Origin of the sequence: Streptomyces sp. IBSNAI002, from assembly GCF_052244475.1 — a bacterium.
Classification (GTDB): Bacteria; Actinomycetota; Actinomycetes; order Streptomycetales; family Streptomycetaceae; genus Streptomyces.
Genome location: NZ_JBQPXG010000002.1, coordinates 4942202 through 4998503, shown reverse-complemented (window position 1 = coordinate 4998503; position 56302 = coordinate 4942202). Strand labels below are relative to the sequence as shown.

General features: G+C 73.0%; 49 protein-coding genes (2 of these 49 cut by a window edge). 22 read left to right on the top strand and 27 right to left on the bottom strand.

Annotated features, from left to right (window positions below; all coding sequences use genetic code 11):
* Positions 1-1419, top strand: the 3' portion of a protein-coding gene (locus ACTVZO_RS24225) for a class I adenylate-forming enzyme family protein (RefSeq protein WP_443300385.1). Its footprint begins 171 nt before the window's first position; 1419 of the gene's 1590 nt are visible here — the last part of the coding sequence; its start codon lies beyond the left edge, outside the window; its stop codon occupies positions 1417-1419.
* Positions 1420-1551: 132 nt separating this feature from the next.
* Here ACTVZO_RS24225 and ACTVZO_RS24220 read toward each other — a convergent pair whose 3' ends face one another.
* Both ACTVZO_RS24220 and ACTVZO_RS24215 read right to left on the bottom strand, forming a co-directional pair.
* The gene (locus tag ACTVZO_RS24220; RefSeq protein WP_443300384.1) at positions 1552-2799 is read right to left on the bottom strand and encodes a maleylpyruvate isomerase N-terminal domain-containing protein; all 1248 of its coding nucleotides are present in this window, start codon (positions 2797-2799) and stop codon (positions 1552-1554) included.
* Positions 2796-3359, bottom strand: coding sequence for a sigma-70 family RNA polymerase sigma factor (locus ACTVZO_RS24215; protein ID WP_362583373.1), 564 nt, complete (start codon positions 3357-3359; stop codon positions 2796-2798). Before ACTVZO_RS24215 ends, ACTVZO_RS24220 begins: the two co-directional genes overlap by 4 nt.
* 300 nt (positions 3360-3659) lie before the next feature.
* Between ACTVZO_RS24215 and ACTVZO_RS24210 the strand changes: the two genes are divergently transcribed.
* Positions 3660-4178 (top strand): EF-hand domain-containing protein, encoded by a 519-nt coding sequence (locus ACTVZO_RS24210; protein WP_443300383.1) that lies wholly within the window; start codon positions 3660-3662, stop codon positions 4176-4178.
* A 164-nt stretch (positions 4179-4342) separates the two neighbouring features.
* Here the strand turns inward: ACTVZO_RS24210 and purU are convergent, their stop codons facing one another.
* Together purU and ACTVZO_RS24200 are read right to left on the bottom strand one after the other, a co-directional pair.
* Positions 4343-5224 (bottom strand): formyltetrahydrofolate deformylase, encoded by an 882-nt coding sequence (gene purU, locus ACTVZO_RS24205; protein ID WP_443300382.1) that lies wholly within the window; start codon positions 5222-5224, stop codon positions 4343-4345.
* A gap of 14 nt (positions 5225-5238) precedes the next feature.
* On the bottom strand, positions 5239-5685 hold the full coding sequence (locus ACTVZO_RS24200; protein WP_443303254.1) for an SCO4402 family protein: 447 nt from the start codon (positions 5683-5685) through the stop codon (positions 5239-5241).
* Positions 5686-5893: 208 nt separating this feature from the next.
* Here ACTVZO_RS24200 and ACTVZO_RS24195 point away from each other — a divergent pair, with 208 nt between their 5' ends.
* The gene (locus ACTVZO_RS24195; protein ID WP_443300381.1) at positions 5894-7195 is read left to right on the top strand and encodes an ABC transporter substrate-binding protein; all 1302 of its coding nucleotides are present in this window, start codon (positions 5894-5896) and stop codon (positions 7193-7195) included.
* Between the two features lie 54 nt (positions 7196-7249).
* Here the strand turns inward: ACTVZO_RS24195 and ACTVZO_RS24190 are convergent, their stop codons facing one another.
* The 3 genes from ACTVZO_RS24190 to ACTVZO_RS24180 all read right to left on the bottom strand — a co-directional run bounded on the left by ACTVZO_RS24190 (position 7250) and on the right by ACTVZO_RS24180 (position 10524).
* Entirely contained in the window at positions 7250-7708 is a 459-nt protein-coding gene (locus ACTVZO_RS24190) for a hypothetical protein (RefSeq protein WP_443300380.1), read from the bottom strand.
* Positions 7705-9036, bottom strand: a complete 1332-nt coding sequence (locus ACTVZO_RS24185) for a hypothetical protein (RefSeq protein WP_443300379.1) — start codon at positions 9034-9036, stop codon at positions 7705-7707. The genes ACTVZO_RS24190 and ACTVZO_RS24185 overlap by 4 nt, the downstream gene beginning before the upstream one ends.
* Before the next feature lie 105 nt (positions 9037-9141).
* Complete coding sequence (locus ACTVZO_RS24180) at positions 9142-10524, bottom strand: transcriptional regulator (RefSeq protein ID WP_443300378.1); 1383 nt, start codon at positions 10522-10524, stop codon at positions 9142-9144.
* 232 nt (positions 10525-10756) lie between these two features.
* Here ACTVZO_RS24180 and ACTVZO_RS24175 point away from each other — a divergent pair, with 232 nt between their 5' ends.
* From ACTVZO_RS24175 to ACTVZO_RS24165, 3 genes are all read left to right on the top strand, one after another.
* The gene (locus ACTVZO_RS24175; protein ID WP_443300377.1) at positions 10757-11425 is read left to right on the top strand and encodes a bifunctional DNA primase/polymerase; all 669 of its coding nucleotides are present in this window, start codon (positions 10757-10759) and stop codon (positions 11423-11425) included.
* Between the two features lie 265 nt (positions 11426-11690).
* The gene (locus tag ACTVZO_RS24170) at positions 11691-12536 is read left to right on the top strand and encodes an ABC transporter ATP-binding protein (RefSeq protein ID WP_443300376.1); all 846 of its coding nucleotides are present in this window, start codon (positions 11691-11693) and stop codon (positions 12534-12536) included.
* Positions 12533-14170 carry a transporter gene (locus tag ACTVZO_RS24165; protein WP_443300375.1) on the top strand — a complete coding sequence of 546 codons (1638 nt, stop codon included), beginning with the start codon at positions 12533-12535 and terminating at the stop codon, positions 14168-14170. The genes ACTVZO_RS24170 and ACTVZO_RS24165 overlap by 4 nt, the downstream gene beginning before the upstream one ends.
* A gap of 84 nt (positions 14171-14254) precedes the next feature.
* Here the strand turns inward: ACTVZO_RS24165 and ACTVZO_RS24160 are convergent, their stop codons facing one another.
* Positions 14255-15136: an alpha/beta fold hydrolase gene (locus ACTVZO_RS24160; protein WP_443300374.1), complete on the bottom strand. Its 882-nt coding sequence runs from the start codon at positions 15134-15136 to the stop codon at positions 14255-14257.
* Between the two features lie 347 nt (positions 15137-15483).
* Positions 15484-16176, bottom strand: a complete 693-nt coding sequence (locus ACTVZO_RS24155) for a metal-dependent transcriptional regulator (RefSeq protein WP_362303314.1) — start codon at positions 16174-16176, stop codon at positions 15484-15486.
* Positions 16177-16411: 235 nt separating this feature from the next.
* On the opposite strand from ACTVZO_RS24155, the gene ACTVZO_RS24150 reads away from it, so the two are divergent.
* On the top strand, positions 16412-17167 hold the full coding sequence (locus tag ACTVZO_RS24150) for an SIS domain-containing protein (protein ID WP_443300373.1): 756 nt from the start codon (positions 16412-16414) through the stop codon (positions 17165-17167).
* Positions 17168-17197: 30 nt separating this feature from the next.
* Here the strand turns inward: ACTVZO_RS24150 and ACTVZO_RS24145 are convergent, their stop codons facing one another.
* Together ACTVZO_RS24145 and pdxH are read right to left on the bottom strand one after the other, a co-directional pair.
* Positions 17198-18520, bottom strand: a complete 1323-nt coding sequence (locus ACTVZO_RS24145) for a PAS domain-containing protein (RefSeq protein WP_443300372.1) — start codon at positions 18518-18520, stop codon at positions 17198-17200.
* A gap of 448 nt (positions 18521-18968) precedes the next feature.
* A complete protein-coding gene (gene pdxH / locus ACTVZO_RS24140; protein ID WP_443300371.1) occupies positions 18969-19640 on the bottom strand; it encodes a pyridoxamine 5'-phosphate oxidase in 672 nt (223 codons plus the stop codon).
* Between the two features lie 200 nt (positions 19641-19840).
* Between pdxH and ACTVZO_RS24135 the strand changes: the two genes are divergently transcribed.
* On the top strand, positions 19841-20947 hold the full coding sequence (locus tag ACTVZO_RS24135) for a citrate synthase 2 (protein ID WP_443300370.1): 1107 nt from the start codon (positions 19841-19843) through the stop codon (positions 20945-20947).
* Positions 20948-21021: 74 nt separating this feature from the next.
* On the opposite strand, the gene ACTVZO_RS24130 is transcribed toward ACTVZO_RS24135, so the two are convergent.
* The 7 genes from ACTVZO_RS24130 to ACTVZO_RS24100 all read right to left on the bottom strand — a co-directional run bounded on the left by ACTVZO_RS24130 (position 21022) and on the right by ACTVZO_RS24100 (position 30139).
* Positions 21022-21657: a TetR/AcrR family transcriptional regulator gene (locus ACTVZO_RS24130; protein ID WP_443300369.1), complete on the bottom strand. Its 636-nt coding sequence runs from the start codon at positions 21655-21657 to the stop codon at positions 21022-21024.
* Positions 21645-22382, bottom strand: coding sequence for an enoyl-CoA hydratase family protein (locus ACTVZO_RS24125; RefSeq protein ID WP_443300368.1), 738 nt, complete (start codon positions 22380-22382; stop codon positions 21645-21647). Before ACTVZO_RS24125 ends, ACTVZO_RS24130 begins: the two co-directional genes overlap by 13 nt.
* A gap of 432 nt (positions 22383-22814) precedes the next feature.
* Positions 22815-23978 carry an acyl-CoA dehydrogenase family protein gene (locus tag ACTVZO_RS24120; protein WP_443300367.1) on the bottom strand — a complete coding sequence of 388 codons (1164 nt, stop codon included), beginning with the start codon at positions 23976-23978 and terminating at the stop codon, positions 22815-22817.
* Positions 23975-25888 carry an ATP-binding protein gene (locus tag ACTVZO_RS24115; RefSeq protein ID WP_443300366.1) on the bottom strand — a complete coding sequence of 638 codons (1914 nt, stop codon included), beginning with the start codon at positions 25886-25888 and terminating at the stop codon, positions 23975-23977. Before ACTVZO_RS24115 ends, ACTVZO_RS24120 begins: the two co-directional genes overlap by 4 nt.
* 8 nt (positions 25889-25896) lie before the next feature.
* Positions 25897-27495, bottom strand: coding sequence for an acyl-CoA carboxylase subunit beta (locus ACTVZO_RS24110; RefSeq protein WP_443300365.1), 1599 nt, complete (start codon positions 27493-27495; stop codon positions 25897-25899).
* Positions 27492-29318 carry an acyclic terpene utilization AtuA family protein gene (locus ACTVZO_RS24105; RefSeq protein WP_443300364.1) on the bottom strand — a complete coding sequence of 609 codons (1827 nt, stop codon included), beginning with the start codon at positions 29316-29318 and terminating at the stop codon, positions 27492-27494. The genes ACTVZO_RS24110 and ACTVZO_RS24105 overlap by 4 nt, the downstream gene beginning before the upstream one ends.
* Positions 29315-30139, bottom strand: coding sequence for a TIGR03084 family metal-binding protein (locus ACTVZO_RS24100; protein WP_443300363.1), 825 nt, complete (start codon positions 30137-30139; stop codon positions 29315-29317). Before ACTVZO_RS24100 ends, ACTVZO_RS24105 begins: the two co-directional genes overlap by 4 nt.
* A 339-nt stretch (positions 30140-30478) precedes the next feature.
* Between ACTVZO_RS24100 and ACTVZO_RS24095 the strand changes: the two genes are divergently transcribed.
* A complete protein-coding gene (locus ACTVZO_RS24095) occupies positions 30479-32119 on the top strand; it encodes a CocE/NonD family hydrolase (RefSeq protein ID WP_443300362.1) in 1641 nt (546 codons plus the stop codon).
* A gap of 92 nt (positions 32120-32211) precedes the next feature.
* Here ACTVZO_RS24095 and ACTVZO_RS24090 read toward each other — a convergent pair whose 3' ends face one another.
* Complete coding sequence (locus tag ACTVZO_RS24090) at positions 32212-32667, bottom strand: hypothetical protein (protein ID WP_443300361.1); 456 nt, start codon at positions 32665-32667, stop codon at positions 32212-32214.
* A gap of 39 nt (positions 32668-32706) precedes the next feature.
* On the opposite strand from ACTVZO_RS24090, the gene ACTVZO_RS24085 reads away from it, so the two are divergent.
* On the top strand, positions 32707-33759 hold the full coding sequence (locus tag ACTVZO_RS24085; RefSeq protein ID WP_443300360.1) for a helix-turn-helix transcriptional regulator: 1053 nt from the start codon (positions 32707-32709) through the stop codon (positions 33757-33759).
* Here ACTVZO_RS24085 and ACTVZO_RS24080 read toward each other — a convergent pair.
* A complete protein-coding gene (locus ACTVZO_RS24080) occupies positions 33676-35022 on the bottom strand; it encodes a hypothetical protein (RefSeq protein ID WP_443300359.1) in 1347 nt (448 codons plus the stop codon). The two genes, ACTVZO_RS24085 and ACTVZO_RS24080, sit on opposite strands and share 84 nt — an antisense overlap.
* 134 nt (positions 35023-35156) lie before the next feature.
* Between ACTVZO_RS24080 and ACTVZO_RS24075 the strand changes: the two genes are divergently transcribed.
* Entirely contained in the window at positions 35157-35312 is a 156-nt protein-coding gene (locus ACTVZO_RS24075; protein WP_443300358.1) for a hypothetical protein, read from the top strand.
* Positions 35305-35514: a hypothetical protein gene (locus ACTVZO_RS24070; protein WP_443300357.1), complete on the top strand. Its 210-nt coding sequence runs from the start codon at positions 35305-35307 to the stop codon at positions 35512-35514. The genes ACTVZO_RS24075 and ACTVZO_RS24070 overlap by 8 nt, the downstream gene beginning before the upstream one ends.
* Positions 35515-35546: 32 nt before the next feature.
* Here the strand turns inward: ACTVZO_RS24070 and ACTVZO_RS24065 are convergent, their stop codons facing one another.
* The 3 genes from ACTVZO_RS24065 to ACTVZO_RS24055 are packed head-to-tail and all read right to left on the bottom strand — an operon-like array spanning position 35547 to position 39746.
* Positions 35547-35903, bottom strand: a complete 357-nt coding sequence (locus ACTVZO_RS24065) for a DUF1801 domain-containing protein (protein ID WP_443300356.1) — start codon at positions 35901-35903, stop codon at positions 35547-35549.
* Positions 35903-36859: an EamA family transporter gene (locus tag ACTVZO_RS24060; RefSeq protein ID WP_443300355.1), complete on the bottom strand. Its 957-nt coding sequence runs from the start codon at positions 36857-36859 to the stop codon at positions 35903-35905. The genes ACTVZO_RS24065 and ACTVZO_RS24060 overlap by 1 nt, the downstream gene beginning before the upstream one ends.
* A 46-nt stretch (positions 36860-36905) precedes the next feature.
* Entirely contained in the window at positions 36906-39746 is a 2841-nt protein-coding gene (locus tag ACTVZO_RS24055; RefSeq protein ID WP_443300354.1) for an FAD-binding and (Fe-S)-binding domain-containing protein, read from the bottom strand.
* A 50-nt stretch (positions 39747-39796) separates the two neighbouring features.
* Between ACTVZO_RS24055 and serC the strand changes: the two genes are divergently transcribed.
* From serC to ACTVZO_RS24035, 4 genes are all read left to right on the top strand, one after another.
* Positions 39797-40915 carry a phosphoserine transaminase gene (gene serC, locus ACTVZO_RS24050; RefSeq protein ID WP_443300353.1) on the top strand — a complete coding sequence of 373 codons (1119 nt, stop codon included), beginning with the start codon at positions 39797-39799 and terminating at the stop codon, positions 40913-40915.
* Positions 40916-41198: 283 nt separating this feature from the next.
* Positions 41199-41987, top strand: coding sequence for a hypothetical protein (locus ACTVZO_RS24045; RefSeq protein WP_443300352.1), 789 nt, complete (start codon positions 41199-41201; stop codon positions 41985-41987).
* A complete protein-coding gene (locus ACTVZO_RS24040; RefSeq protein ID WP_443300351.1) occupies positions 41980-42618 on the top strand; it encodes a class F sortase in 639 nt (212 codons plus the stop codon). The genes ACTVZO_RS24045 and ACTVZO_RS24040 overlap by 8 nt, the downstream gene beginning before the upstream one ends.
* A 57-nt stretch (positions 42619-42675) precedes the next feature.
* Positions 42676-45840 carry a sacsin N-terminal ATP-binding-like domain-containing protein gene (locus ACTVZO_RS24035; protein ID WP_443300350.1) on the top strand — a complete coding sequence of 1055 codons (3165 nt, stop codon included), beginning with the start codon at positions 42676-42678 and terminating at the stop codon, positions 45838-45840.
* A 29-nt stretch (positions 45841-45869) separates the two neighbouring features.
* On the opposite strand, the gene ACTVZO_RS24030 is transcribed toward ACTVZO_RS24035, so the two are convergent.
* On the bottom strand, positions 45870-48323 hold the full coding sequence (locus tag ACTVZO_RS24030) for an HAD-IC family P-type ATPase (protein ID WP_443300349.1): 2454 nt from the start codon (positions 48321-48323) through the stop codon (positions 45870-45872).
* 120 nt (positions 48324-48443) lie between these two features.
* Entirely contained in the window at positions 48444-48755 is a 312-nt protein-coding gene (locus ACTVZO_RS24025) for a DUF2530 domain-containing protein (protein ID WP_443300348.1), read from the bottom strand.
* Between the two features lie 155 nt (positions 48756-48910).
* Between ACTVZO_RS24025 and ACTVZO_RS24020 the strand changes: the two genes are divergently transcribed.
* Positions 48911-50371, top strand: coding sequence for an NCS2 family permease (locus tag ACTVZO_RS24020; RefSeq protein ID WP_443300347.1), 1461 nt, complete (start codon positions 48911-48913; stop codon positions 50369-50371).
* Between the two features lie 37 nt (positions 50372-50408).
* Here the strand turns inward: ACTVZO_RS24020 and ACTVZO_RS24015 are convergent, their stop codons facing one another.
* Entirely contained in the window at positions 50409-50591 is a 183-nt protein-coding gene (locus tag ACTVZO_RS24015; RefSeq protein WP_030156886.1) for a hypothetical protein, read from the bottom strand.
* A gap of 119 nt (positions 50592-50710) precedes the next feature.
* On the opposite strand from ACTVZO_RS24015, the gene ACTVZO_RS24010 reads away from it, so the two are divergent.
* The 5 genes from ACTVZO_RS24010 (at position 50711) to ACTVZO_RS23990 (ending at position 55428) form a co-directional block, all read left to right on the top strand.
* Positions 50711-51148, top strand: coding sequence for a MarR family winged helix-turn-helix transcriptional regulator (locus ACTVZO_RS24010; protein WP_362303244.1), 438 nt, complete (start codon positions 50711-50713; stop codon positions 51146-51148).
* Between the two features lie 25 nt (positions 51149-51173).
* Positions 51174-52514, top strand: a complete 1341-nt coding sequence (locus ACTVZO_RS24005) for an MFS transporter (protein ID WP_443300346.1) — start codon at positions 51174-51176, stop codon at positions 52512-52514.
* 137 nt (positions 52515-52651) lie between these two features.
* Positions 52652-53203 (top strand): RNA 2',3'-cyclic phosphodiesterase, encoded by a 552-nt coding sequence (gene thpR, locus ACTVZO_RS24000; RefSeq protein WP_443300345.1) that lies wholly within the window; start codon positions 52652-52654, stop codon positions 53201-53203.
* 138 nt (positions 53204-53341) lie between these two features.
* Entirely contained in the window at positions 53342-54229 is an 888-nt protein-coding gene (gene ddaH / locus ACTVZO_RS23995) for a dimethylargininase (protein WP_443300344.1), read from the top strand.
* 209 nt (positions 54230-54438) lie between these two features.
* Complete coding sequence (locus tag ACTVZO_RS23990; RefSeq protein WP_443300343.1) at positions 54439-55428, top strand: aldo/keto reductase; 990 nt, start codon at positions 54439-54441, stop codon at positions 55426-55428.
* 48 nt (positions 55429-55476) lie between these two features.
* On the opposite strand, the gene ACTVZO_RS23985 is transcribed toward ACTVZO_RS23990, so the two are convergent.
* On the bottom strand, positions 55477-56302 hold the 3' portion of the coding sequence (locus tag ACTVZO_RS23985; RefSeq protein WP_443300342.1) for an NACHT domain-containing protein. Its footprint extends 1775 nt past the window's final position; 826 of the gene's 2601 nt are visible here — the last part of the coding sequence; its start codon lies off the right edge, out of view; it ends in the stop codon at positions 55477-55479.

Genomic DNA, 56302 nt, shown 5'->3' with positions numbered 1-56302 from the left:
CTGCGCGACCGCTCCGAACGGGCCGCCGCCGGCCTGTACGCGATGGGCGTGCGCCCCGGCACGGTCGTCGCCTGGCAGCTCCCCACCCGCATCGAGACCGTCGTGCTCTCGGCCGCCCTCGCCCGCATCGGAGCCGTCCAGTCCCCCGTGATCCCCTTCTACCGGGACCGGGAGGTCGGCTTCGCGCTCCGCGAGTCCAAGGCCGAGTTCTTCGCCGTCCCGGGCGTCTGGCGGGGCTTCGACTACCCGGCGATGGCCGCGCGGCTCGGCGCGCGCGGCGTCTTCGAGGCGTACTCCGGCCTCCCGGACGGCGACCCCTCCCTGCTGCCACCGCCGCCCGTCTCCGGCACCGACGTCCGGTGGATCTACTGGACCTCCGGCACCACCTCCGACCCCAAGGGCGTCCTGCACACCGATCGCTCGCTGATCGCGGGCGGCTCCTGCCTCGCGCACGCCCTGCACCTGACCCCGGCCGACGTCGGCTCGATGGCCTTCCCCTTCGCGCACATAGCCGGGCCCGACTACACCGTGATGCTGCTGCTGTACGGCTTTCCCGCGGTCCTCTTCGAGAAGTTCGCGATGCCCGGCGCCCTGGACGGCTACCGCCGCCACGGGGTCACCGTGGCCGGCGGCTCCACGGCCTTCTACTCCATGTTCCTCGCCGAGCAGCGCAAGGCCCCGGAGGTCCCGCTGATCCCCACCCTGCGGCTCCTGGCGGGCGGCGGTGCGCCGAAGCCGCCGGAGATCTACCACGCCGTCGTACGGGAGATGGGCTGCCAGCTGACCCACGGTTACGGCATGACCGAGGTCCCCATGATCACCATGGGCTCCCCGGACGACACCGCGCAGCACCTGGCCACCACGGAGGGCCGGCCCCCGGCCGGAATGTCCATCCGCATCACGGACCCGGACGGCGGCGCCCTGCCGGCGGGGACCGACGGGGAGGTCCGGCTCCGCGGGGAGGCCGTCTGCCAGGGCTACCTGCACGGGGACCCGGCGGCGGGCGCCCCGGAGGTCTTCGACGCGGACGGCTACCTGATCACCGGGGACTTGGGGCACCTCACGGAGGACGGGTACCTGGTGCTGACCGGGCGCAGCAAGGACGTCATCATCCGCAAGGGCGAGAACATCTCGGCGAAGGAGATCGAGGACCTGCTGCACGAACTGCCGGGGGTCGCGGACGTGGCGGTGATCGGACTGCCGGACCCCGAACGCGGCGAACGGGTCTGCGCGGTGATCGAACAGCCGGCGGGCTCGGCCGCGCCAACGCTGACCCTGCCGGAGGTGACGGCGTACCTGCGGGAGGCGGGCCTGGCCACGCACAAACTGCCGGAGCAGCTGGAGGTACTGGAAGCACTGCCCCGCAACGAGGCCCTGCGCAAAGTCCTGAAGTACCGCCTCCGCGAACGCTTCGCGTAGCCCCGCCGCGGGACGTCTCCAGAGCGTCCCTCAGCGCACGACGGGCCCGCGCCCCGCCCGCCAGCGAGGCGCGTGCGAATGCTCGAGACCATGGGGAGGGCTCCCGGTCGTGGCCGTGGGGGCGTGGCGGGGCTACATGCGGCTCAGGGAGGCGGCCGCGAAGAGGACGTCGCGGATGGCCTCGCGATCGCCGTGCTGGCCTGCCGCCGCCTCCTCGGGCGAGATGTGCCCGGCAGCCAGCTGGCAGAACTCGAGGCGGTCCAGCGCGATCTCCGCCACCGTCCGCTCGACCGACGGCACGGCCCCCGGCGAGTCCAGCGCGATGTCCCATCCGCCGCCGCCCGCGCCCTCGATCTCCAGGTGCAGCGTCCGTCCCGGCGCACCCGCCGCGACCAGCCCCCGCGCGGGCGCCGCCAGACCCGCACGGCGGCGCTGCGCCAGCGCGCCCGGGAGCAGCCGGGCCGCCAGGTCGATCATGCGGTGCAGGTGCGGCCCGGCCGGCGGCTCGTACGGGTAGTCCACCGCCTCCGCGATGTCCCACGCGTGCACCCAGCACTCGAAGGCCCGCTCCAGGAACGCGTCCCCGAGGGGCAGGGCGAAATCCCCGTAGTCCACGGCCAGTTCCGCCACGCCCCGGCCCGCGAAGGACACCGTACGCACCAGCGTGTGCCCCTGCTCCCGCCACGGCTCGCGGACCTTCCGCGTCGTCGGGTACGCCGACGCCCGCCAGAAGTGCTCCGAGCGCTCGGCCGGGCCCGACCCCGCCGGCACCTCCTTGCCCAGCGGATCGTCCAGCCCCAGCGCCGTGGCCACCAGGCCGTCCACCGCCAGCAGATGCCCGATCACCCCCGCCACCGTCGTCCGCTGCGTCTTGCGCCGCTCGTCCTCGAACCACTTCAGCCGGACCGGGGTGTGCCACTCCGAGTCCCCGAAGTCCTGGAGCAGCGCGTCGAGCCGCGCGGTCTCGGTGTCGTACGGGTTCGCCCACACCGGCACCGGGATCCGGGCCGGCCGCTTGCCCAGGCAGTCCTCCAGCACCCGCGAGCGGAGCAGCGGCTTCAGGTCGAGGTTCTCCTCCGGGTGCAGCAGCCCCACCGCGTCGCGCAGCCGCAGCGCCTCCTCCGCGCAGGGCGCGCACTCGGTGAGGTGGTCCTCCACCGCCTGCGTCTCCTCCGAGGAGCACGCGGCAAGCGCCCACGCGCCGAGCAGCGACTTCAGCACGGCGTGGGAGGGCGGCTCGGCGACCGGCGGCGGCAACGGCTGCAACTGCGGCGCGTGCCGCTGGTCGAAGTCGTCGGCGGCGCCGCGCGGACCCGGTATCCGGGCCGGGCCGCCGGGGCGCTCGTATCCGTCCTCGGGCCACTCGGCGGGGCCGTTCATCGCGACGTTCCATATCCGGGCTGGGCGGTGTCCTCCTGCGGGAGGGCGTTGGCGGTCGACAGCAGCTGGAGCCCGAGCCGCAGCCGGCGCCGCGCCTCGTCCTCGCTGATCTGGAGGTCGGCGGCGGCCTGCCGGTAGTCGCGCCGTTTGAAGTACGCGAGCTCCAGCGCGGCCCGCAGCGGCGCGGGCATGGAGGTGACGATGTAGTCCGCGCGGGCGGCGGCGTTGGCACTGCGCACCTTCTGCTCGAGCTCCTCGCGCGAGCCGCGGCCCAGTTCGGCCTGGCGCAGCCGGGCCACCGCCTGGCCCTGGGTGATCCGGGCGACCCAGGAGCGCATGGAGCCCTGCTTGGGATCGTAGGCGTCCGGGTTCTCCCAGATGTAGCCGAAGACCTCGCGGGTGATCCGGTCCGCGGCCTTCTCGTCGCCCAGTACCCGGTGCGCCAGGCTGTGCACGAGCGACGCGAAGCGGTCGTACAGCTCCCCGAGCGCGGCGGCCTCGCCGCGGGCCAGGCGTTGCTGCATGCGGCGGTCCCAGCGCGGTGGTACGTCCTTAGGCATAGTGCCCCCAGCCGTGTGTCGACGCATCGAATGTAGTGGGCACATGGCCGATCGCGCCCGTTTTGCGGGAAGGTCACCCTGGAAGTGAGCCCTCCGTGATAGAGGCGTGGCGGTGTGTGAACCGTGGTAAGAGGGGCGGCACATGGGGACAGGTGTACGCGCCCCGGCGCGCTCCCCGTGCGCGGGTTCGATGCGTTCGCCCCCTTGACCGGTTCGCTTAACGCACAGGCCACCGAGGCCTTACGCTCCTGCCTTGTCTTGATCTGAACCCACCGCACACGTGAAGGCGGAACCCCGAACATGGACAGCGCAGAATACGAGCGCAAGATCGCCGCCCGATTCGCCACCTTCGACCAGGACGGGTCCGGGTATATCGACCGGGAGGACTTCAGCGCTGCCGCGAAGGCCGTCCTGGCCGAATTCGGCACCACCGCCCGGTCGGACAAGGGCCAGGCCGTATTCGCCGGCGCGGAGGCGTTCTGGCAGGGCATGGCCGGGATCGCGGACGTCGACGGGGACCAGCGGGTGTCCCGCGAGGAGTTCATCACCGGCGCGGCGAAGCGGCTGCGGGACAACCCGGGGCGGTTCGCGGAGATCGCGCGGCCGTTCCTGCGGGCCGTGATCGCCGTGGCGGACGAGGACGGCTCGGGCGCGACCCCGGCGGCCACCGTGCGCGTCCTGCGCGTGCTGGGCACCGCGCCCGAGCTGGCCACGGGAGTGGCGGCGGCGCTGGACTCGGACGGCGACGGGCGGATCTCGGAGGACGAGATCCTGGTGGCGTTCGCGTCGTACTGCGGGGTGGAGGCGCCCGACGCGTGACCCCTGCGGGGGGCTTCGGCCGTCTGATCCCCCTGCCGGGGCTTCGCCTGCCTGCCTCGGCTTCGTGGCCGGCGCCCCGCCCCTGACCCGGGCCTGGGTGGTGGGGACGGGGCCGGGGTGGGGTCCCGCGCCGGACGGGGTCCGGGGCGGAGCCCCCCGTCGGGCTATGCGAAGACGACCGTACGGGAGCCGTTGAGGAGGACTCGGTGTTCGCTGTGCCACTTCACCGCGCGCGCGAGCGCCTGGCACTCCACGTCGCGGCCGACCGCCACCAGCTGGTCGGGAGTCACCTCGTGGCCCACCCGCTCGACCTCCTGCTCGATGATCGGCCCCTCGTCGAGGTCGGCCGTCACGTAGTGCGCGGTCGCGCCGATCAACTTCACGCCCCGGGCGTGCGCCTGGTGGTACGGCTTGGCTCCCTTGAAGCTCGGCAGGAACGAGTGGTGGATGTTGATGATCCGGCCGCTCATCTCCTTGCACAGGGTGTCGGACAGCACCTGCATGTAGCGGGCGAGGATCACGAGCTCGACGTTCTCCGCGCGGACGAGCTCCAGCAGCTGTGCCTCGGCCTGGGCCTTGGTGTCCTTCGTCACGGGGATGTGGACGAACGGGACGTCGTACGAGCCCACCAGCTCCGCGAAGTCCGTGTGGTTGGAGACCACGGCCGCGATCTCGACCGGCAGGGCGCCGATGCTCGAGCGGAAGAGCAGGTCGTTCAGGCAGTGCCCGAACTTCGACACCATCAGGATGACGCGCATGCGCTCCTCGGAGCGGTGGATCTGCCAGTCCATCCTGAACGAGTCGCCGATCGCGGCGAAGCTGGCGCGCAGCTTCTCGAGCGTCACGGCCGGCTCGGCCTCGAAGTGCACCCGCATGAAGAAGAGCCCGGTCTCCCGGTCTCCGAACTGCTGGCTGTCCACGATGTTGCAGCCGGTCATGAAGAGGTAACTCGACACGGCGTGCACGATGCCCTGCTTGTCGGGGCAGGACACGGTCAGGACGTACTGCGGGGGCTGGGGCTGTGCCTCGGGCTGCGGGTCGCTCATGACCGCATAGCCTTTCACACCGCGCGGGTGAGGATCTTCAACACTTCCAGCGACCGCGGCCGCACGTCCGGCTCGTCCCCGTCCGCCGTCGCCAGCCGTACGTGCGCCTCGCGCGCCGCGCGCACCGCCTCGGGCCATGCGTGGTGTTCCAGGTAGGCGGAGACGGCCGCGTCGGGGCCGACCTGGTGCATGATGCGCAGCACCCGCAGCACGGCCAGGTCGACCAGGGCCGCCTCCTGGGAGTCGCGGAAGATGGTGCCGACGTACTTCTCCGCCGACCAGCTGTCGAGCCAGGTGTCCTCGACGAGCCGGTACACGGCGTCGGTGACGTCCCCGTAGCCTTCGGCGCCGGCGAGCCAGGTGTCCTCGTGGAAGGCCGGATCGGAGAGCATGTGCAGCGCCGAGCGCACATTGCTGCGCCAGCGCCACCACGGCATGTCGTTCAGGGGCATGCCGCCCATGGTGGAGGAGCGGCCACCGCGACGGGAAGGGTTCTTCGAACCTTGGGCGAATGTCACGCCGACGATCGTACGTTCCCGCTCCGCGCGATCTTCAGGCACGTGTAAATAACCGGAGGAGACCATTCCCCCCGGCAATTCACCTTCACGTCACCGGATGTTGTGAACCCCTCACTCTTCAGTTACCCGTGGGGCGGAATGGTGCATGGACATGACCGATCGGCGACACACAGCAACCCTCTCCCACACCTTCCTGGCCACGGCGATCGCTGCGTGTCTCGCCGCCGGATGCGGGGTGCTCCCGGGCGACTCGGGGGGCTCCGGGCAGACCCTCACGGTCATGACGTTCGCCCCCGAAGGCACCAAAGCGACCAACATGCCCGGAATGACCGGCATGGCCAAGGCGTACGAGCGCTGGGTCAACTCCAAGGGCGGCATCAACGGACGCAAGCTGCGCGTCCTGACCTGCAACGAGAACAACACGCCCAGCGGCGCCGCCGACTGCGCCCGCAAAGCCGTCAACGAGAGGGCCGTGGCCGTCGTCGGCTCCTACAGCCAGCACGGACGCGCCTTCATGGCCCCGCTGGAGGCCGAGGGCATCCCGTTCATCGGGGGCTACGGCGTCTCCTCCGAGGAGTTCCAGTCGATCCTGTCCTACCCCGTCAACGGCGGCCAGCCCGTCCTCCTCGCCGGCGCCGGCCACCAGCTGGGCCGCGCCTGCACCCAGGTCTCGCTGGTCCGCCCCGACACCCTCGCGGGCGACTCGATGCCGATCCTGCTGAACGCCGGGCTCAAGGCCAACAAGATCGCCGACGCCTCCGACATCCGGGCCGCCGAGGACTCCGCGGACTTCTCGGCGCAGGCCCGCGAGGCCCTCGCCGACACCGCCACGACCGCGGGAGCCAAGGAGAAGGAGAAGGAGAAGGCCAAGGGGTGTGTGACCGCCGTGCTCGGCGAGCGCACCGAGACCTTCTTCGACGCCTTCCGCCGCGCCGACGCCCAGAACAAGAAGCCGCAGATCTCCTCGGTCCTCGGCAGCGTGAGCCAGTCCCTCGTGGACCGCACCGGCGGCAAGGAGAGCCCCTTCGAGGGTGCGCTCCTGACCAGCTGGTACCCGGTGGCCGCCGACCCGCTCTGGGACCCGATGCGCAAGGTGATCGCCGACCACGCCTTCGGCGACGACGGGGTCGACGCCGACGACAGCGGGACGCAGACCACCTGGATCGCGTACACGGTGCTGAACGAGGTCGTGAAGCGCTTCAAGGCAGGCGAGGACATCACCGCCCGCAAGATCACGCGGTCGCTCAACCAGTCGGAGGCCGTCGGCACCGGAGGCCTCACCCCGGATCTGAGCTGGCGCTACCAGGACATGCGCGCCGTCGCCGGCTTCCCCCGCATCGTCAACGGCCGGGTCACCTTCCAGGTCGTACAGGCGGGCCGGCTCGTCGCCCAGGAGGGCGAGCAGACGATGGACATGACGGCGACGCTGGAGCAGGCCCCGCGCGCGGCGTGACCGGGAGCCGTATGCCCCTTACCTGGCCCATGTGCCGTACGTGCCGTACATGCCCTACGTGCCGTACATGCCGTCCGGCCGCTGATGTCCGCCGGGGACCTCGGTGCCGTCGGGGTACGTGACCGTGGCGAAGCACGAGCAGGCCCAGATCTGGATCTGACCGGGGCGGTGGGCCAGCTCGAAGGGGCGGTCGTGCCAGGTGCCGTACGAGGTCACGGTGAACTGCTCGCCGGGCCGCAGCCAGTAGTCCTGGCCGAACGGCTCCAGCCACAGCTCCAGGAGCTCGTCCCCGCTGTTCTCGACCAGCATCGGAACGGGGTTCCCCAGCTTCTGAATGCCCTCCATGCTGAAGTCCCCGTCGATCGCGGACATGTTCTCGGCCAGGGGCGCCGTGACCCGGGCGAAGGTCATCGGCTCGGCGCCGGAGGCCTCGGCGGCCCCGGCGGCGGTCCCGGTCCCGGTACCGGGCTGCTCACCGCCGAAGAGCTGCCGCCACAGGGACGTCCGGCTCACAGCTGCGACTTGTCGCGCTTGGTGAGGGCGTACTTGGCCGCGATGGTGTTCCACAGGGTCGCGGCCGAGTCCTTGGCCTTCGTCGCCTCGCCGCTCGCCTTGTTGCCGGCGACGGCGTTGTCGGTGCTCTTCGCCTTGCCGTCCTTGCACTTGTCGTCGTCCACGTCGTCCGCCCAGGCGGCGTAGCTGTTGTCGGCGTTCGCCGAGGACTGCCAGGCCTTGGTGAGCGCCGCGGTCAGCTTCGCGTGGTCGGGGAGCTGGTCCACCTTCAGCTCCCGGAGGCGGGTGACGAGCTCCTCGCGCTGGCGGGCCGCGTCGCGCAGGTCGGCGGCCGCCTGGTCGAGGTTGCTGCAGGACTTGATGTCCTCCACGGCCTTGATCACCGAGGCCCGGCTGTCGTTGCTGTCCGCGAGGAGCTTGTCCAGCTGGACGGCCTGCGGGCGGCCCGGGTCGACGGGGGCCTCGCCGGCGGGCGCCGCCGAGCCGCCGCTCGCGGCGGGCGCGGGGGGCACCGCGGCCGGGTCGTTGTTCTGCGGCTTGCCGTCGCCGAGCAGCGAGCCGACGCCCAGACCGGCCACGACCAGGCCGATGACCACGGCGCCGATGACCGCGGGCGACACCCTGCGGGATGACTCCGGCGGGGGCGGGGGCTGGGACGGCGCGAACTGCGGGTTCTGGTGCGGCTGGTGGTGCTGCTGCGGCGGCGGTACGGGGCGCTGCCCGCGCGGCGGGTAGGAGCGCGGCGGGACCGGCGGCAGGTGCTGGGCGGTCCCGCCGGCGGGACCGGCGGCAGCCGGGGGAGCGTCGCCGCGGAACAGCCCGTCGAAGGGTCCGGGCCCGCCTGCCGCGGGACCGGCCGGCACGGGCGGCAGGTACTGCGTGGCGGCCTCCCCGTGCGCGGGGGCCGCGGGCACGGGCGGCAGGTACTGGGTCGCCGCCTCCCCGTGCGCCGGAGCCGCGGGCACCGGCGGGATGTACTGGGTCGCCGCCTCCTCGTGCGCGGAGGCCGCGGGGGCCGCCGGCACCGGCGGGATGTACTGCGTGGCGGCCTCCCCGTGCGCGGGGGCCGCCGGTACGGGCGGGATGTACTGGGTGACCGCCTCGGGCAGCGGCGGGTAGCCGTAGCCGTGCGGATCGCCGGGCCCCTCGTAGCCGGGGCCCACCACGTGCCCCGGGCCCGCCTCGGGCTGCGGCGGCGCCTGCGGGGGCTGCTGCTGCGGGTAGTCGGGGTGCTGCGGGTCATCGGGGTGCTGCGGGTAGCCGTACGCGGGCTCCGGACCCCACGGGGCACCCGGCTGGGGGGCGCTCCCCTGTCCGTTCTCCGTCACCGGGTCTCCTTCTCCGACTCGCCCGAACCTACGGAACCGTCGGTCACGCTACCCGGTCACGCACCGCGACCGGGAGGCCACCCGGCAACCTTCCCGGCCACGGCACTACGCGACGCGCGCCTCCAGCCGGGCCGTGAACTCCCTGACGGACGCTTCCTGCGCGTACGGCTCCAGCCGCACCCGGAAGTCGTCCAGGTACTCCGCGCCCCGGGTCGAGCGCAGGCCAGACAGCAGATCCGACGCCTGGGTGGCCGTCTGGCAGGCCTGTTCGACCTCCCGCTGCTGGACCTGCGCCGCCGCCAGCAGCAGCAGGCCGATGGCCCGGCGCCGCGCCTTGCCCTCCGGGAGGCCCCGCAGCGCCTCCGCCGCCTGCCGGGCCGCCGCGTCCGCCTGCCCCAGGTCCCGGTGACAGTGCGCCAGCTCGTCCGCGAGGTACGCCTGGTCGAAGTGGCGGATCCACACCGGGTCGTCACCCGACTCCGGCTCCGCCCGCTCCAGCGCCGTGACGGCCCGCGACGACAGCACCGCCGTCGCCCGGTTGTCGCCGAGCAGCGCGTGCCCGCGCGCCTCGGCGGCGTAGAACATCGCCTCCACGCGCGGAGTGACCTGGCCCCGCGTGCCCTCCTGCGCGGCCCGTGCCAGCTGAGCGATCTCCCGCGGGTTGCCCAGCTCGGCGGCGAGGTGGCTCATCGACGCCGCGAGCACGTAACCCCCGTACGAACGGTCACCGGCCGCCTGTGCGAGGCGCAGCGCCTGGATGTAGTAACGCTGGGCCAGGCCCGGCTGGCCCGTGTCCACCGCCATGTAGCCCGCGAGCTCCGTCAGCCGCGCCACCGCTCCGAACAGCGCCCGCCCGACGTGCTCCCGGTACGAGCCGCCGATCAGCCCGGACACCACGGAGTTCAGGTAGTGCACCACCACCGGCCGCACGTGCCCGCTGCCGAAGCGGTGGTCGAGCTCCTTGAGGGCCTCCGTGGTGGCCCGTACCGCCTCGACGTCGGACATCCCGACGCGCGAGCCGCCGCTGCGCGCCACCTGCGGGTCGGCGCCCGTGATCAGCCAGTCGCGGCTCGGCTCGACGAGCGCGGACGCGGCGACGCTCGAGCCCGCCAGGAAGTCGCGGCGCCCCACGTCGCTGCGCCACAGCTCACAGACCTGCTCGATCGCGCCGACGACGGTCGGGGAGAACTGCAGGCCGACGCCGGAGGCGAGGTTCTTGCCGTTGGCCATGCCGATCTCGTCGATGGTGACGGTCCGGCCGAGTTTGCGTCCGAGCGCCTCGGCGATGATCCCGGGCGCCCGGCCGCGCGGCTGCTGGCCCCGCAGCCAACGGGCCACGGAGGTCTTGTCGTAGCGGAGGTCGAGGCCGTGTTCCGCCCCGCACATGTTGACCCGCCGGGCGAGCCCGGCGTTGGAGCACCCGGCTTCCTGGATGAGTGCCTGCAGCCGTTCGTTCGGCTGGCGGGCAACGAGAGGCCTGGCTGCCATGAAAACCCCCTGAGGCCGCGGGTGATCGTTGGAATGATCACTTCCCGCCTGATGTGCGGAGAATCTTCCGCTCTGCGTCGTGTCGCTACCCAGCAGCGGCGCCCCGGGCTCCTACGCGCCCCCGCCCGTGCATCGGTGCGCCCCGTATGCAGGATCGATGCTCCGCCCACCGGCCGGTTTACGCCCGTAACCCCAGGTGACCCGCGGAGTTGTGATGGGCGTGGAAGAGACCATGGGAGTCACGGAGACCGCACCCATCCCCAAGCAGCGCGGCGAGCAGCTGCTGGACCATGCCGTGCGGTACGCGGAAGAACGGCACTGGGATGTCTTCGCCGGCACCTGGCTGGAGGCGGGAGACGGGCGCGAGCTGTGCTCCTGCGGGGCGGCGGACTGCCCGGCTCCGGGCGCGCACCCGGTGGTGAAGGACTGGGCGGCGCAGGCCACCGGCAGCGCGGTGCGGGTCCGGCAGATCTGGGGCCGGCACCCGGGAGCCTCGATCCTCATGCCGACGGGCCGGACCTTCGACGCGCTGGACGTCCCGGACTCGGCCGGATTCCTGGCCCTCGCACGGCTGGAGCGGATGGAGCGCACGCTCGGGCCCGTCACCCTCACCCCCGACCACCGGATGCTGTTCTTCGTCCTGCCGGGCGCCGGAGCCAAGGTGCCCGACCTCGTGCGCAAGCTGGGCTGGACGCCGTCGGCGATCGACCTCGTCGCCCGGGGCGAGGGTGAGTACGTGGCCGCCCCGCCCACCCGCTACGGCGGCCGCGGCTCGGTCCAGTGGGCCCGGCGCCCCACTCCGGCCAACCGGTGGCTGCCCGACACCGAGGAGCTGATCGACGCCCTGGCGTACGCGTGCGGCAGCGAGGCCGCCGCCGAACGCAAGCGCCGCCAGGGCTGATCCGGCGGCCCGGGCCCGGGCCGCCACAAAGCCCTCACCGGAAAGCCCTCAGAGGGTCGTCACAGGGTCACCGGGAAGCCGTCGCAGAGCTGTCGGAGAGCCGTCGGAGAGCTGGCGGGAGGCCGCTGGAACGGCGCCGACCTGGGACGTTGTCAGTACATTGCTGACCGGAAACTCATGACATAAGTAACTGCTCAAGCCTCTCCCCCTCCTCCTATGGTGAAGACGGAACGACCAACGGGGACGTGTGACGAGAGGCAGGCGCATGCCGGACCAGGGTGATGCGACGGGTGGGACGTACGAGACGGGTGGCGCGCGACCCGCGCCGTCCGCCGTACGGGTGGAAGGCCTGTGGAAGCGCTTCGGCGAGCAGGTGGCCGTCGCCGGGATCGACCTGGAGCTGCCCGCGGGCAAGTTCATCGGTCTCGTGGGCCCCAACGGCGCGGGCAAGACGACGACCCTGTCGATGGTGACCGGGCTGCTGCGCCCGGACATGGGGCGGGTCCTCGTCGCCGGACGCGACGTCTGGGCGGACCCGGTCGACGTGAAGTCGCGGATCGGCGTACTCCCCGAAGGACTGCGGCTCTTCGAGCGGCTCTCCGGACGCGAACTGCTCGGCTACATGGGCCGGCTGCGGGGACTGCCGGGCGAGGAGACCGACAAGCGCGCGACGCAGCTGCTGGACGTCCTGGACCTGGCCGGCTCGCAGCACAAACTGGTCGTGGACTACTCGACGGGCATGCGCAAGAAGATCGGCCTCGCGGCCGCCCTGCTGCACAACCCCGAAGTCCTCTTCCTGGACGAGCCGTTCGAGGGCGTGGACCCCGTGTCCGCGCAGACCATCCGCGGAGTGCTGGAGCGCTACACCGCGTCCGGCGCCACGGTCGTCTTCTCCTCCCACGTGATGGAGCTCGTCGAGTCCCTCTGCGACTGGGTGGCCGTCATGGCCGCCGGACGGATCCGCGCCGCGGGCCCGCTGGCCGACGTACGGGGCTCCGCGCCCACCCTCCAGGCCGCCTTCCTCGAACTGGTCGGCGCCCACGGGCGCGACGCCGCCGGGGACTCCCTGGACTGGCTGGGCGGCGGCTCCGGAACGGCGGACACCCGATGACCGCGGTCACCTCCTCCGCCTCCCCCGCCTCTCCCGCCCCCGCCGACGGCGCCTCGCTGACCCCGGTGTTCGTCCGGCTGAAGCTGTCGCTGCTGCGCAACGGGCTGAAGGGCTCCTCCAAGCGCAAGGCCGCCTGGATCAGCTCACTGGTCTTCGCGGTGGTCGTCGGCTTCTTCGTCACGCTCGGCCTGGCCATGCTGCACGGCAACGCCCACGCCGGCACGGTCGTCGTCCTACTGGCCGCGATCCTGGCGCTCGGCTGGACCTTCATGCCCCTGTTCTTCCCCACCGGGGACGAGACCCTCGACCCGAGCCGGCTGGTCATGCTGCCGCTGCGCCCGCGTCCTCTCGTACGGGCCCTGCTGGCCTCCTCACTGGTCGGCATCGGTCCGCTGTTCACCCTGTGCCTGGCGATCGGCTCGGTCATAGCGGTCGCCCGCGGCGCCGGCGGGGTGGCGGCCGCGGTGGTGGCCGCACCGCTGCTCCTCGTGGGCTGCGTGGCCCTCGCCCGCGCCGTGGCCACGGCCAACGTACGCCTGCTGACCAGCCGCAAGGGGCGGGACCTGGCGCTGCTCAGCGGCCTGCTGATCGCGGTGGGCGCGCAGCTCGCCAACTTCGCCAGCCAGCGCCTGTTCCAGAGCGGCGGACTGTCCCAGCTGGAACCGGCCGAGGCGGTGGTGCGGTGGCTGCCGCCGGCGACCGCCGTCGGCATGGTCGACTCCGCGAGCAAGGGCTCGTACGGGCAGGCCGCGGCCCAACTGGCCCTCACGCTAGGCGCCCTGGCCCTGCTGCTCTGGTTCTGGGAGCGCAGCCTGACCAAGCTGATGGTCACCCCGGACGGTTCGACCCTCACGGCCGCCAAGCCGGAGAAGAACCGCGCCGAGCGCGGCTTCTGGGCCCTGCTGCCGGCCGGCCGGACGGGCGCCGTCATGCAGCGGACCCTGCGCTACGCCGTCCGCGACCCGAAGACGAAGTCGGCGTTCGTGACGGCCCTGGCGATCGGCCTGATCATCCCGGTCTTCAACGCCCTCCAGGGCACCGGCTCGCTCTACCTGGCCTGCTTCGGCGCCGGCATGCTCGGCGTCCAGATGTACAACCAGTTCGGACAGGACACCTCGGCGTTCTGGATGGTCGCCCAGACCCTCTCCACCCCGCACGAGGCCTACCTGGAACTGCGGGCGCGGGCCGCCGCGCTGGCCCTGGTCATCGTCCCGTACACGGTCTTCGTGACCGTGGTGACGGCCGCCCTGGTCGACAACTGGGCCGGCTTCCCGGCGGCGCTGGGCGTGGCACTGGCACTGGTCGGGGCGATGCTCAGCACGGGCGCGCTGGCCTCGGCGCGGTACCCGTACTCGATCCCGACGGAAGGCGCGTTCAAGAACGTCGCCCCCGGCCAGGCGGGACTCGCCTGGATGAGCATCTTCCTCGGCCTGCTGGCGTCGGCCCTGCTCTGCGCCCCGGTGATCGCCCTGACGATCTGGCTCAACGTGGCGGACCTCCAGGACGTGTCCTGGCTGGTACTCCCCGTCGGCGCGGCCTGGGGCGCCCTGGCCACCTGGTCGGGCCTGCGCCTGGCAGCCCCGGTGGTGGCACGCCGACTGCCGGAGATCCTGACGGCGGTTAGCAAGGGGTAAGGCTTCGGGTACTGCGGGGCCTGATTCCGGCGGAGGCTGATCAGGCCCCCGAAGCCCGACCCCAACCCCGGAGGCCAACCCCCCTCACAGCCTCAGCGTCTTGATGTCCTCCAGGAACGGTTCCAAGGCCGCGCGGAGGGCCGTCGGCTGGTCGTAGTGGAGGTAGTGGCCCGCGTCGGGGATTTCGGCGTACTGGCCTGCCGGGAGGACGCGGACCATTTCCTGGGCTTCGGCCCGGCCGAGTTCGCCGTCCAGGCCGCGGACGACCAGGGTGGGGCAGCGGACCTGGGCCAGTTCCTCCCAGTGGGCGTCGTGCACCCATGTCTCGCGGGCCGTCAGCATCTGGCGGCGGGAGAACAGCGGGCGCCAGCCGTCCTGGGCCTCGTGCATGACCTCGGCGAAGAAGGCACCGCGGCCGGGGTCGGGGCGTTCCACCCGGGGGTCGTCCTCGCCGAACCAGCGGCGCGCCGCGTCCTGGGTGGGGAAGGGCAGCGGCCAGCGGTGGAACCAGTCCGCCCACTCCTGCTGCGAGGCTTCGCCGAGGGCCGAGGCACGCATGTCGCAGATGACCACGGCTTCGACGAGGTCGGGGCGGCGGGCCGCGAGCTGCCAGGCGGTGAGGGCGCCCATGGAATGGCCGATCAGGGTCACGGGGGCGAGGCCGAGCTGCTCGACGACGGCCTCCGCGTCGGCCACGAACGCCTCGCGCGTGTAGGGGCCGTGCGCAGGGCGGTCGCTCTGGCCGTGTCCGCGCTGGTCCAGGGCGATGACGCGGCGGTGCCCGCCGAGCCAGCGGGCGGTGCCGGCCCAGTGGAAGGCACGGCCCATCAGCCCGTGGAGTAAGAGCACGGCGGGGCGGGAGTCCGGCCCTGCGGGCCGGGCCGCGGGCGCGGGGTCCGCTTCGCGGAACTCCCAGGCGGCCAGGCGTACACCATCGGCCCCTGTCACATCGATGCGCTGTACCACCGCAGATGCACCCCCTTCGCTCCCGGCCAGACTATCGAACCCGCATTCGAAAACGGGCGTCTCGCCGACAACACCGCTCTTTCGAGTGACCTTGCTCAAGGATTGGCCGCCGCTGCCGATGGAGATCCTTTCAACAGGGAGGCGAGCCGCTCGGGGAAGACGGTTCGAAGGGGACGACCTTGAGAGCTCGGGGCTCCAGGTCACAAGGGGAGGACCGGTCCCGGCGCCGCAAGGCGCCGGGACCGACCACATCCACACATCGAACGTCCACATCAGACGTCTACACCAGACGTCCACACCAGGCGCCTACATCAGACGCCCGCACCAGACGCCCGCACCGGAACGGATCAGCGCTTCGCCACGAACACGTGCGAGGCGACCTCCGCGTCCAGCTCGGCGGCCTCGCCGCCGCTGCCGACCAGGACCCCGCCCGGGGACTCGGTCACGCTCACCACCGAGCCGGGCTGCACGCCCGCCCGACGCAGCGTGTACATCAGCTGGGCGTCCGTCTGGATCGGCTCGCCGATCCGGCGCACGACCACGGTCTTGCCGTCGACGCCCGGGTCCAGCTCGTTGAGGCTGACCATGCCGTCCTCCAGGAACGGGTCGGCCTCGGCCTTCTCCCCCAGCTCCTCCAGGCCCGGGATCGGGTTGCCGTACGGCGACTCGGTCGGGTGACGCAGCAGCTCCAGCACCCGCCGCTCCACCGCCTCGCTCATCACGTGCTCCCACCGGCAGGCCTCGGCGTGCACCTGCTCCCACTCCAGGCCGATGACGTCGACGAGCAGACACTCGGCCAGCCGGTGCTTGCGCATCACGCGCGTCGCCAGCCGGCGCCCCTCCTCCGTCAGCTCCAGGTGCCGGTCGCTTGCCACGGCCACCAGGCCGTCCCGCTCCATACGCGCCACCGTCTGGCTCACCGTCGGACCGCTCTGGTCGAGCCGCTCGGCGATACGGGCGCGCATGGGGACCACACCTTCCTCTTCCAGCTCAAGGATGGTGCGGAGATACATCTCCGTGGTGTCGATCAGTCCGGACATTCGTGCCCCTCGGATTGCGTGCGCTGGCCCTGCCCCCAATTCTGACGCATCGGGCGGGGAACCGTCCCGTACCGAGCGTCAAGCCCTCTCCCGGACATCTCCGCGACACCGGCGGCGGAGATCTTCCCCGGGATTGACGTTCGTATTGACACGCCCTTGGTCCAGACCGCACGGTGAGCGGCGGACACGGACCCACCCCGTCAACCCGCCCCGACCCCCGGAAGGCCATCGGCGTATGAGCGAGAGCAAGCTGGCCGGTCAGTTCTTCGACGCAGCCATCGGCCTGCTGGAGCGGGTGCGCGACGAGGAGGCCTCGCAGATCGCCGAGGCCGGCACCCTCGTCGCCGACGCCGTGGCCGGCGGGAACCGGTTGTTCGCCTTCGGTGCCGGGCACTCCTCGCTGCCCGCCCAGGACGTGGTCTACCGGGCCGGCGGGCTGGCCCTGATGAACTTCCTCGCGGTCCCGGGCACGGCCGGCATCGATGTCATGCCCGCGACGCTCGGCAGTGCGCTGGAACGGGTCGACGGCCTCGCCGGCGCCGTCCTGGACAGCAGCCCCGCCTCCGACGGCGACGTCCTCGTGATCATCTCCCTCTCCGGGCGCAACGCGCTGCCGGTGGAGATGGCCATGAACGCCCGCGCCATCGGCCTCAAGGTGATCGGCGTGACCTCGGTGGCGTACGCGACCGGGACCAAATCGCGGCACGTCTCCGGGAGCTTCCTGAAGGACCACTGCGACGTGGTCCTCGACAGCAAGATCGCGGTCGGCGACGCCGAGCTGAGCCTCGACGGCATCGCCGCGCCCTTCGCCCCCGCCTCCACCGTCGTGACCAGCGCGATCATGCAGGCGGTCATGGCCGCGGCGGCCGGCGAGCTCGCGGCCCGCGGGATCGAGCCGCCGCTGCTGCGCTCGGGCAACGTCGACGGCGGCCACGAGTGGAACGGCCGCGTGATGCAGGAGTACGGCGACCGCATCTTCTTCCGCCACTAGGCCGCCTCCTGCGGACCCCGCCGGCGGCGGCTACCGGGCACGCGCCCCCGTCCCCGCCGCCAGGTCGAGGTCGGCGGCGATACGGCCCGCGACCTCCTCCGCGTAGGCCGCGTCCGGCCCCTCGAAGGCGGCCCGCGAGGGCCCTCGTACGAAGGTCACGGCTCCCAGGGTCCGCCCCCGGCTGCGCAGCACCGTGCACAGCACGTGCGCCGCGCCCTCGGGCCAGTGACGGGCCCGCGCCCATTCCGGGTCCGCCGCCCCGCGCGGGGCGCTTGTGCGCACCGAGCCGATCCGGTCCAGCGCCTGGAGCGCGGGGTGCCCGGCCTCGTACCGCACGGGGATCGCCCCGGGCCCAGGCAGCGCGGGCGGCGAGACGGCGGAGCGTACGAGCCGGCGCCGCTCGGGACCGGCCGAGGGGTCCAGTACGTCCAGCAGCGCGTGCTCGGCGAAGCCCGCGAGGGCGAAGTCCAGGCGGACGGCCGCCGCCTCCGCCGGGTCCTCGCACTCGGCGGCGGCCCGGCCCGCGCGGTGCAGCTGGTGGGAGCGGAACCGCAGCTGCGCGGTGTCCAGCTGGGCCTGCCGGGCCTCGGTGACGTCCTGGAACAGCCAGCCGACCCCGAGCGGCACCGGCTCCTCCGCGAGCGGCGAGGCCAGCCGCAGGAACCCGCACCGCAGGCACCGGCGCCGCGCGCCCTCCGGCGTCCGCACGGACACCCACAGCTCCACGGGGGCGGGCGGCGCCCCCTCGGCGAGCACGTGCTGGAGGGCGCCTTCCAGTTCCTCCACGCCCTGGAGGAGCAGTTCCCCGAGCGGGCGGCCGAGCAGCGCGGTGCGCCCGGCGCCCAGGGCGCGCGCGGCGTGCGCGTTGACCACGGCGGGCCGCAGGTCGACGTCGACGAGGACGACGCCCCACGCCGCGTCCTCCAGCAGGGCCTCGCTCAGCGCGATGGACCGCTCCAGGTCGATCTGTGCGTGCACCTCGCTGAAGGCGCAGTACACCCCGGCCGGCTTTCCGTCCGCGCCGGGCACCCCGGCGGACTGGGTGCGTACGAGAACGCGTCCGCCGTCCTTGGTCACCAGCGCGAACTCGTGCACCTGTCGGCCCGGCACCTCCTGGGCGGACATGAGCCGCTCGTGCACGTCCTGCGCGTCGGCGGCCCGTACCGCCCAGCCCTCGAAGCCCTTGCGCCCCACGGCCTCGGCGGCCGACCAGCCGAGGATCCGCTCGGCCTCGCGGTTCCAGTGGGTGATCACGCCGTCGGAGTCGAACGCGCACAGGGCGGCGTCCATCCCGTCCAGCAGCGCTGCGAGCAGATCGTCGTCGGTGGTCTCGTCACGTCCGGAAGCAGTCACCTGGCACCCCCAGCAGGTGTTCGCGTGTGCGGCACGTCAGATCATTGAACTGGAACGTGACGCAGCCCACACCCCGTTCCCCCGAATACCCCGTAATGATCCGTTTCGGCCGGAGCGGCGGAACGGACGGGGTTCTCGGGCGGGTCCGGAAAATAATCGGGTTGTGCGCCGCCGGACAGGCTCCTAGGCTCTGCCGTACACGAGAAGGGAGGTGGTTCCCGAAATGTACGGAAACCGGACGCGTGAGGTGGCTGCGGGCTAAAGCGCCCGTCGTCGCACGCACCCAGTGCGGTGCCCGGCGGGAACGCCAGGCGCCAATCCCAAGCAGTCACCCGACCCGCGGGCTTGCCGGTACGTCCGGCCGGCCCCTCCCCACTGCAGGGGGAGGGACCCGAGCCCGCGGGTCGCCTGCTTTTCCGGGCACCGCGGGCCCGTGGGCTCCGCGGACCTACGGGCAGAGCCGCTCGACGCGCCACTTGGCGGCGTCCGCACCGTCGCGCACGTACCGCAGGCGGTCGTGGAGGCGGTTCTCGTGGCCCTGCCAGAACTCCACCTCGTCCGGGACCACCCGGAAACCGCCCCACTCCGGCGGGACGGGGACCTGCTCGCCCTCCGGGTAGCGCTCCTCCAGCTCCGCGTAGCGGCGGTCCAGCTCGGCGCGCGAGGCGATCACCTGCGACTGGTCGCTCGCCCAGGCGCCCAGCTGCGAGCCGTGCGGGCGGGAGCGGAAGTACGCGGCCGTCTCGTCTCGGCCGACCCGGGCGGCGGTGCCGGTCACGATGACCTGGCGGGCGATGGGGTGCCAGGGGAACAGCAGGCCGATCTGCGGGTTCTCGGCGAGGTCACGGCCCTTGCGGGAGCCGTAATTGGTGTAGAAGACGAAGCCGCGCGCGTCGAACTGCTTCAGCAGCACCGTGCGGGAACTCGGGCGGCCCCCGGCAGTGGCGGTCGAGACGATCATCGCGTTGGGCTCGAAGACGTGCGCGACGGCGGCCTGCTGGAACCATCGCGCGAACTGGTCCATGGGATCGTCGGCGAGGCTCTCCTCGGGCACGATCTCGGAGCGGTACTGCTTGCGCATGAGGGCGGGATCAAGGTCCTGATGGGTCACGCCGGCCATCCTGCCGCAGTGCGCCTGCCGGGGGTGTGCCGTATGTCACGCTTCCGCAGTCCGGCCGGAACGGACAAAATCTTGGGGCCGGTCCGAGGGTCCCCGCACGGATGACCATCGGCCGTGCCGGGCATCAACGGGGATGACCGCGCCGGACCGCGAATCACGCCGGGAGCCGCGCGTGTTCGCACTATCTGAGGAGCCGCCTGATGTCCGACTTCGTACCCGGGCTCGAAGGGGTCGTCGCGTTCGAGACGGAGATCGCCGAACCCGACAAGGAAGGCGGTGCGCTCCGCTACCGCGGCGTCGACATCGAAGACCTCGTCGGGCACGTGTCCTTCGGGAACGTGTGGGGCCTGCTGGTCGACGGTGCGTTCAACCCGGGCCTGCCCGCCGCCGAGCCCTTCCCGATCCCCGTCCACTCCGGTGACATCCGGGTCGACGTGCAGTCCGCGCTGGCCATGCTCGCCCCGGTGTGGGGGCTGAAACCGCTCCTGGACATCGACGAGCAGACCGCCCGCGACGACCTCGCCCGCGCGGCCGTCATGGCGCTGTCGTACGTCGCCCAGTCGGCCCGCGGCCAGGGCCTGCCCATGGTCCCGCAGCGGGAGATCGACAAGGCGGAGTCCGTCGTCGAGCGGTTCATGATCCGCTGGCGGGGCGAGCCGGATCCCAAGCACGTCAAGGCCGTCGACGCGTACTGGACCTCGGCCGCCGAGCACGGCATGAACGCCTCCACCTTCACCGCGCGGGTCATCGCCTCCACCGGTGCGGACGTGGCGGCGGCCCTGTCGGGCGCCGTCGGCGCGATGTCCGGGCCGCTGCACGGCGGGGCTCCCTCGCGGGTGCTCGGCATGATCGAGGAGATCGAGCGCACCGGCGACGCCGTGGCGTACGTGAAGAAGGCCCTGGACAAGGGCGAGCGGCTGATGGGCTTCGGGCACCGCGTCTACCGCGCCGAGGACCCGCGTGCGCGCGTGCTGCGGCGCACCGCCAAGGAGCTCGACGCGCCGCGCTACGAGGTGGCCGCCGCGCTGGAGAAGGCCGCGCTGGAGGAGCTGCACGCGCGCCGCCCCGACCGGGTGCTGGCCACCAACGTGGAGTTCTGGGCCGCGATCATGCTGGACTTCGCGGAGGTCCCGGCGCACATGTTCACCTCGATGTTCAGCTGCGCCCGCACCGCCGGCTGGTCGGCGCACATCCTGGAGCAGAAGCGCACGGGCCGCCTGGTACGGCCGTCGGCCCGCTACATCGGCCCCGGCCGGCGCGACCCGCAGGAGATCGAGGGCTTCGCGGACATCGCCGGCACGGCCTGATCCGCGAGGCGCACACCCGGAGGGCGCCGTACCCCGTCGCGGGGTGCGGCGCCCTCCGTGCGCCCGGGCCCGGCTCAGCCCAGGACCGCGTCGAGGATGCGGGCCCACTGGGCGATCACGCGGTCGCGGCGGGCCGTGTCGTCGGTGAGCACGTTGGCCAGGCCGAGCCCGCGGGCCATGTCGAGGAGGCCCTGCACGGTCTCCCGTACTCCCGGCACGGACTCGTCCGCCCCCAGCAGCTCCACGGCGATGCGGTGGGTCTCCCGGCCGACCCGGGCCTCCAGTTCGGTGACCCGCGGGCGCAGCTGCTCCTCGTTGGAGGCGGCGACCCACAGCTGGAGGGCGGCCCGGAACAGGGTGCCCGTGTAGAGGTCGACGAGCGCCCCGACCACGGCGGGGCGGGCCCGGGCCGCCGGGCCGGTGTGGAAGAGCTCGCGCAGGGCCGTGGAACGCTCCTCGGCGACGTACTCGACGGCGGCGGTGAACAGGTCCTCGCGGGTGCGGAAGTGGTGCTGGGCCGCACCGCGGGAGACGCCGGCCCGTTCGGCGACGACGCCGACGGTGGAGCCCGCCCAGCCGTGTTCCGCCAGGCAGGAGACGGCGGCCTCGAGGAGGTGGCGGCGGGTGACGCGGCTGCGGGCCTGCTTGGGGGCGGGGGCCGGGGCCTTGCCCGCCGCCTGGGTCGTGGCCGCGCCCGTCACAGCGACCACGACGGGGCGCGGCGCTCGAAACGGGCGGTGATGCCCTCGCGTGCCTCGGCCGAGCCGAAGAGCTCCGCGGACAGCTCGGTCAGGCGGGGCCCGTCGCGGTCCAGGGTCTCGCGTACGGCGGCGGCGGTCAGCGCCTTGGTGGCGGCCAGGCCCTGCGGGGAGGCCTTGCGCAGGCCGGCGAGGACCGGCTCCAGGGCGGCGTCCACGTCTTCGGCGTACAGGGTGAGCAGGCCGATGCGGGTGGCTTCGGCGGCGTCGAAGGCCTCGGCGGTGAGGAAGTAGCGGGCGGCGGCGCGCGGGTCCAGGCGCGGGAGCAGCGGCATGGAGATCACGGCGGGGGCCAGGCCGAGGTGGGTCTCGGTGAAGGCGTACGAGGACTGCGGCCCGGCGGCGGCGATGTCGCAGACGCCGAGCAGGCCGAGACCGCCGGCCCGGACGTGGCCGGTGACGCGGGCGAGTACGGGCTTGGGCAGTGCGGCGATCTCGCGGAGCAGGGCGAGGAAGTCGGCCGGGGGGCAGGGGAACTTGAGGTCGGCCCCGGCGCAGAAGGTGGTGCCGGTGTGGGTGAGCAGGACGGCACGGACCGCCGGGTCCGCCCCGGCGTCGGCGAGCGCGGCGCGGAGGTCTGCGACGAGGTCGGCGGAGAGGGCGTTGCGGTTGGCCGGGGAGTCCAGGGTGAGGGTGGCGATGCCGGTCGCTCGCGCGGCGTGGACGGGTCGATCCATGTCTCCTCCGGAGGGGTCTGCGGTGGCCCTGCGGGCGGCTCAACGGTATGCGGTGGCCCTGCGGGCGGCTCGGCGGTGGTGGTTCGGCTGCCGCATCCCCTGCGGGTGGCTCGGCGGTGGGTGGCTTGGCTGGCGCATCCCCTGCGCGTGGCTCGGCGGGGGGGTGGCTTGGCTGGCGTACGCCCTGCGCGTGGCTCGGCGGGGGGTGGCTTGGCTGGCGCATCCCCTGCGGGTGGCTCGGCGGGGGTGGGGCCTGGTGGGTGGGGGCGGTGCGTGGTGCCCCTCCGGGGTGTCTCCTCGGCTCGCGCACCGAGGCCGGTCCGACGCCATCGGCCCCGGTTGCGCGCTCGTCCTGCGGGGACACCCCTGCGCGGCACCACTCCCCTCCACCACGTCGCGGTTCCGCTTCCGGAGCCCGGGCGTGGGGCGGGGTCAGTACGACTTGGGGAGGCCCAGGGTTTGGTGGGAGACGAAGTTGAGGATCATCTCGCGGCTGACCGGGGCGATGCGGGCCACGCGGGAGGCGGTGATCAGGGAAGCCAGGCCGTATTCGCGGGTGAGGCCGTTGCCGCCGAGGGTGTGGACGGACTGGTCCACCGCACGGACGCAGGCCTCCCCGGCCGCGTACTTGGCCATGTTCGCGGCCTCGCCGGCGGCCATGTCGTCGCCCGAGTCGTACAGCGCCGCGGCCTTCTGCATCATCAGGCGGGCCAGTTCCAGCTCGATGTGGGCCGCGGCCAGGGGGTGGGCCAGGGCCTGGTGGGCGCCGATGGGGTCCTTCCACACCTGGCGGGTCTTGGCGTAGGCGACGGCCTTGGCGAGCGCGTAGCGGCCCATGCCGATGGCGAAGGCGGCGGTCATGATGCGTTCGGGGTTGAGGCCGGCGAACAGCTGGAGCAGGCCCGCGTCCTCGTCGCCAACCAGGGCAGAGGAGGGCAGGCGCACGTCGTCCAGAACCAGTTCGAACTGCTTCTCCGCGGCCTGGAGTTCCATGTCGATGACCGAACGGGAGAAGCCGGGGGTCTCGCGCGGGACGATGAACAGGCAGGGCTTGAGGCGGCCGGAGCGGGCGTCTTCGGTGCGGCCGACGATGAGGGTGGCGTCGGCGATGTCCACGCCGGAGATGAAGACCTTGCGGCCGGTGAGGATCCAGTCTTCGCCCTCGCGGCGGGCGGTGGTGGTGATGCGGTGGGAGTTGGATCCGGCGTCGGGTTCGGTGATGCCGAAGGCCATGGTGAGGCTGCCGTCGGCGAGGCCGGGGAGCCAGATGCGCTTCTGGTCGTCGGTGCCGAAGCGGGAGATGACCGTGCCGCAGATGGCGGGTGATACGACCATCATGAGGAGGGGGCAGCCCGCGGCCCCGAGTTCTTCGAGGACGATGGACAGTTCGGCGATGCCGCCGCCCCCGCCGCCGTACTCCTCGGGCAGGTTGACGCCGAGGTAGCCGAGCTTCGCGGCGTCGGCCCACAGTTCGTCGGGGTGGCCGCCCTCGCGGGCGACGCGGGCGAGGTACTCGCGGCCGTACTTCTGCCCCAGGGCGGCGACCGCCGTGCGCAGGGCCTTGTGCTCGGGCGTTTCGATGGTGGCGGTGCTCATGACGTCGTTTCCTCCTGGACTACGGCGAGCAGGGCGCCGAACTCGACCTGCCGGCCCGTGGTGGCGTGGAGTGCGGTGAGCGTGCCGGAGGCGGGAGCGAGGATGCGGTGCTCCATCTTCATGGCCTCCAGCCAGAGCAGGGGCTGCCCGGCGGTGACGGCGGCGCCGGGGGCGAGGCCCTCGGCGATGCGGACGACGGTGCCGGGCATGGGGGCGAGGAGGGAGCCCGGTTCGGTGCGGTCCTGGGGGTCCGCGAACCGGGGGACGGGGGTGAGGGTGTGGGAGCCGAGGACGGAATCCACGTACAGGTCGGAGCTGTTCGAATTTTGTTTCACGTGGAACAGGCGCCGGATGCCGTCTACTTCGAGGGTGACGAGGGTGGGGCCGGCGGACAGTACGCGGACTCCCGGGTGGCTCACCGGGTGGTAGGCGGCCTGGTACTCGGTGCCCGCCACCGTGTAGCGGCGGGTCCGGGGCTGGGAGCGGACGTTGCGCCAGCCGCCGAGGCGTGCCGCCAGGGGGGCGTCCTCGGCCGGGGCCGCTTCGGCGAGGGCAGCGGCCAGGGCGGACAGGGTGGCGTCCGGGGTCCCTTCGGTGAGGGCGGGCAGATGGCGTTCGTAGAAGCCGGTGTCGGGCTGTCCGGCCGCGAACTCCGGATGGCGCAGGGACCGTACGAGGAGTTCGCGGTTGGTGGTCAGCCCGTGGATGCGGGCTCCGGCCAGGGCGTGGGCGAGGACGCGTACGGCCTCGGCGCGGGTCGGGGCGTGGGCGACGACCTTGGCGAGCATGGGGTCGTAGTGGATGCCGACCTCGTCCCCGTCGGTGAAGCCGGTGTCGACGCGGACCTCGCCGGGCACGGCGAGGGTGTGCAGGACGCCGGTCTGGGGGCGCCAGTCCCGGGCGGGGTCCTCCGCGTACAGGCGGGCTTCGACGGCGTGGCCGGCGGGGGCCGGGGGTGTGAGCGGCAGGGCCGCGCCCTCGGCGACGCGCAGCTGGAGGGCGACGAGGTCGAGGCCGAAGACGGCTTCGGTGACGGGGTGTTCGACCTGGAGGCGGGTGTTCATCTCCAGGAAGTAGGGGCGTCCGTCGGCGGTGACGAGGAACTCGACGGTGCCGGCGCCCTGGTAGGAGACGGCGCGGGCGGCGGTGACGGCGGCCTCGTGGAGGCTGTCGCGCAGGCTTTCCGGCAGGCCGGGGGCCGGGGCCTCCTCGATGACCTTCTGGTGGCGCCGCTGGAGGGAGCAGTCGCGGGTGCCCAGCGCCCAGACGGTGCCGTGGGCGTCGGCGAGGATCTGCACCTCGACGTGGCGGCCGCGCTCCACGTAGGGCTCGGCGAAGACCTCGCCGTCGCCGAAGGCCGACCGGGCCTCGGCGGCGGCGGCGTCGAGGGCCTCCGCCAGCTGGCCGAGGTCGCGGACCACGCGCATGCCGCGGCCCCCGCCGCCGGCCGCGGCCTTGAGGAGCAGGGGCAGGTCGGCTGCGGTGGCGGTGGCCGGGTCGACGGGTTCGAGGAGCGGGACGCCGGCGGTGCGCATCAGCTCCTTGGCCCGGGTCTTGGAGGCCATGGCCTCGATGGCCTCGGGCGGCGGGCCGATCCAGGTCAGTCCGGCGGCCCGGACCTCGTGGGCGAAGGCGGCGTTCTCGGAGAGGAAGCCGTAGCCGGGGTGGACCGCGTCGGCCCCGGCGGCGAGCGCGGCCTTGATGATCAGGTCGCCGCGCAGGTAGGTGTCGGCGGGGGCGGCGCCGGGCAGGCGTACGGCCGCGTCGGCGTCGCGTACGTGCAGGGCGTGCTCGTCGGGGTCGGAGTGGACGGCAACGGTGGCCAGGCCCAGGGCTCGGGCGGTGCGGAAGATCCGTACGGCGATCTCGCCGCGGTTGGCGACGAGCAGCGAGGTGATCGGCTGGGTCATGTGCGGGCTCACATCCGGAAGACGCCGAAGCCGCCACGGGCGCCCTCGACGGGGGCGTTGTGGACGGCCGACAGGCACAGGCCGAGGACGGTACGGGTGTCGCGCGGGTCGATGACCCCGTCGTCGTACAGCCGCCCGGACAGGAACATCGGCAGGGACTCGGACTCGATCTGCGCCTCGACGAAGGCGCGCATGCCTGCGTCCGCCTCGTCGTCGTACGGCTGTCCCTTGGCGGCGGCGGACTGCCGGGCCACGATCGACAGCACCCCGGCGAGCTGCTGGGGGCCCATGACGGCGGACTTGGCGCTGGGCCAGGCGAAGAGGAAGCGCGGTTCGTAGGCGCGGCCGCACATGCCGTAGTGGCCGGCGCCGTAGGAGGCCCCGATGAGCACGGACAGGTGCGGGACGCGGGAGTTGGAGACCGCGTTGATCATCATCGCGCCGTGTTTGACGATGCCGCCCTGCTCGTACTCCTTGCCGACCATGTAGCCGGTGGTGTTGTGGAGGAAGAGCAGGGGGATGTCGCGCTGGTTGGCGAGCTGGATGAACTGGGCGGCCTTCTGCGACTCGGCGCTGAACAGCACGCCCTGGGCGTTGGCGAGGATGCCGACCGGGTAGCCGTGGAGGGTGGCCCAGCCGGTCACCAGGCTGGTGCCGTACAGCGGCTTGAACTCGTCGAAGTCGGAGGCGTCGACGATGCGGGCGATGACCTCGCGCGGGTCGAAGGGCGTCTTCAGGTCGGACGGGACGATCCCGAGGAGCTCTTCGGGGTCGTACCTCGGCTCCTCGGCCTTGGGCGGCTCCGCGTGCGCCGGGCGGTGGTTCAGGCGGGCGACGACGCGGCGGGCCTGGCGGATCGCGTCCATCTCGTCGAGGGCGTAGTAGTCGGCGAGGCCGGAGGTGCGGGCGTGCATGTCCGCTCCACCGAGGGACTCGTCGTCGCTCTCCTCGCCGGTGGCCATCTTGACCAGGGGCGGACCGCCGAGGAACACCTTGGACCGGTCCTTGATCATGATGGTGTGGTCGGACATGCCGGGGATGTACGCGCCTCCGGCGGTGGAGTTGCCGAAGACGACGGCGATCGTCGGGATCCCCTCGGCGGACAGCCGGGTGAGGTCGCGGAAGACCGCGCCGCCCGGGATGAAGATCTCCTTCTGGGAGGGAAGGTCGGCGCCGCCGGACTCCACGAGGCTGATGCAGGGCAGACGGTTCTGCCGGGCGATCTCGTTGGCCCGGAGCGCCTTCTTCAGGGTCCAGGGGTTGCTGGCGCCGCCGCGGACGGTGGGGTCGTTGGCGGTGATCAGGCACTGGACGCCCTCGACGGTGCCGATTCCGGTGACCATGGAGGCGCCGACGGGGTAGTCGCTGCCCCAGGCGGCGAGCGGGGACAGCTCCAGGAACGGGGTGTCCGGGTCGAGGAGCAGCTCGACGCGCTCGCGGGCCGGCAGCTTGCCGCGCTGCCTGTGGCGTGCCGTGTACTTCTCGCCGCCGCCTTGGAGCGCCTTCGCGTGCTCGGTGTCGAGGGCGGCGAGGCGTTCCAGGGCGGTGGTTCGGGCCTGCGCGTGCTCGGGGGCGTGCGGGTCGACGGTGGTGCCGAGGCGGGTCATGGGCCGGTCCCCTCCGGGGCGGGTTCTTGGGGCGTGGCTTCGGGCAGCAGGTGGGTCGGGATGTCGAGGTGGCGGGCGCGGAGCCATTCGCCGAGGGCCTTGGCCTGGGGGTCGAAGCGGTGACCGGAGGCGACGCCGTCGCCGAGGATGCCGGGGATGGTGAAGTTGAGGGCGCGGAGGTTGGGGAGGGCGTGGCGGGTGACGGGCAGGCCCCGGGCTTCGGGGAGCAGGTCCTGGAGGACCTCCGCCGTGAGGGTGTGGTGGAGCCACTCCCAGGCGGCGGGCGATTCGACCCACACGCCGACGTTGGCGTCGCCGCCCTTGTCGCCGCTGCGCGCCCCGGCCACGGCGCCGAGGGGCGCCCGGGTCGTGGGCCCTGCGGGGCCCTCCCCTGTCCGCCCCTTCCCGAGACCGGGGCTCCGCCCAGGACCCCGCTCCTCAAACGCCGGAGGGGCCGGATCGTTTGAGGCGCGGGGTTCGGGGCGGAGCCCTGACGGGATCGGGAGGCGGGTGCCGTCGGGGAGGACCGCCACGTGGGGGACCGGCCCCGCCGGAACGGCGGCCGAGGCGAAGGCCCCGTACGGCTGGGCCGGTCCCGGCGGGGACGTGACGTGGAAGCCCGGGTAGCTGGCCAGGGCCAGCTCGATCGCCGCCGAGGTCAGCTCACGGCCGATCCGGTCGGCGGAAGGGTCCCGCACCACCAGCCGCAGCAGCGCGCTCGCCGTCTCCTCCGTCGGGGCGTCCTCGTGGTCGGTGCGGGACAGCGTCCAGGCCGCGTCGGCGACGCCCTCCAGCGCCTCGGACAGCTGCGCGCGCACCAGGGCCGCCTTCGCCTCGACGTCCAGGCCGGTCAGGACGAAGACGACCTCGTTGCGCCAGCCCCCGATGCGGGTGACGCCCACCTTGAGGGTGTCCGGGGGCGGTTCGCCGAGTACGCCCGAGACGCGGACACGGTCGGGGCCGTCCTCGGAGAGCCGGACCGTGTCCAGGCGGGCGGTGACGTCCGGGCCGAGGTAGCGGACGCCCTGGGTTTCGTAGAGGAGTTGGGCGGTGACGGTGCCGGTCGAGACGACTCCGCCGGTGCCCGGATGCTTGGTGATCACCGAGGAGCCGTCCTCGGAGACCTCCGCGAGGGGGAAGCCCGGGTGGCGGACGTCGTGTGCGGTGAAGAAGGAGTAGTTCCCTCCGGTGGCCTGCGTGCCGCACTCCAGGACGTGGCCCGCGACCACCGCTCCCGCCAGCCGGTCGTAGTCGTCCGGCGCCCAGTCGAACCACCAGGCCGCCGGGCCGCTGACCAGCGCCGCGTCCGTGACCCTGCCGGTCACGACCACGTCCGCGCCCGCCCGCAGGCAGGCCGTGATCCCGGCGCCGCCGAGGTAGGCGTTGGCGGTCAGCGCCCCTTCCCCGTACGGCATCAGGTCGTCGCCCTCGACGTGCGCGACGGTGACGGGTACTCCCGCCTTGGCGGCCAGCGCCCGTACCGCGTCGGCCAGTCCGGCCGGGTTCAGGCCGCCCGCGTTCGTGACGATCCGTACGCCCCGCTCGTGCGCGAGCCCGAGCCCCTCCTCGAGCTGGCGCAGGAAGGTCTTCGCGTAGCCGAGGTCCGGGTTCTTCAGGCGGTCGCGGCCGAGGATGAGCATCGTCAGCTCGGCCAGGTAGTCCCCGGTGAGCACGTCCAGCGGGCCGCCGGTCAGCATCTCGCGCAGGGCGTCGAAGCGGTCCCCGTAGAAGCCGGAGGCGTTGCCGATGCGCAGCGGGCGACGGGGGGTGAGGGGGTCGTACGGGGTGCCGGGGCGGAGGGGGCCGAGGGGGCCGGTCGTCATCGGGAGGCCTCCGGGGCGCGGCCGGGGCCCGCCGGGCCGGCGAAGGCCTGCGCGATGCCGAGCCACTGGTCGGCGTCGGGGCCGGTCGCGGTCAGGGCCAGGTCGGAGCGGTGGGCCCGCTGGGTCACCAGGAGGCAGAAGTCGAGCGCCGGGCCGGTGATCCGCTGCGGGGCGTCCGGGGGCCCGTACGTCCACGGGCCGGAGCCGTCCGGGGCCTCGAGCTCGACCCGGAACTCCTCGGCGGGCGCTGGCAGTCCGCGTACCGCGTAGGCGTAGTCGCGGGCCCGTACGCCGATCCGGGCGACGTGCCGCAGCCGGGCGGTCGGCGTGCGGCGTACGCCGAGCGCGTCGGCGACGTCCTGGCCGTGCGCCCAGGTCTCCATCAGCCGGGCGCTCGCCATGGAGGCGGCCTTCATCGGCGGCCCGTACCAGGGGAAGCGGGTGTCGGGCGAGGCGACGGCCAGCGCCGCGTCGAGGTCGGCGCGGCCGGAGCGCCAGCGGGCGAGCAGCTCGTCGGGCGGCAGCTTCGCGCCCCCCTCCGCGCCCTCGTCGACGAAGGAGTCGGGCGCCGCGAGCGCCTCCTCGACCATGCGGCCGAAGCCGGCGGCGTCGGTGAGGGAGAGCAGTGCGGCCCGGTCGGTCCAGTGCAGGTGGGCGATCTGGTGGGCGATGCTCCAGCGGGGCGCGGGTGTGGGCAGGGCCCAGTCGGGGGCGGACAACTCCCCGACCAGGGCGTCGAGTTCGCGCCCCTCTTCACGCAGGTCCGCGCATACGGCGGCGGTGGCGGCAGCGGTGGCGGCGACGGCGGACGGATCGGGCACGGCGTGCTCCCCTCTCGGCGTGAGGGGAACACTGACAGCCGCCGCCAAAACAATCAAGCACGCTTGCATGGTTTTCCCGGAGGGTGGCGCGTTCCCGCCAGCCACGCCAACCAGGTCCGGTTGATGGGGAGTTGCGGACCTTTCCTGGCAGGTGCCGGTCTCCGGGCGGCGCGCCCGCCCGGCGGGCCCGACCGGGCGGGGGCGATTTTGGCCGTACGCCGGAAACTCGCGATACGTCACCGGATGTCCCGTCGATACTGGACGCTCCGCTCCGGGCCCGGGCGAGCGCAGCACGTTCATGTCACTCGACGCAGACCACGACGAAGAGGATGAACTGACGTGACTCCAGCCGCCCACAGCCCGCAACCTCCCCGGACCCCCTTCTCCCTCTACCCCGAGCTCGACGCCAACGCCCTGCACGCCTTTGTCACGGCCCTGGAGAGCGGTGACGTCACCGGCCTCTCCCCCGCCCGCGCCGCCGAGATCGCCGAGGTCCGGTCCGTGGCCGTGTTCACCCGCGGCAAGGTGACCGGCGCCGACGGGGACCTGCTCGACGCCGCGCTCTGGCGGCACACCGGGAGCCGGCCCCGCCCGCTGATCGTGATGCCCTCGCCGTGGACCAGCCTGGGCTGGCTCGTGTACGCCGTGCAGGCCACCCTCTTCGCCGCCCGCGGCTACAACGTCCTCGCCTACACCACCCGGGGCTTCCCCGGCTCCGAAGGCCAGGTGGAGGTGGCGGGCCCGCTCGACGTCGCCGACGGCAGCCGGGCCCTGGACCACCTCATCGAGCGCACCGCCGGCCCGGTGACGAAGGTCGGCTTCCTCGGGGACTCGTACGGCTCGGGCATCGGCCAGCTGGTCGCCGCGCACGACACCCGCGTCGACGCCGTCGTCGCGCTCAGCTCCTGGGGGGACCTCGGGGAGGCGTTCTACGAGAACTCCACCCGGCACGTCGCCGCCGTACGGGCCCTGCTCGAGGCGGCCGCGAAGGCGCGGCTGAGCCCGCAGACGCAGAGCGTCTTCGACAACGTCCTGGCCGGCCGCGACATCACGGGCACCCTGGCCTGGGCCGAGCAGCGCTCGCCCCTCACGCACGTCAAGGAGCTCAACCGCCGTCAGGTGCCCGTCCTGTACGCGCACGCCTGGCACGAGACGCTCTTCCCGCCCAACCAGACGCTGAGGATGTTCAACGAACTGACCGGCCCCAAGCGGATGGTCCTGTCCATAGGCGACCACTCGGGCCCCGAGTCGTCGGGCATGTTCGGCCTGCCGAACCGCATCTGGACGGACGCCCACCGCTGGTTCGACCACCACCTCAAGGACATCGACAACGGCATCGGCGACGAAGGCGAGGTGCTCAGCGAGGTCATGTGGAACAAGACCCTCGAACCCCGCCCGACCTGGCCCTCCCTCACCGAGCACACGCACCGGCTGCACCTGGCGGGCAGCGGGGACCTGGCGGAGTCACCGGAGGCGGGCTGGACGGCGACCGTGCTGTGCGGGGTGGACACCCTGGCGACCGTCGCCGACGCGGTGGTCCTCGCCGGCTACGCGGAGATGGCCGGCCGGCCCAAGGCCTACCCGACGGGCGAGATCGACCGCTCGGTGGCCGCCGTATGGGCCTCGGCGCCGGTGGAGGAGACCACCCGGCTGCGCGGCACACCGAAACTGCGCGTCACCTACCGGGCGCCCAACCCCGGCTCCGCCTTCGTGGCGTACCTCCTCGACACCGCGCCCGACGGCACGGCGCACATCGTCACGCACGCCCCGTACACCGACCTCGACTCGCCGCCCGACAGCCTGATCAGCGCGGACATCGAGCTCCAGGCCACCGCGTACGACGTCCAGCGCGGCAACCGGCTGCTGCTGGTGATCGACGCCCGCGACCCCTTCTACGGTGACGCCAACCTGCCGCGCGCGACACTGGCCTTCACCTCGCCGGAGGCGACGCCTTCGTACCTGGACCTGCCGCTGGGCTAGTCGGAGCCGGTCTCAGGTGGTCGCGGCCGGTTGAAGGGGGTACGCCCCGCCCGGGCCACTCCCCCGTGGCGGGCCGGGCGGGGCGTACGGCCTCAGGGGCGACGGGTGAAGTCCATCGTCCAGTTCTGGATCCAGCCGGTGCCGCCGTCGAGCGAGAAGAACTGCTCCCAGCGCGGCGACCGCCCCGGCTCCGTCCCCGACCACACGAACCGCACGCGGACCGGCTTGCCGTCGTACGTGTCCTCCCCCTCGAAGACCCCGAGCCCGTCCTCGAACCGGCCGACGACGGGCGGGAACAGGACGCCGGTGCGGCGGCTCGACCAGTACAGCGACCACTGCTCGCGCTCCCGGTCGAAGAGGCGCAGCGTCAGACCGCCGAAGCCCTTCGTCGGGAAGTCGATCTCGTCGAAGCTGGCGCCGCCGTCGAAGTGGCGGGAGATGTGGGAAACGGCCGGGAACTCCTCCCACGCGCTGTCCGCGTCGAGGAAGTCGGTACGCCAGCGGTTGGCCACGTCCCAGGTACCGGCGAGGAAGTCGAAATCGTTCATGCGAGGACCGTAGGAGCACTTCACTGACACCATGTGTCAGTGAAGTCGAGCCGCTTGCTGTCGATCCTCCTCCTGCTCCAGACCCGCGGCCGGATGACCGCCGCCGAGCTCGCGGGCGAGCTGGAGGTGTCCGTCCGTACGGTCTACCGCGACGCGGAGGCGCTGGCCGCGGCGGGCGTCCCGCTGTACGGGGACGCCGGGCACAGCGGCGGCTACCAGCTGCTCGCCGGCTACCGGACCCGGCTGACGGGGCTCAGCACGGGCGAGGCGGAGGCCCTGTTCCTGACCGGGATGCCGGGACCGGCGGCGGAACTGGGCCTCGGCCGGGCCCTGTCGGCGGCCCAGCTGAAACTGCGGGCGGCGCTGCCGCCGGAGCTGCGCGTACAGGCCGACCGGATGCGGGCGCGGTTCCACCTGGACGCGCCGGGCTGGTACGCGGAGCACGAGGAGACCCCGTACCTCCCCGAGGTGGCCGACGCCGTGTGGCAGGGCCGGATGATCGAGGTGCTGTACCGGCGCTGGAAGGAACCGAGGGAGGTGACCCGTCTCCTCGCCCCCTACGGCCTGGTCCTGAAGGCGGGCCGCTGGTACCTGGTGGCGGGCCCGGACGGCGCCCGCACGTACCGGGTGGACCAGATCCTGTCGGTGACGCGGACGACGCGGACCGCGGAGCTCCCCGAGGGCTTCGACCTGGCCGGGCACTGGCGCCGGACCCAGGAGGACTTCCACGCGCGGCTGTACCCGGAACAGGCCGAGGTACGCCTCTCCCCCCGCGCCGCATCCACCCTGACGGGCCCCCAGGCCCGCGCCCTGTCCACCACCGGCCACCCGGACCCGGAGCTGCCGGGCTGGACCCGCGCGACCCTCCCGATCGAGTCCCACACCCAGGCGGAATCCCAGTTCCTGTCCCTGGCCGCGGACGCGGAGGTCCTCGCCCCGCCGTCCCTCCGCGCCCGCATCCGAACCACCCTGTCGGCGATGACCGCCCACTACGACCCGCCCGCGGCCTCAGCCCTTGAGAACGCCGACGTGGCGGGCCCGCTCGCGCAGGGCCCGTACGGCGCGGACCGTTCCGTAGGGGCCGAGCCGTAGGTTCATGACCTCGAAGTGCTCGTCACCCCGTGCGGACGAGAGCACCTCGTACGCGTCGAGGAACCTGTCCCACGACTCGCACGCGGCCTCCACGTGCCCGATGGACAGCTGGCGCTGGGCGAGGAGCCCGTACGCGTGCAGCCTGCCCTGCCGCTCGTTCGCGGGCTGCACCCGGATCGACTCCCGCAGGGTCCGGACCGAACCGGGCACGTCCTTGGTCTCGTTCTGCACGTGGGCGACGTGGAAGAGATAGGCGGTCCGGTCGTACCCTCCGATCGACTCCCGCCGGTCGTCGGCGCGCGCCAGCGCCTCCTCCGCTTCCCGGAGCCGGGCGAAGGCCTGCCGCTTGTCCCCCACCATCGCCGCCCCGTGCGCCTGCTGCCCCCGGAGGAACGCCACGAGCCGCGGCCCGGCCACCGGAGCCGCCTCCGCCGCCGAGTCGGCGAGCTCCAGCGCGCGCCGGCCGTAGCCGAGGTTGGAAGCCTGGAGGGACATGCCGCGCAAGGTCCGGCAGTACGTGACGTGTTCCTCGGCCTCCCCGGCCAGCTTCAGCGCGGACAGGTAGTAGTCCTGGCCCAGCCGGTGCTGCCGCTCGTACATGGCCATCCACCCCGTGAGGTACACGAGGTCGGAGGCCGCGGCCAGCAGGCTCCGGCGCACCGGAGCGGCCGCCTCGGCCTTCAGCCAGGGCCCCACGGTGTTCACGAGGAACGCCGCCGCCATGGGCCGGGCGTGCCCCGCCCCGAGCTCGTCGAGGATGTCCGCGATCCGGTCCGTCATCGCCCGCACGGTGACCACCTGGGCCTGCCCCACCCGCGTCGTCGCCTTCCCGGGCCCCACCGGTCCGGACCCGTCGGCCGCCCGCGCCAGGCCCGGGAACAGGGGAACGGCCAGCGCGGCGGAGAACACCCCCGCAGCCACCACACGCCGCCTGGACGGATCCATGTCGGCCCTCCCGAGGTCTACGAGGTCCCGGACGGTGTCCGCCCCAGCATCACGATCCGGCGGCGTGAGCCCCGCCTCGGCATAGGTGACCGGCCGTGCCAGTTTCCGCTCGAACGCCTCGACGATCAGCGCTCTGACCTGCTGCCGCGGCTGGTGGCCGGCGATCCACTGGGATACGGCGGGCTGGCCGTACGTGAGGGCGAGCCCCGCCTCCGCCCCGATGCGATTGACGATCGAGGCGAACTGGTTTCTGGACCATCCGGCCTGCTCGAGGAGCGTCGGCAGACCGGCGTTGGGTGTGCGTGAGCGTCGCGCCATGAGCAACTCCCGACAGGTGCATGGCTTGCATGCTTCTCCGACCCTCCAACGGTACTCGCGGAGAGGTTGCGTGCGGTTACCTCTTCACAACGAGCAGTGATCCACCGCAAGTTGCCGGCCCGCCGGGGAGTGACATGTGCGACCGAATCATCCACAGCTGCGCCCAGGGCGTGCGCGGCATCGACATCCCGGACACCCCTTGGCCCGAGCCCAGCCAAGACCTCCTGGAACGCGCGCTGAACGGGTGGGAGCGATTCGCCTCCTCCCTCCAGGAGGCGTCCGATGACTGAGCGGTACGCCTACGTGCCCCACCGTCTGCTGCGGCGCCGTGTGCGCGACGTGGCTTCCGGTGTCGAGGGCGTGCTGATGGCCGTGATCAACGAGAACGTCTCGAACACGGCCCACGAGCACTGGATGGAGCTCGCGTACGTCCGCACCGCGTCAGGCCGCGAGTTCTCCACCGCTGTGGACAACATCGAGCCGGCCGGATGACCCCGGAGCTCCGGCGGGAGCCGTGTCCTGGCTCAGCAGGTCCGGCCCGGAGCGGCCGAGGCCGTGGCCTGGAGGAGGTCTCGGAGGAGGGGGAAGTCGACGTTGGCGGGGTTGCGGAAGCGGAGGCAGGCCTTGCCCATGTCGTGGGGGGCCAGGCGGTCCGCGAAGGCGTCGCGGATGTCCGTGCGCAGCAGGTAGAAGGAGATGTACTGCTTCTGGTTCGCCCAGGCGATCTCCGCGGCCTCCGCGCCGGGCCGGACGTACGCGGGCATCCCGTACGCGATGACCTCCTCGAAGCCCGCCAGTTCCGTCAGGCACAGCTCCCGCAGGAGGGTGCAGGCCTCGCGGCGGGCGTCCGGGACGGCGGCGAGGTAGGCGGCGGCGTCCATCAGGCGGCCTGCTTCCGGGTCTGGGAGCGGACCGCCCCCATGCTGGCGGCGATCACCAGCGCGATGGCCAGGGCGTCCAGGGCGGACATGGCCTGGTTCAGTACGAGGAAGCCGGCGGTGGCGGCGATGGCCGGTTCCAGGCTCATCAGGATCGCGAAGGTCGGGGCCGGGAGCCGTCGCAGGGCCAGCAGTTCGAGGGTGTACGGCAGTACGGACGACAGCACGGCCACGCCCAGGCCCAGCGCGAGGGTGCTCGGCACCAGCAGGGCCGAGCCGGCTTCGACGATGCCCAGCGGCAGCGACAGGACGGCGGCGACCGCCATCGCCAGGGCCAGGCCGTCCGCCTGCGGGAAGCGGCGGCCCGTACGCGCGCTGAACACGATGTACGCCGCCCACATCGCGCCCGCCCCGAGCGCGTAGGCCGCGCCCACGAGGTCGAGGCCGCCGAAGCCGGCCCCGCCGTGGCCGGCCAGCAGCACGACGCCGGCCAAGGCCAGGCCCGCCCAGAGCAGGTTCACCAGGCGCCGGGAGACGATCACGGACAGGGCCAGCGGGCCGAGCACCTCCAGGGTGACGGCCGGGCCGAGCGGGATGCGGTCGATGGCCTGGTAGAAGAGACCGTTCATGCCCGCCATGGCCACGCCGAAGGCGATCACCGTGCCCCAGTCGGCGCGGAGGTAGCCGCGCACCTTGGGGCGGCACAGGAGCAGCAGCACGAGCGCGGCGGCCGCGAGGCGCAGGGTGACCACGCCCGCCGCGCCCGCCCGCGGCATGATCATGACCGCGAGGGCGGCGCCGAACTGCACCGAGATCCCGGCCGAGACCACCAGGGCGACCGGACCGAAGCGGGAGCCCGCGGGGGCCGGGACGGCCGTGGCCGGGGTGGCGGCCGTGGCCGGGGTGGCGGCCGTGGCCGGGGTGGCGTTCGCCGTCGGGGACGGGGAGGGTGCGGGCATCTCTCCAGGTTAGTCGTTCGTAAGGAGTGTGGCTCCGTGTCTTGCCTTACACGGGTTCGCCCCGGTCCAGCCCCTCCGCCAGGAGTTCCGCCAGGTGGCGGGCCCTGACCCCGCCCAGCTGGGCGATCTGGGTGCGGCAGGAGAATCCGTCGGCCTGGACGACCGCGTCCGGCGGGGCCGTGCGCAGCGACGGCAGGAGCTGTTCCTCCGCGCAGGCCACCGACACCCCGTGGTGGCCCGGCTCGAAGCCGAAGTTGCCGGCCAGGCCGCAGCAGCCGCCGCTGAGCTCGACGGTGAGCCCGGCCCGCTCGCGCAGCCGCCGGTCGGCGGCGTCGCCGAGCACCGCGTGCTGGTGACAGTGGGTCTGGCCGGCGACCGGCCGGTCGAGGCGGGGCGGCTGCCAGTGCGGAGCGTGCTCCTCCAGGGTCTCGGCGAGGGTCCGGACGGCCGCCGCCAGGGCCTTCGCCCGGGGGTCGTCGGGGAGCAGGGCGGGGAGGTCGGTGCGCAGGGCCGCGGCGCAGCTGGGTTCGAGGACGAGGACGGGGCCGGTTCCGGGGTTCTCGCCGAGGGCGGTCAGGGTGCGGCGGAGCACCGTGCGGGCGCGGTCGAGGCGGCCGGTGGAGAGGTAGGTGAGGCCGCAGCACACCGGGCCGGCGGGGACGGTGACGCCGAGTCCCGCGGCCTCGAGCACCCGCACCGCCGCGTGCCCGGCCTCCGGGGCGAGGTACTCCGTGAACGTGTCCGGCCAGAGGGTGACGGCAGTCGGGTCCTGGGCGGCATCGCCCGATCCCCGCTCCACCTCCCGCCCCCGCCCCCGCTCCCGCTCCCGCTCCCGCAGCGTTCCGCGGTGCCCGCGCGTGAACGGTTCGCGGGCGATCTCCGGCAGGGCCCGTTCGCGGGCGAGGCCCGGGACGGGGATGCGGCGCGCCAGCGCGTTCGCCGGGCGGGCCGCTCGCAGGCGGGCGATCAGGCGGAGCCAGGCCGGGAGGCCGCCCAGGGTGTAGTGCGCGAGGGGCCGGACGCGGCCCGCCCAGTGGTGGTGCAGGAACTCCGCCTTGTACGAGGCCATGTCCACCCCCACCGGGCAGTCGCTGAGGCACCCCTTGCAGCCCAGGCACAGGTCCAGCGCCTCGGCGACCTCCGGCGAGCGCCAGCCGTCCCGTACGACCTCGCCCGCCAGCATCTCGTGCAGCAGCCGGGCCCGGCCCCGCGTGGAGTGCCGCTCCTCCCCCGTGGCCCGGTACGAGGGGCACATCACCCCCGGCCCGCCCGCGTCGGCCGAGCGGCACTTCGCGACCCCCACGCACCGGGCCACCTCCCCCGCGAAGGCCGAGTCCGGCAGGACCGCGAAGCGGAGGTTCTCGTCGAGGCGCGCCGGGCGGACCAGCATCCCCGGGTTCATGCCGCCCGCCGGGTCCCAGACGTCCTTGTACGCGCCGAAGAGCCGGACCACCTCCGCCCCGTACATCCTCGGCAGCAGCTCCGCCCGTGCCTGCCCGTCCCCGTGCTCCCCGGACAGCGAGCCGCCGTGGGACACCACCAGGTCCGCCATGTCGGTGGAGAAGGCCCGGAAGCGGGCCACGCCCTGCGCCGACACCAGGTCGAAGTCGATCCGTACGTGCACGCAGCCCTCGCCGAAGTGCCCGTACGGCGATCCGCGCAGCCCGTGCCGGGCCAGCAGCGCGCGGAAGTCCCGCAGGTACGCCCCCAGCCGGGCCGGCGGCACCGCGCAGTCCTCCCACCCGGGCCAGGCCATCTCCCCTCCCGGCAGCCGCGTCGCCGTGCCCGCCGCGTCCTCCCGGATCCGCCACAGCGCCCGCTGCGCCGCCGGGTCGGTGACCACCAGCGCGTCGAGCGCGTCGGCGCCCCGTACGAGCGCGCGCGCCGCGCCCTCGTCCCGCATCTCCACGAACAGCCAGGCCCCTCCCTTCGGCAGGCCGGCGGCGCCGCGGACCAGGTCCTGCGCCATCCCCTCCACCGTGAGCGGCCCGTACGGCAGCAGCCCGGCGGCCGCGTCCGCCGCCGCGCTCTCGTCCGCGTAGCCCAGGACCGCAAGCACCGGCGCGGACGGCAGCTCCACCAGGCGCACCACCGCCTCGGTGACCACCCCGAGCGTGCCCTCGCTCCCGCAGAACGCCCGCGCGAGCTCCACCCCTCGCTCGGGGAGCAGCGCGTCGAGTCCCCCGTAGCCGGAGATGCGCCGGGAGAAGCCGCCCGCCATCGCGGTGCGCAGGAGTGCCAGATTGCCGTCGACCAGCTCGCGCAATCCCTGCGGCGCTCCCGGCCAGCCCGTCCCGATGCGGTGCGCGGCGCCGCCGTACGCCGTCACCGCCAGCTCGGCCACGTTGTCCGCGGTGGTCCCCCAGGCGACCGAGTGGGCCCCGCACGCGTTGTTGCCGATCATGCCGCCGAGGGTGCAGCGGGAGTGCGTGGAGGGGTCGGGGCCGAAGGTCAGGCCGTGCGGGCGCACCGCGTCGCGCAGCCGGTCCAGGACCAGCCCGGGCTGGACCACGGCGAGGCGCGCGGCCGGGTCGACGGAGAGCAGGCCGTTCATGTGCCGGGTGAGGTCGAGCACCACGCCGACTCCGGTGGCCTGGCCCGCGATGGAGGTGCCGCCGCCGCGCGGGACGACGGGTACCCCGGCGGCGGCGCACACGCCGAGCGCGGCGGCCACGTCGTCGGCGTCGCGCGGCGCGACGACGCCGACCGGTACGCGCCGGTAGTTGGAGGCGTCCATGGTCATCAGTGCCCGGGCCGCGGCACCGAAGTCCACCTCGCCGCGCAGCTCCGCCCGCAAGGTCCGTTCGAGTTCCCCGGGTGTCGTCACGGCCTCCACCCTGCCACCGTGCGGGTGCCCGCGTCCGCGCTCGCCCCCGATGCGTCTCATCGGGTGGACGGGGTTCCGAGGCGCGGACCGGGACCCGATACGCTCCGCTCGTGGCCGAGATCCAGATTCCCGCTGACATCAAGCCCGCCGACGGACGCTTCGGCGCGGGCCCCTCCAAGGTGCGGACCGAGGCGCTGGACGCCCTGGCCGCCACCGGTACCTCCCTGCTCGGAACCTCGCACCGCCAGGCCCCGGTCAAGAACCTGGTCGGCTCGGTGCGTCAGGGGCTCCGGGACCTCTTCTCCCTCCCCGAGGGCTACGAGGTGATCCTGGGCAACGGCGGCTCCACCGCCTTCTGGGACATCGCGACGCACGGGCTGATCGAGCAGAAGTCCCAGCACCTCACGTTCGGCGAGTTCTCCTCGAAGTTCGCCAAGGCCGCGAAGCTCGCGCCGTGGCTGGACGCGCCGACCGTCATCTCCTCCGACCCCGGCACGCACCCCGAGCCGCAGGCCGAGGCGGGCGTGGACGTGTACGCGTACACGCACAACGAGACCTCGACGGGTGTCGCGGCGCCGGTCAGGCGCGTCGCGGGCGCGGACGCCGGGTCGCTCGTCCTGGTGGACGCGACCTCGGGCGCCGGCGGTCTGCCGGTGGACATCACCGAGACCGACGTCTACTACTTCGCCCCGCAGAAGTCGTTCGCCTCGGACGGCGGCCTGTGGCTGGCGGCGTTCTCCCCGGCCGCGCTGGAGCGGGCCGCCCGCGTGCACGCGTCGGGCCGGCACATCCCGGAGTTCTTCTCGCTGCCGACGGCGATCGACAACTCGCTGAAGAACCAGACGTACAACACCCCGGCGCTGTCCACCCTCTTCCTGCTGAACGAGCAGCTGGAGTGGATGAACGGCCAGGGTGGCCTGGAGTTCACGACCGGTCGTACGGCGGCCAGCGCGCGCAACCTGTACGGCTGGGCCGAGGCGTCCAAGTACGCGACCCCGTTCGTCGTGGACGCCGACAAGCGTTCCGCCGTCATCGGCACGATCGACTTCTCGGACGACATCGACGCGGCGGCCGTCGCGAAGGTGCTGCGCGCCAACGGGATCGTGGACACCGAGCCGTACCGCAAGCTCGGCCGCAACCAGCTCCGCATCGCGATGTTCCCGGCGATCGACCCGGCGGACGTGCAGGCGCTGACCGCGTGCATCGACTACGTGATCGAGAACCTCTGACAGCGACGGCCACAGCTACGGCTGTGCGGTGAGCCCCCGGTGACGTCTCGTCACCGGGGGCTCCGCCGTATCCGGCCGCCGCTCCGGGCCTTTGGTCCCAAAAATCGGGGCAAAGACCCCGTCAACGGAGGTTCCCGGCCCACGCCCCCGCCTGCGCCTTTATGTCGGAGGACCTTCGGCCGGGCCCCTCCCCGCCCCCGCGGCGGCCCGCAACCAACCGCCCAGGATGTCCCTCATGTCTGGTGTGCCGGGAAAGACCCCGGCCCGTTCAGGAGGAATCCCCATGCGCAAGGCACTCACCCTTTCGGCGATCGTCCTCGCCTCGTCGATGGCCCTCGGCGGCGCCACCACCGCTTTCGCCGCAGACTCCCCGGTCGCCGGCCCCTCGGCGAGCACGGGCACCCACACGGGCACCGCGAGCCTGAAGCTGTCGGCCTCCAGCGCCGAACCGGGCGCCTCCGTCAGCTTCCAGATGGACGTCCCGGACGGCTCGACCCACCTCTCCGTCTCCTCCAAGGCCCTGGCCGACGTGAAGATGACCGACGGCCGGGGCGGCACCGCCAAGGTCACCGACGTCGCGGACGGCACGTACGGCGTCTCGCTGACCGGCACCGGCCCCGACGGCGGCAAGCTCCAGGCGACCGCGCAGCTGACCGTCAAGAAGGGCGACAAGCCCGCCCCGAAGCCGTCCGGCGTACGGCTGTCCACCGACTTCGGCAGGCCCGGCGACAAGGTCGTCGTCACCATCAAGACCGACGAGAAGAGCGCCTTCGTCAAGTCCGACGCCTTCGGCGGCCAGGTCGACCTGAAGAGCGACGGCCACGGCACCTGGACCGGCACGGCGGTGGTGGCCAAGAACGTCAAGACGGGCTACTACGGCGTCCAGGCCTTCGCGGGCGGCAAGCAGTTCGACACCGTCAAGTTCTCCACCGAGGCCAAGGGCGGCGCCCCCGACGTGAAGCCGCAGCCGAAGCCCCAGCCGCTGAAGCCGAGCGAGCACAAGAAGCCCAAGGGCTCCGTGAACACCGGTGAGGCCCCGGCCGGTTACGCCCCCGAGACCAGCAATGCCTGAGTCCGCACCCGCTCCGGCACCGCTCCGCCGGGGCGGCCGCGCACGCCGCGCGGCCGCCCTGGCGGGGGCCTCGGCCCTCGCCGTCGTCCTCGCCTCCGGCTGCTCGGCAGCCGGCGGCCCGAAGCCGAGCGACCCGGTGAACGCGAACGCGGCCGCCGCCTCCTCGCTCCCGCCGTCCGTCCCCGACCGCATCCGGATCCCCGACATCAAGGTGGACGCCCCGCTCGACACGGTCGGCCTGGACTCCCAGGGGGTCATGAAGGAGCCCGACTTCGCCAGACCCCAGGACGCGGCCTGGTACGACCAGGGCCCCACCCCCGGCGAGCAGGGCGCGGCCGCGATCGTCGGCCACATGGACACCCCGCAGGCCCCCAAGGCCGTCTTCTTCGACCTCAAGGACCTGAAGAAGGACGAGAAGATCGAGGTCCACCGGGCCGACGGCACCACCGCCGAGTTCTCCGTCGACGCGGTCGACACCTTCAAGAAGGACGCGTTCCCGACGGACAAGGTCTACGGGGACACGCACGGCGCGGCGGAGCTCCGCCTGATCACCTGCGGCGGCAACCTCACCAAGGACCGTCACTGGGATGCCAACGTCGTGGTGTTCGCGCACCTCACGGGCAAGCGGTAGCCCGGCAGGCGGTACCTTCAGGAGTTCTTGGAAGCAGCACAGCGTGGAGGCAGCGGCGTGAGCGTGCGAGTGACGGCGGCCCAGAGCGGCGTGGACCCCTTCGGCACGGCCCGGCTGCGGCGCGGGGTGCTCGACGCCTGGGGGGCGGGCCCGGCCCGGTTCCGCGAGGACGCCAACGCCGAGGAGGACCTGGCGCTCGGCGGCTACCGCGACCGGCTGGTCGTGGAGCTGGCCCAGAACGCCGCCGACGCCGCCGCGCGGGCCGGAGTGCCGGGCCGGCTGCGGCTCACCCTGCACGCGGGCGAGGGCGGGCACGCGGTCCTGGCCGCCGCCAACACCGGTGCTCCGCTCGACGCCACGGGCGTGGAGTCGCTGAGCACCCTGCGCGCCTCCGCCAAGCGGGAGCCGGCGGGCGCGCCGACGGGCACGGCAACGGGCACGGCGACCGGCTCGGGAGCCGGGGCCGCCGTCGGCCGCTTCGGCGTCGGCTTCGCGGCCGTCCTCGCCGTCTCCGACGAACCCGCCGTCCTCGGCCGCCACGGCGGCGTCCGCTGGTCCCTGGCCGAGGCCCGCGAACTGGCCCGCGACGCCGCCGTCGGCAGCCCCGGCCTCGGCGACGAACTGCGCCGCCGCGACGGCCACGTACCGCTGCTGCGGCTCCCGCTGCCCGCCGAGGGAACCGCGCCCGACGGGTACGACACCGTCGTGGTCCTGCCGCTGCGCGACGCCGCCGCCGAGGACCTCGCCGAGCGGCTCCTGACCGGTATCGACGACGCCCTGCTGCTGACCCTGCCCGGGCTGCGCGAGGTCGTCGTCGAGACCCCGGCCGGCCCCGCCCGCACCCTGTTCCGCCGCGAAGAGGGCCCGTACACCGTCATCGAGGACTCCCGCTCCGGCACCAGCCGGTGGCGCACCGTCCGCCACGGCGGCCCCCTCGAGAAGGCCCTGCTCGCCGACCGGCCCGTGGAGGAACGGCTGCGGCCCTCCTGGTCGGTGTCCTGGGCCGTGCCCGTCGACACCGACGGCGCGCCGCTGCGCCCGGCCACCGCGCCCGTCGTGCACGCGCCGACCCCCACCGACGAACCGCTGGGCATCCCCGCCCTGCTCATCGCGAGCCTGCCGCTGGACACCACCCGCCGGCACCCCGCGCCGGGCCCGCTGACCGACTTCCTCGTCGAGCGCGCGGCCGACGCGTACGCCGAACTCCTCGGCGCCTGGGACCCGGTGACCACCGGCCTGGTGGACCTGGTGCCCGGCCCGCTCGGCAAGGGCGAGCTGGACGGGGCGCTGCGCGCCGCCGTGCTCCGGCGCCTCCCCCGTACGGCCTTCCTCGCGCCCGCCGCCCCGCCCGAGCACGCCGAGGAGCGGGCCGCGCTGCGCCCCTTCGAAGCCGAGGTGGTGGAGGGCGCGGGCGCCGACACCGTACGGGTCCTCGCCGAGGTCCTGCCGACCCTGCTCCCGGCCGGCCTGGAGCGCCGCGCCGAGCTGCGCACCCTGGGCGTGGGCCGGCTGCCGCTCGGCGACGCCATCGAGCGGATCGCGGGCATCGAGCGGACCCCCGAGTGGTGGCACCGGCTCTACGACTCCCTCGCCGGGGTCGACCCGGACCGGCTGTCCGGGCTGCCCGTGCCGCTCGCCGACGGCCGTACGACGATCGGGCCGCGCCACGTCCTCCTGCCGTACGCGGACACCCCGGCGGACCTGGCCCGGCTGGGGCTGAAGGTGGCCCACCCGGAGGCCGCCCACCCGCTGCTGGAGAAGCTCGGCGCCCTCCCGGCCACCGCGCGGGCCGTCCTGACGACCCCGCAGGTGCGGGCCGCCGTGGCCGGCTCGATGGACGCGGGCGAGATCTGGGACGAGGACGCGCTGGACCCGGAGGAGCTGGCCGACGTGGTCCTGGGCCTGGTCCGGGACGCGGAGCTGGCTGCGGGCGACGAGCCCTGGCTGGGCGCGCTGGCCCTGCCGGACGAGGACGGGGAGCTGACCCCGGCCGGTGAACTGCTGCTGCCCGGCTCGCCGCTCGCCTCGGTGATCCGCGAGGACGAGGTTCCGTACGTGGACGCCGAACTGGCCTCCCGGTGGGACGCGGACACCCTCACCGCCTGCGGGGTACTGGCCGTCTTCCAGCTGGTCCGGGCCACGGACGTGGTGCTCGACCCCGACGAACTGGAGCCGCGCGAGGGCGACTTCGCCGAGCCGGACGACGCGGGCCTGCTGGACGCGGTGGACGTGTGGTGCGAGGACGTCCTGGACCAGCTGCCGGACACCCCGGTGCCGCCGGTGGCCACGGAACTGGTCGCGGTCCGCGACCTCGACCTGGTCGACGACGACTGCTGGCCGCAGGCCCTGGCGATGCTCGCCCAGCCGCCGCTGCGCGACGCGCTGACCCAGCCGGTGCGCGTCCTGCTCCCGGACGGCACCACGCAGTCGGTGCGCCCGTACACCGCCTGGTGGCTGCGCGACCACCCGGTGCTCGACGGCCGCCGCCCGGCCGGCCTGCGCGCGGCGGGCGGCGACCCGCTGCTGGCGGGCCTCTACACCCCGGCGGACGCCACGGGCTTCGAGGACGAGCAGGTCCTGCGGGCCCTGGGCGTACGGACGACCGTGCCGGCCCTGCTGGACGAACCGGGCGGCGCGGCCGAGCTCCTGGCCCGCCTCGCGGACCCGGATCGCGAGGTGACGGGCCGCCAGCTGCACGGCCTGTACTCGGCGCTGGCCGGTCTCGACCCGGATCAGGTCACCCTCCCCGACGAGCTGCGCGCGGTGGTGGACGGCGAGGTCCTGGTGGTGGACGCGGCGGACGCGGTCATCGCGGACGCCCCGGACCTGCTGCCGCTGACCCGGGACCTGCCCCTCCTCCCGGTCGCCCCGTCCCGCGCGGCGGACCTGGCGGACCTCCTCCAGGTCCGCCGCCTCTCGGACACGGTCCCGGCGGAGGTCACCACCCCGGGCGAGGAACACGAGGTCCCGGAGCCGGTCCGCATCCTGCTCGGCCCCTCGGCGCCGGTCACGTACGTCGAGCACGAGGAACTGATCGCGGGCGGCGTCGAACTGGACTGGCGCCACACCCCCGACGGCACCCTCCACGCCTCCACCCTGGAGGGCGTGGCCGCCGGTCTGGCCTGGTCGGCAGGCCAATGGCCCCGCCGCTTCGAGGTGGCGGCCCTCCTGGAGGACCCGTCCCGCACGGCGGAACTGGCCCGCGACAGGTGGTTCGACTAGGGGGTGTCCGACGGATGTCCGCGGCGGAGCTACGCCGGGAACTTGCGGTCCACCCACCGGAACGTGAACTCGATCAGGGTCGCGGCGGCCGCCGCGATGCCGACCGCGATCCAGGGCATCGTCACGCCCTGGAGTTTGAGCTGGAAGAAGTCCTGGAGCCAGGGGACGACCAGGACGATCAGGAAGGCGCCGCCCATGGCGCCGACCAGGCCGACCCGCCACCACGTGTACGGGCGGGCGATGATCGCGAGGACCCACATCGAGGTGAGGAAGAGGGTCAGGGTGGCCGCGCTGGTCTCGGACTTGAGGGCGTCCGGGCCGGCGTAGTGGGCGCGGGCGATCAGGTACGTGATGAAGGTGGCCGTCGCCGCGATCACGCCGCCGGGGATGGCGTAGCGCATGACCCGTTTCACGAAGTGCGGCTTCGCGCGTTCCTTGTTCGGGGCGAGGGCCAGGAAGAAGGCCGGGATGCCGATGGTGAGGGTGGACAGCAGGGTCAGGTGGCGGGGCAGGAAGGGGTATTCGACCTGCGAGCAGACCACCAGGATCGCGAGGAGGACCGAGTAGACGGTCTTCGTGAGGAAGAGGGTCGCGACGCGGGTGATGTTGCCGATGACCCGGCGGCCCTCGGCGACCACCGAGGGGAGGGTCGCGAAGCTGTTGTTGAGGAGGACGATCTGGGCCACGGCCCGGGTGGCCTCGGACCCGGAGCCCATCGAGACGCCGATGTCGGCGTCCTTGAGGGCGAGCACGTCGTTGACGCCGTCGCCCGTCATGGCGACCGTGTGGCCCCTGGACTGCAGGGCCCCGACCATGTCCCGCTTCTGCTGCGGGGTCACGCGCCCGAAGACGGAGTTGGCGTCGAGGACCTGCGCCATGCCGGCCTGTTCGGTGGGGAGCTTGCGGGCGTCGACGGTGTTCTCGGCGCCCGGGAGGCCCAGCTTGCCGGCGACCGCGCCGACGGAGACGGCGTTGTCGCCGGAGATGACCTTCGCCTTGACGTCCTGGTCCTCGAAGTAGCGCAGCGTGTCGGCGGCGTCGGGGCGCAGCCGCTGTTCGAGGACGACGAGGGCGGTCGGGCGGACCCCGGTGGCCACGGCCTCGTCGTCGAGTTCGCGGGCGGAGCGGGCCAGCAGGAGGACCCGCAGGCCCTGTTCGTTGAGGTCGTTGATCTCGTCGAGGGCGGGGTCCCCGGTGGGGAGCAGGACGTCGGGGGCGCCCAGCAGCCAGGTGTTGTTCTCGCCGTCGCCCTCGCTGAAGCTGGCGCCGCTGTACTTGCGGGCGGAGGAGAAGGGGAGGGACTCGGTGCAGCGCCATTCCGCGCTGTCGGGATAGGCGTCGATGATCGCCTGGAGGCTGGCGTTGGGGCGCGGGTCGGACTCGCCGAGGGCGCCGAGCACCTTCTTGACGTACGCGGGGTCCGCGCCGCCGAGCGGGCGGAGCTCGGTGACGTCCATGCCGCCCTCGGTGAGCGTGCCGGTCTTGTCGAGGCAGACCACGTCGACGCGGGCGAGGCCCTCGATGGCGGGCAGCTCCTGGACCAGGCACTGCTTGCGGCCGAGGCGGATGACGCCGATCGCGAAGGCCACGGAGGTGAGGAGGACGAGGCCCTCGGGGATCATCGGGACGATGCCGCCGACGGTGCGGGCGATGGAGTCCTTGAGGTTGTTCTCCTTGACGAGCAGCTGGCTGATGATCAGGCCGATCGAGGTCGGGATCATCATCCACGTCACGTACTTGAGGATGGTGGAGATGCCGGAGCGCAGCTCGGAGTGGACGAGGGTGAAGCGGGAGGCCTCTTCGGCCAACTGGGCGGCGTAGGCCTCGCGGCCGACCTTGGTGGCGGTGAAGGCGCCGCCGCCGGCGACGACGAAGGAGCCGGACATGACCGGGTCGCCGGGCTTCTTCAGGACGGGGTCGGCCTCGCCGGTGAGGAGGGACTCGTCGATCTCCAGGCCGTCGGCCTCGCCGACGGATCCGTCGACGACGACCTTGTCGCCGGGTCCGAGTTCGATGACGTCGCCGAGGACGATCTCGGAGGTGGAGATCTCGGCGGTGCGGCCGTCGCGGCGGACGCTGGGTTTGGCCTCGCCGATGACGGCGAGGCTGTCGAGGGTCTTCTTGGCGCGCAGTTCCTGGATGATGCCGATGCCGGTGTTCGCGATGATCACGAAGCCGAAGAGGCTGTCCTGGATCGGTGCGACGATCAGCATGATCACCCAGAGCACGCCGATGATCGCGTTGAACCGGGTGAAGACGTTGGCGCGGACGATGTCGACGGTGGAGCGGCTGCTGCGGACGGGGACGTCGTTGACGTCGCCGCGCGCCACGCGTTCGGCCACCTCGGCGGTGGTCAGGCCGCCGGCCTTGAACCGGGGTGCGGGCGGCCGCATCGGGTGGACGGGATCCAGTTCGGCCCCCGCGTCGATGGCGCCGCCGGCCGGCTCCGGCCCGTCCTGTTCGATCTTCGCCCGCTGCGTCATGCTTCCGACGGTAAGGGCGGTTCGAACGCTTCACCCGCCGAGAAGTCCGAAGATCCGACTTCGGGATGACCCCAATCCTCCCTTGGTCCCCCTTGTACGGCCGTCCGGCACCCCTGGGGGTCAGGCCGGGCCGGGCTGCCGGTCCGGCGCGCCCGGCCCGGCCGGGGCAGGGGGGGCCGCAGCGGCGGCGGCAGCGTGGCGCTTGAGGGCGGCGTCGCGGCCCCGGACGTACCAGACGCCGATCAGGCCGAGGAAGCCGCCGGCCGCGCAGGTCCAGACCCACCACAGCATGCCGCGGTCGGAGAACCACCCGTAGAAGGGGAGCTGGACGACGAAGAGGACGAACCAGAGGATCGTGCCGCCGGTGATGGTGGCGACGACCGGACCCTCAAGGGGCTCGGGCGCCTCGTGCTTCGGAGTCCATTTCGCCATGCGGCAAGTCTAGGCGGGTGGCGGCTGCCGCCTTCCACGAGGCCCTGTCCCGGGGGTCTACGCGCGGAGATGGACGCTCCTTTCTTCATGTGTTCATACTGAAACGGTTTGGGCGTGGCCCATTTTCTTCGTATGAACCACCCAATGAGGACCGCATGAGCACCCCTGCCCCGGCCACCGCCACCGCGGCCAGCGCCCCGGAACCCGGCCCTCGCGAGACCTCGGTCCTCGATCGCCACTTCCGGATCTCCGAGCGGGGCTCGACCCTCGCCCGCGAGGTCCGCGGCGGCTTCGCGACCTTCTTCGCGATGGCCTACATCATCGTGCTGAACCCGATCATCCTGGGCAGCGCGAAGGACATGTACGGGCACCAGCTCGACGGCGGCCAGCTCGTCACCGCCACCGTCCTGACGGCCGCGTTCTCCACGCTCCTCATGGGCGTGATCGGCAACGTCCCGATCGCGCTCGCCGCCGGCCTCGGCGTCAACACGGTCGTCGCCCTCCAGCTCGCCCCGCGCATGAGCTGGCCCGACGCCATGGGCATGGTGGTGCTGGCCGGCTTCGTGGTGATGCTGCTGGTCGCCACCGGCCTGCGCGAGCGCGTCATGAACGCCGTCCCGCTGGGCCTGCGCAAGGGCATCGCCATCGGCATCGGCCTGTTCATCATGCTGATCGGCCTGGTCGACTCGGGCTTCGTCACCCGCATCCCCGACGCCGCGCACACCACCGTCCCGCTCCAGCTCGGCACGGGCGGCCACCTGCACGGCTGGCCCGTACTGGTCTTCGTCGTCGGTGTGCTGCTCACCCTCGCCCTGCTGATCCGCAAGACGCCGGGCGCGATCCTGATCTCCATCGTCGTGATGACGGTCGTCGCGGTCGCCGTCCAGCTCGTCGCCGGCCTCCCGAACGAGGCCTGGGGCCTGACCGTCCCCGAGTGGCCGGGCAATCCGGTGGCCGCCCCCGATTTCGGGCTCGTCGGCCAGGTGAGCCTGTTCGGCGGCTTCGAGAAGGTCGGGATGCTGACCGGCGTCCTGTTCGTCTTCACCGTGCTGCTGTCCTGCTTCTTCGACGCCATGGGCACGATCCTCGGTGTCGGCGACGAGGCGAAGCTGATCGACAAGGACGGCAGCTTCCCCGGGATCAACCGGGTCCTGCTGATCGACGGCCTGGCCGTCGCCTCGGGCGGCGCGACCTCCTCCTCGGCCACCACCTGCTTCGTGGAGTCCACGGCCGGGGTCGGCGAGGGTGCCCGTACCGGCTTCGCGAACGTCGTGACCGGCGGCCTGTTCACGGTCGCCCTGTTCCTGACCCCGCTCGCCACGATGGTCCCGTCCCAGGCGGCCACCCCCGCCCTGGTCGCGGTCGGCTTCCTGATCCTGGCCGGATCCGTCAAGGACATCGACTGGAGCGACTTCACCATCGCCGTCCCGGCCTTCCTGGCGATGGTGATGATGCCCTTCACGTACTCGATCACCAACGGCATCGGCATCGGCTTCGTGAGCTTCTGCGCGCTGCGTGCGGCGACCGGCCGGGGCCGTGAGGTCCCGGTGGCCATGTACGTCGTGTCGGCGGTGTTCGTCTTCTACTACGCGATGCCGGCCCTCGGCCTCACGTAAAGGTCGCGCACGGGGCGCGCGAGGGTCGCGCCCGGGCTCAGGTCAGCCCGTAGAACTTCTCTGTCTCGTCGACGGCCGCCTTGAAGCGTTCGTCGAAGTCATCGCGGATGAGCGTCCGGACCACGTAGTCCTGGACGCTCATTCCGCGTTTGGCGGCATGAGTCCGGAGCCTGTCGAGGAGCTCCCCGTCTATGCGCATGCTCAGCACATGTGTCCCCATGCCGAAAGAGTCGGGCCACCGGGTGCGGACGCGTGTCACTTTCCGCCGCCGACTCACCCGTACGAGTGACGACCGAAAATGGTTTTCCTTAGATAGAGTAATGAGTTACTCTAAAGAACATGCGTGACCTTACCCATGGCGACGATGCTGCCGCCGTGAACGACCTCCGCTCCGCCGTCATGCGGCTGGGCCGGCGCCTGAAGCACCAGCGCGTCGACGAATCGCTGAGCCCGACCGAGATGTCGGTCCTCGGCACCCTCGCCCGCTGCGGCCAGGCGACACCTGGCGAGCTGGCCCGGCGGGAGCACGTCCAGCCGCCCTCGATGACGCGCATCGTCGCGCTGCTGGAGGCCAAGGGCCTGGTCACGCTCGAACCGCACCCCGACGACCGCCGCCAGAAGGTGGTCCGTCAGACGGAGGAGGCCGAAGCGATGCTCGAAGAGAGCCGCCGCAAGCGCAACGCCTTCCTGGCCGGGCTCGCGGCCGAGCTGACCGAGGACGAATGGGCCAAGCTGCGCGAAGCCGCGCCCGTCCTGGAAAAGCTCGCGCACCTGTAGGAACGACGCCAGGAGGCGAAAGCTTTTGAGTACGGGAACCGGAGCAGACTCCGCACCCGGCCACATATCCACCCCCGACACCCCCCTCGCGGGCAAGAACTCCATGTTCAGCTCGCTGAAGATCCGGAACTACCGGCTCTTCGCGACCGGTCAGGTCGTCTCGAACACCGGCACCTGGATGCAGCGCATCGCCCAGGACTGGCTGGTCCTCTCCCTGACCGGCTCGGCCTCCGCCGTCGGCATCACCATCGCCCTGCAGTTCCTGCCGATGCTGATGTTCGGGCTCTACGGAGGCGTACTCGCCGACCGGCTGCCCAAGCGGCCGCTGCTCCTCACCACCCAGAGCGCGATGGGCCTGACCGGCATCGCGCTGGCCGCGCTCACCCTGGCCGGACACGTCCAGGTCTGGCACGTCTACCTCGCCGCCTTCGTCCTCGGCCTGATCACCGTCGTCGACAACCCGGCCCGGCAGACCTTCGTGCCCGAAATGGTCGGCAAGGACCAGGTCGCCAACGCCGTCAGTCTGAATTCGGCCAACTTCCAGTCCGCGCGGCTGGTCGGCCCGGCCATCGCCGGTGTGCTGATCACCGCGTTCGGCTCCGGCTGGGCCTTCCTGCTGAACGGACTGTCCTTCGCCGCTCCCATCGCCGGGCTGCTGATGATGCGGACGCACGAGCTGCACCCGGTCGAGCCGCGGCCCCGCGCCAAGGGGCAGCTGCGCGAAGGCCTGCGGTACGTCGCCGGGCGCCCGGAGCTGGTCTGGCCGATCGTCCTCGTCGGCTTCATCGGCACCTTCGGGTTCAACTTCCCGATCTGGCTGTCGGCGTACGTGAGCAACGTGTTCCACGGGGACGCGGGCACGTACGGGCTCTTCAACACGCTGATCGCGGCCGGCTCGCTGGCGGGCGCCCTGCTCGCCGCGCGGCGGGGGCACTCCCGGCTGCGGCTGCTGGTGGCGGCGGCCGTGCTGTTCTCGGTGCTGCTGACCGTGACCGCCTTCGCACCGGGCTTCTGGCTGTTCGCGGCGCTGCTCGTGCCGATCGGGATCTTCGGGCTGACGGTCAACGTGACGGCGAACTCCAGCGTGCAGATGGCCACCGACCCCGAGATGCGGGGGCGGGTCATGGCCCTGTTCATGATGGTCTTCACCGGCGGCACGCCGCTGGGCGCGCCGCTGCTGGGCTGGATCACCGACAGCTACGGGGCGCGGATCGGCATGGCTTCGGGTGGTGTGATCTCGCTGCTGGCGTCCGTCGCGGTCGCGGTGGTGCTGGCCCGAGTCGGAAACCTCCGGCTCCGCGTGAACCGCCACGGCGTGACGTTCGTCCCGGCGGTGCGCGAGCCCGACCTGGTCGCAGCCACCTGACGGCGCAGCCGGGCCCGGCGGCCTAGGGCCTGTCGTCAAACTCCCGTCTGCCCCGCGACGCCTGGCACGCGCTCTCGCCGCAGGGCCGCCCTCCGGGCGACGACGGGAGTTTGACGACAGGCCCTAGGCTCCGCGGCATGAGACTGTTCGCGGCCGTGCTGCCGCCCGACGCGGCCGTGGCCGAGCTGGCCGCGGCCGTGCGCGGCGTGCGCGACGACCGGCTGACCTGGACCGGCGAAGCCGGCTGGCACTTCACGCTGGCCTTCATGGGCGAGGTGCGCGACCAGGTCCTCCCCGACCTGCACGCCCGCCTGGCCCGGGCGGCGCACCGGACCGCGCCGTTCCCGCTGCGCCTGCACGGCTCCGGCCACTTCGGCGAGCGCGCGCTGTGGATCGGCGCGGCGGGGGACCTCGACGGGATGCGGCTGCTCGCGGAGCGGACCGACGCCGCCGCCCGGCGGGCCGGGGTCCCCATGGAGCAGCACCGCCGCTACACCCCGCACCTCACCCTGGCCCGGTCCCGCGAAGGGGTCCCCCTGCGGCCCTACCTCGACGCCCTCGCGGACTTCGAGGGCACGCCGTGGCGGGCCGCCACCCTGAGCCTCGTGCGCAGCAACCTGCCGGCCGGCGGGGTCCCCGGCGAGCAGCCCCGCTACGAGACCGTCGGGGCCTGGCCTTTGGAAGGATGACGGCCGTGACGGGAGGACCTGGTGTTCGGTCCCGGTTCAGCCGGAGGACTTGCGCCCGGCAGGCTCCCGTGGAGGACCCGGGGAAACGTCGCTCCCGGGCGGCCCGGTAGCCGCCCGACCGCCTCCGAAGGAGCCCCCGTGCCGCTGACCGTGCCGCCGACCGCCCCCGCCGTCGCCCCTGCCCCGGCCGTCGCCCCTGCCACCGTCGAGAGGCCCTCGCGCACGGCCACCCGGCGCCGGCTGCTGATGTGCCGGCCGAGGCACTACGACGTCACGTACTCCATCAACCCGTGGATGGACCCGGAGAAGAGCACCGACACCGCCCTGGCCGTCCTCCAGTGGGAGCGGCTGCGCGGCCTGTACCGGGAGCTCGGGCACGTCGTGGAGGAGATCGACCCGGTCGACGGGCAGCCGGACATGGTCTTCGCCGCGAACGGCGCCACCGTGGTCGACGGCAAGGTCTACGGCGCCCGGTTCCGGCACGCGCAGCGCACCGCCGAGGGTCCCGCCTACCTCAAGTGGTTCGAGAGCCGCGGCTGCCGCGAGCTGCTGTGGCCGGAGTACATCAACGAGGGCGAGGGCGACATCCTCACCGTCGGCCGCCGTCTGCTGGCCGGCACCGGCTTCCGCACCGACCCGCGCTCGCACGCCGAGGCGCAGGAGTTCTTCGGGCTGCCGGTGACCGGCCTGACCCTCGTCGACCCGGAGTTCTACCACCTGGACACCGCGCTGGCCGTGCTCTCGGACGAGGAGGTCATGTACTACCCGGCCGCGTTCTCCGAGGGGAGCCGGGCCGTGCTGCGCACGCTGTTCCCCGATGCGATCCTCGCCACCGCCGAAGACGCCGCCGTCTTCGGGCTCAACGCCTTCTCCGACGGCCGCCACGTCCTCCTGCCGGAGGCGGCCACCGGACTGAAGGCCCAGCTCAGCGCCCGCGGCTTCGAGCCGATCGGGGTCGACCTGTCCGAGCTCCTCAAGGCGGGCGGCAGCGTCAAGTGCTGCACGCTGGAGCTGCGCGGGCTGTGACCGGGCCGGGGATCGGGCCGGGGAACGGGGAGTGCGCGTACGGGACGGGGCGGCGGCCGCGTTAGGCTCGACGGGTGGATCCCAAGACCAGAAACCGTGTCATGGCCGGTGTGCTCGTGCTGATGTTCCTCGTCGTCGCCGTCGCGGCCGCCGTGGGGCAGTAGCGCGCCCTTGCTTCGAGTGGACTCGAAGCAGTTGGCTTGGGGCCCATGAAGTACACGCAGCTCGGACGCACCGGACTCAAGGTCAGCCGTCTCGTACTCGGCACGATGAACTTCGGTCCGCAGACAGACGAACCCACCAGCCACCGCATCCTGGACGACGCCCTCGCCGCAGGCCTGAACTTCGTCGACACCGCCAACGTCTACGGCTGGGGCGAGAACAAGGGCCGCACCGAGGAGATCATCGGCACCTGGTTCGCCCAGGGCGGCGGCCGCCGGGACAAGACCGTCCTCGCCACCAAGGTCTACGGGAACATGGCCGGCGACGGCGACCCGTGGCCCAACCACGACCGGCTGTCCGCGCTGAACATCCGGCGGGCCGTCGAGGCGAGCCTGAAGCGGCTCCAGACCGACCACATCGACCTGTACCAGTTCCACCACATCGACCGCCGGACCCCCTTCGAGGAGATCTGGCAGGCCGTCGACGTACTGATCCAGCAGGGCAAGATCCTCTACGCGGGGTCGTCGAACTTCCCCGGCTACAAGATCGCCCAGGCGAACGAGACCGCCGCCCGGCGCGGCTCGGTCGGGCTGGTCAGCGAGCAGTGCCTCTACAACCTCGCCGAGCGGCGCGCCGAGATGGAGGTCATCCCGGCCGCCCAGGAGTACGGGCTCGGGGTCATCCCGTGGTCCCCGCTGCACGGCGGCCTGCTGGGCGGGGTCATCAAGAAGGAGGTCGAGGGCGGTCGCCGGGCCTCCGGACGGTCGGCGGACGCGCTGGCCAGCAGCACGGTGCGGGCGCAGGTGCAGGCGTACGAGGACCTCCTCGACAAGCACGGCCTGGAACCCGGCGAGACGGCGCTGGCCTGGCTGCTGACCCGGCCGGGGGTGACGGGCCCCATCGTCGGTCCGCGCACCGCCGAGCAACTGGCCAGTGCCCTGCGCGCGCTGGAGCTGGAGCTGGGCGAGGAGGTCCTGGCCGGCCTGGACGAGATCTTCCCCGGCCCCGGTCCGTCCCCCGAGGCCTTCGCCTGGTGATCGCGCGGTGCTCCGGCCGCCGCCCCTGATTCCGGGGCGGCGGCCGGCTCACGGCAGGGGCGCCACCCGGGGCAGCAGGTCCTCGGCGGTGGTGTCCATGTGCAGTTGGATCAGGCGGTGCGGGAAGAAGAACCCGCTGTCCGTGCGGAAGAGCAGGATGCGCTGCTCGGCGGAGTACAGGAAGCGCCGGTAGCGGTAGGGGGTCCGCCCCCGGCGGGCGAGGACCGCGCGGATCGTCCAGTGGCGTACGACGGCCAGTCCCCCGTAGCGGAAGCCCCGCACCACGGCGAAGAGCATCCCCAGCAGGGCCGCGGCGAAGGCGGTGCGGCGGAGGTCCGGTTCGGGTGAGCCCAGCCCGATGAGCGCGGTCACGAACACGGCGGCGAGGGCGAGTCCCGCGAAACCGTGGACCAGGGAGAAGCGGACCGTGCGGCGGACGCCCTCGTTGGGCCGCGGGCGCCGGTCCTGGAGCGAGGGCTCGAACTGGTTGCCGACGAGGTACAGGATGCCCAGCCCGAAGGCCGCGGCCGGGGCGAGCCAGTCGGGGTCCGGGCAGAGCAGCCGGACGACGCAGCCGACCAGGGCCTGGACGCCGACCCACACGAAGACCGACAGCGCGAGGCGCTTGAGGGCGAACGTGCCCGGCGAGAAGACCGCCCGTTCGCGCCGCCGCCAGGTCCACCGCAGCTGCTCCACGGGGGAGAACACGTCGGTGAGCGCCCCTTCCATCTGGGTGGCCGTCACCCACAGGTAGGCGAGCACCACCACGACGGGCCCCGGCCCCGTCAGGTCGACGCCCGTCAGCAGCAGGCAGAGCAGGATGACCGCCATCGTCGTGATGTTGTCCCTCATGGGGATCCACAGGGCCCCGCGC

Bases quoted from the DNA above. Each gene is read 5' to 3' on its own strand.
- ACTVZO_RS24110 (WP_443300365.1), bottom strand. From the start codon at position 27,495: ATGACCCGCCTCGGCACCACCGTCGACCCGCACGCCCCCGAGCACGCG.
- ACTVZO_RS24090 (WP_443300361.1), bottom strand. From the start codon at position 32,667: ATGAACGATTTCGACTTCCTCGCCGGTACCTGGGACGTGGCCAACCGC.
- ACTVZO_RS24155 (WP_362303314.1), bottom strand. From the start codon at position 16,176: ATGTCCGGACTGATCGACACCACGGAGATGTATCTCCGCACCATCCTT.
- ACTVZO_RS24165 (WP_443300375.1), top strand. From the start codon at position 12,533: ATGACCGCGGTCACCTCCTCCGCCTCCCCCGCCTCTCCCGCCCCCGCC.
- ACTVZO_RS24135 (WP_443300370.1), top strand. From the start codon at position 19,841: ATGTCCGACTTCGTACCCGGGCTCGAAGGGGTCGTCGCGTTCGAGACG.
- ACTVZO_RS24195 (WP_443300381.1), top strand. From the start codon at position 5,894: ATGACCGATCGGCGACACACAGCAACCCTCTCCCACACCTTCCTGGCC.
- ACTVZO_RS24175 (WP_443300377.1), top strand. From the start codon at position 10,757: ATGGGAGTCACGGAGACCGCACCCATCCCCAAGCAGCGCGGCGAGCAG.
- ACTVZO_RS24055 (WP_443300354.1), bottom strand. From the start codon at position 39,746: ATGAGACGCATCGGGGGCGAGCGCGGACGCGGGCACCCGCACGGTGGC.
- ACTVZO_RS24200 (WP_443303254.1), bottom strand. From the start codon at position 5,685: ATGGGCGGCATGCCCCTGAACGACATGCCGTGGTGGCGCTGGCGCAGC.
- ACTVZO_RS24020 (WP_443300347.1), top strand. From the start codon at position 48,911: ATGAGCACCCCTGCCCCGGCCACCGCCACCGCGGCCAGCGCCCCGGAA.
- ACTVZO_RS24125 (WP_443300368.1), bottom strand. From the start codon at position 22,382: ATGGATCGACCCGTCCACGCCGCGCGAGCGACCGGCATCGCCACCCTC.
- ACTVZO_RS24150 (WP_443300373.1), top strand. From the start codon at position 16,412: ATGAGCGAGAGCAAGCTGGCCGGTCAGTTCTTCGACGCAGCCATCGGC.
- purU (WP_443300382.1), bottom strand. From the start codon at position 5,224: ATGAGCGACCCGCAGCCCGAGGCACAGCCCCAGCCCCCGCAGTACGTC.
- ACTVZO_RS24075 (WP_443300358.1), top strand. From the start codon at position 35,157: ATGTGCGACCGAATCATCCACAGCTGCGCCCAGGGCGTGCGCGGCATC.
- ACTVZO_RS24015 (WP_030156886.1), bottom strand. From the start codon at position 50,591: ATGGGGACACATGTGCTGAGCATGCGCATAGACGGGGAGCTCCTCGAC.
- ACTVZO_RS24120 (WP_443300367.1), bottom strand. From the start codon at position 23,978: ATGAGCACCGCCACCATCGAAACGCCCGAGCACAAGGCCCTGCGCACG.
- thpR (WP_443300345.1), top strand. From the start codon at position 52,652: ATGAGACTGTTCGCGGCCGTGCTGCCGCCCGACGCGGCCGTGGCCGAG.
- pdxH (WP_443300371.1), bottom strand. From the start codon at position 19,640: ATGGCCGGCGTGACCCATCAGGACCTTGATCCCGCCCTCATGCGCAAG.
- ACTVZO_RS24115 (WP_443300366.1), bottom strand. From the start codon at position 25,888: ATGACCCAGCCGATCACCTCGCTGCTCGTCGCCAACCGCGGCGAGATC.
- ACTVZO_RS24060 (WP_443300355.1), bottom strand. From the start codon at position 36,859: ATGCCCGCACCCTCCCCGTCCCCGACGGCGAACGCCACCCCGGCCACG.
- ACTVZO_RS24220 (WP_443300384.1), bottom strand. From the start codon at position 2,799: ATGAACGGCCCCGCCGAGTGGCCCGAGGACGGATACGAGCGCCCCGGC.
- ACTVZO_RS24210 (WP_443300383.1), top strand. From the start codon at position 3,660: ATGGACAGCGCAGAATACGAGCGCAAGATCGCCGCCCGATTCGCCACC.
- ACTVZO_RS24010 (WP_362303244.1), top strand. From the start codon at position 50,711: ATGCGTGACCTTACCCATGGCGACGATGCTGCCGCCGTGAACGACCTC.
- ACTVZO_RS24080 (WP_443300359.1), bottom strand. From the start codon at position 35,022: ATGGCGCGACGCTCACGCACACCCAACGCCGGTCTGCCGACGCTCCTC.
- ACTVZO_RS24070 (WP_443300357.1), top strand. From the start codon at position 35,305: ATGACTGAGCGGTACGCCTACGTGCCCCACCGTCTGCTGCGGCGCCGT.
- ACTVZO_RS24065 (WP_443300356.1), bottom strand. From the start codon at position 35,903: ATGGACGCCGCCGCCTACCTCGCCGCCGTCCCGGACGCCCGCCGCGAG.
- ACTVZO_RS24170 (WP_443300376.1), top strand. From the start codon at position 11,691: ATGCCGGACCAGGGTGATGCGACGGGTGGGACGTACGAGACGGGTGGC.
- ACTVZO_RS24045 (WP_443300352.1), top strand. From the start codon at position 41,199: ATGCGCAAGGCACTCACCCTTTCGGCGATCGTCCTCGCCTCGTCGATG.
- ACTVZO_RS24025 (WP_443300348.1), bottom strand. From the start codon at position 48,755: ATGGCGAAATGGACTCCGAAGCACGAGGCGCCCGAGCCCCTTGAGGGT.
- ACTVZO_RS24040 (WP_443300351.1), top strand. From the start codon at position 41,980: ATGCCTGAGTCCGCACCCGCTCCGGCACCGCTCCGCCGGGGCGGCCGC.
- ACTVZO_RS24030 (WP_443300349.1), bottom strand. From the start codon at position 48,323: ATGACGCAGCGGGCGAAGATCGAACAGGACGGGCCGGAGCCGGCCGGC.
- ACTVZO_RS24180 (WP_443300378.1), bottom strand. From the start codon at position 10,524: ATGGCAGCCAGGCCTCTCGTTGCCCGCCAGCCGAACGAACGGCTGCAG.
- ACTVZO_RS24105 (WP_443300364.1), bottom strand. From the start codon at position 29,318: ATGACGACCGGCCCCCTCGGCCCCCTCCGCCCCGGCACCCCGTACGAC.
- ACTVZO_RS23990 (WP_443300343.1), top strand. From the start codon at position 54,439: ATGAAGTACACGCAGCTCGGACGCACCGGACTCAAGGTCAGCCGTCTC.
- ACTVZO_RS24215 (WP_362583373.1), bottom strand. From the start codon at position 3,359: ATGCCTAAGGACGTACCACCGCGCTGGGACCGCCGCATGCAGCAACGC.